The organism is Corynebacterium sp. HMSC055A01 (genome assembly GCF_001809405.1).
In the GTDB taxonomy this organism is placed as follows: domain Bacteria; phylum Actinomycetota; class Actinomycetes; order Mycobacteriales; family Mycobacteriaceae; genus Corynebacterium; species Corynebacterium hesseae.
In genome coordinates, this window is sequence record NZ_KV797598.1 from 56213 (window position 1) to 111689 (window position 55477).

General features: G+C 60.9%; 57 protein-coding genes (2 of these 57 cut by a window edge). 32 read left to right on the plus strand and 25 right to left on the minus strand.

The genetic code is table 11. From position 1 onward, the window contains the following. On the plus strand, positions 1-817 hold the 3' portion of the coding sequence (locus HMPREF2604_RS12765; RefSeq protein ID WP_070520636.1) for an HNH endonuclease signature motif containing protein. It extends 251 nt beyond the left edge of the window; only the last 817 of its 1068 coding nucleotides appear in the window; the start codon falls outside the window, past its left edge; its stop codon occupies positions 815-817. 160 nt (positions 818-977) lie between these two features. Here the strand turns inward: HMPREF2604_RS12765 and pgi are convergent, their stop codons facing one another. The 3 genes from pgi to HMPREF2604_RS12780 form a co-directional block, all read right to left on the minus strand. Then, positions 978-2612 (minus strand): glucose-6-phosphate isomerase, encoded by a 1635-nt coding sequence (gene pgi / locus HMPREF2604_RS12770; RefSeq protein WP_070565704.1) that lies wholly within the window; start codon positions 2610-2612, stop codon positions 978-980. 101 nt (positions 2613-2713) lie between these two features. Then, a complete protein-coding gene (locus HMPREF2604_RS12775; RefSeq protein WP_070565705.1) occupies positions 2714-3616 on the minus strand; it encodes a chymotrypsin family serine protease in 903 nt (300 codons plus the stop codon). A 68-nt stretch (positions 3617-3684) separates the two neighbouring features. Next, a complete protein-coding gene (locus tag HMPREF2604_RS12780) occupies positions 3685-4047 on the minus strand; it encodes a chorismate mutase (RefSeq protein ID WP_070520647.1) in 363 nt (120 codons plus the stop codon). 121 nt (positions 4048-4168) lie between these two features. On the opposite strand from HMPREF2604_RS12780, the gene pcrA reads away from it, so the two are divergent. After that, the gene (gene pcrA / locus HMPREF2604_RS12785) at positions 4169-6694 is read left to right on the plus strand and encodes a DNA helicase PcrA (RefSeq protein ID WP_070565706.1); all 2526 of its coding nucleotides are present in this window, start codon (positions 4169-4171) and stop codon (positions 6692-6694) included. A gap of 4 nt (positions 6695-6698) precedes the next feature. Here pcrA and HMPREF2604_RS12790 read toward each other — a convergent pair whose 3' ends face one another. The 5 genes from HMPREF2604_RS12790 to HMPREF2604_RS12810 all read right to left on the minus strand — a co-directional run bounded on the left by HMPREF2604_RS12790 (position 6699) and on the right by HMPREF2604_RS12810 (position 12808). Continuing rightward, positions 6699-7454 carry a M23 family metallopeptidase gene (locus HMPREF2604_RS12790; RefSeq protein WP_070565707.1) on the minus strand — a complete coding sequence of 252 codons (756 nt, stop codon included), beginning with the start codon at positions 7452-7454 and terminating at the stop codon, positions 6699-6701. 386 nt (positions 7455-7840) lie between these two features. After that, entirely contained in the window at positions 7841-10537 is a 2697-nt protein-coding gene (locus HMPREF2604_RS12795; protein WP_070565709.1) for an FtsX-like permease family protein, read from the minus strand. A 1-nt stretch (position 10538) separates the two neighbouring features. Further along, entirely contained in the window at positions 10539-11255 is a 717-nt protein-coding gene (locus tag HMPREF2604_RS12800) for an ABC transporter ATP-binding protein (RefSeq protein WP_070520666.1), read from the minus strand. After that, entirely contained in the window at positions 11252-11803 is a 552-nt protein-coding gene (locus HMPREF2604_RS14145) for a PadR family transcriptional regulator (protein WP_158011580.1), read from the minus strand. Before HMPREF2604_RS14145 ends, HMPREF2604_RS12800 begins: the two co-directional genes overlap by 4 nt. Before the next feature lie 252 nt (positions 11804-12055). Then, positions 12056-12808, minus strand: coding sequence for a M23 family metallopeptidase (locus tag HMPREF2604_RS12810; protein WP_070520676.1), 753 nt, complete (start codon positions 12806-12808; stop codon positions 12056-12058). 348 nt (positions 12809-13156) lie between these two features. Here HMPREF2604_RS12810 and HMPREF2604_RS12815 point away from each other — a divergent pair, with 348 nt between their 5' ends. The 3 genes from HMPREF2604_RS12815 to purH are packed head-to-tail and all read left to right on the plus strand — an operon-like array spanning position 13157 to position 17106. Continuing rightward, positions 13157-14887, plus strand: a complete 1731-nt coding sequence (locus HMPREF2604_RS12815) for a cell division protein PerM (RefSeq protein ID WP_070565711.1) — start codon at positions 13157-13159, stop codon at positions 14885-14887. A 41-nt stretch (positions 14888-14928) separates the two neighbouring features. Next, entirely contained in the window at positions 14929-15534 is a 606-nt protein-coding gene (gene purN / locus HMPREF2604_RS12820) for a phosphoribosylglycinamide formyltransferase (protein WP_070531639.1), read from the plus strand. Positions 15535-15573: 39 nt separating this feature from the next. Continuing rightward, positions 15574-17106, plus strand: coding sequence for a bifunctional phosphoribosylaminoimidazolecarboxamide formyltransferase/IMP cyclohydrolase (purH, locus tag HMPREF2604_RS12825; RefSeq protein WP_070565713.1), 1533 nt, complete (start codon positions 15574-15576; stop codon positions 17104-17106). Between the two features lie 115 nt (positions 17107-17221). Here purH and HMPREF2604_RS13790 read toward each other — a convergent pair whose 3' ends face one another. Then, positions 17222-17665 carry a hypothetical protein gene (locus HMPREF2604_RS13790; protein WP_246818431.1) on the minus strand — a complete coding sequence of 148 codons (444 nt, stop codon included), beginning with the start codon at positions 17663-17665 and terminating at the stop codon, positions 17222-17224. 277 nt (positions 17666-17942) lie between these two features. Between HMPREF2604_RS13790 and HMPREF2604_RS12830 the strand changes: the two genes are divergently transcribed. Both HMPREF2604_RS12830 and HMPREF2604_RS12835 read left to right on the plus strand, forming a co-directional pair. Next, a complete protein-coding gene (locus HMPREF2604_RS12830) occupies positions 17943-18857 on the plus strand; it encodes a hypothetical protein (RefSeq protein WP_070565715.1) in 915 nt (304 codons plus the stop codon). Positions 18858-18874: 17 nt separating this feature from the next. Then, positions 18875-19816, plus strand: a complete 942-nt coding sequence (locus tag HMPREF2604_RS12835) for a hypothetical protein (protein WP_246818432.1) — start codon at positions 18875-18877, stop codon at positions 19814-19816. Between the two features lie 17 nt (positions 19817-19833). Here the strand turns inward: HMPREF2604_RS12835 and HMPREF2604_RS12840 are convergent, their stop codons facing one another. After that, the gene (locus HMPREF2604_RS12840) at positions 19834-20517 is read right to left on the minus strand and encodes a hypothetical protein (RefSeq protein WP_070563343.1); all 684 of its coding nucleotides are present in this window, start codon (positions 20515-20517) and stop codon (positions 19834-19836) included. Positions 20518-20661: 144 nt separating this feature from the next. On the opposite strand from HMPREF2604_RS12840, the gene HMPREF2604_RS12845 reads away from it, so the two are divergent. Continuing rightward, positions 20662-22002 carry a serine/threonine protein kinase gene (locus HMPREF2604_RS12845; protein ID WP_070563346.1) on the plus strand — a complete coding sequence of 447 codons (1341 nt, stop codon included), beginning with the start codon at positions 20662-20664 and terminating at the stop codon, positions 22000-22002. 134 nt (positions 22003-22136) lie between these two features. Then, on the plus strand, positions 22137-22817 hold the full coding sequence (locus HMPREF2604_RS12850) for a DNA-binding response regulator (protein WP_118781208.1): 681 nt from the start codon (positions 22137-22139) through the stop codon (positions 22815-22817). On the opposite strand, the gene HMPREF2604_RS12855 is transcribed toward HMPREF2604_RS12850, so the two are convergent. The 6 genes from HMPREF2604_RS12855 to rpmB all read right to left on the minus strand — a co-directional run bounded on the left by HMPREF2604_RS12855 (position 22814) and on the right by rpmB (position 25637). Further along, a complete protein-coding gene (locus HMPREF2604_RS12855) occupies positions 22814-23530 on the minus strand; it encodes a TetR/AcrR family transcriptional regulator (RefSeq protein WP_070520700.1) in 717 nt (238 codons plus the stop codon). The genes HMPREF2604_RS12850 and HMPREF2604_RS12855 overlap by 4 nt on opposite strands. An 88-nt stretch (positions 23531-23618) precedes the next feature. Next, complete coding sequence (locus HMPREF2604_RS12860) at positions 23619-24413, minus strand: hypothetical protein (protein WP_070563349.1); 795 nt, start codon at positions 24411-24413, stop codon at positions 23619-23621. A gap of 241 nt (positions 24414-24654) precedes the next feature. Further along, entirely contained in the window at positions 24655-24909 is a 255-nt protein-coding gene (gene rpsR, locus HMPREF2604_RS12865; protein ID WP_010187626.1) for a 30S ribosomal protein S18, read from the minus strand. Positions 24910-24924: 15 nt separating this feature from the next. Then, positions 24925-25230 (minus strand): 30S ribosomal protein S14, encoded by a 306-nt coding sequence (gene rpsN, locus HMPREF2604_RS12870; protein ID WP_010187625.1) that lies wholly within the window; start codon positions 25228-25230, stop codon positions 24925-24927. A gap of 3 nt (positions 25231-25233) precedes the next feature. Then, the gene (gene rpmG, locus HMPREF2604_RS12875) at positions 25234-25398 is read right to left on the minus strand and encodes a 50S ribosomal protein L33 (RefSeq protein WP_010187624.1); all 165 of its coding nucleotides are present in this window, start codon (positions 25396-25398) and stop codon (positions 25234-25236) included. Between the two features lie 2 nt (positions 25399-25400). Further along, positions 25401-25637, minus strand: a complete 237-nt coding sequence (gene rpmB / locus HMPREF2604_RS12880) for a 50S ribosomal protein L28 (RefSeq protein WP_005279911.1) — start codon at positions 25635-25637, stop codon at positions 25401-25403. A 474-nt stretch (positions 25638-26111) separates the two neighbouring features. Between rpmB and HMPREF2604_RS12885 the strand changes: the two genes are divergently transcribed. The 7 genes from HMPREF2604_RS12885 (at position 26112) to HMPREF2604_RS12915 (ending at position 31683) form a co-directional block, all read left to right on the plus strand. Further along, the gene (locus tag HMPREF2604_RS12885; RefSeq protein WP_070520710.1) at positions 26112-26381 is read left to right on the plus strand and encodes a type B 50S ribosomal protein L31; all 270 of its coding nucleotides are present in this window, start codon (positions 26112-26114) and stop codon (positions 26379-26381) included. A 15-nt stretch (positions 26382-26396) separates the two neighbouring features. Further along, positions 26397-26570 (plus strand): 50S ribosomal protein L32, encoded by a 174-nt coding sequence (gene rpmF, locus HMPREF2604_RS12890; protein ID WP_010187615.1) that lies wholly within the window; start codon positions 26397-26399, stop codon positions 26568-26570. Positions 26571-26809: 239 nt separating this feature from the next. Further along, positions 26810-27508: a response regulator transcription factor gene (locus tag HMPREF2604_RS12895; protein ID WP_070563351.1), complete on the plus strand. Its 699-nt coding sequence runs from the start codon at positions 26810-26812 to the stop codon at positions 27506-27508. After that, on the plus strand, positions 27505-29115 hold the full coding sequence (locus tag HMPREF2604_RS12900; RefSeq protein ID WP_083299260.1) for a HAMP domain-containing sensor histidine kinase: 1611 nt from the start codon (positions 27505-27507) through the stop codon (positions 29113-29115). Before HMPREF2604_RS12895 ends, HMPREF2604_RS12900 begins: the two co-directional genes overlap by 4 nt. A gap of 132 nt (positions 29116-29247) precedes the next feature. After that, positions 29248-30741 carry a S1C family serine protease gene (locus HMPREF2604_RS12905; protein WP_083299261.1) on the plus strand — a complete coding sequence of 498 codons (1494 nt, stop codon included), beginning with the start codon at positions 29248-29250 and terminating at the stop codon, positions 30739-30741. Between the two features lie 109 nt (positions 30742-30850). Then, positions 30851-31444: a MogA/MoaB family molybdenum cofactor biosynthesis protein gene (locus HMPREF2604_RS12910; protein ID WP_070520727.1), complete on the plus strand. Its 594-nt coding sequence runs from the start codon at positions 30851-30853 to the stop codon at positions 31442-31444. Then, a complete protein-coding gene (locus tag HMPREF2604_RS12915) occupies positions 31444-31683 on the plus strand; it encodes a hypothetical protein (RefSeq protein WP_070565719.1) in 240 nt (79 codons plus the stop codon). Before HMPREF2604_RS12910 ends, HMPREF2604_RS12915 begins: the two co-directional genes overlap by 1 nt. Before the next feature lie 87 nt (positions 31684-31770). On the opposite strand, the gene mscL is transcribed toward HMPREF2604_RS12915, so the two are convergent. The 3 genes from mscL to HMPREF2604_RS12930 all read right to left on the minus strand — a co-directional run bounded on the left by mscL (position 31771) and on the right by HMPREF2604_RS12930 (position 33840). After that, positions 31771-32199, minus strand: a complete 429-nt coding sequence (gene mscL, locus HMPREF2604_RS12920; RefSeq protein ID WP_070520733.1) for a large conductance mechanosensitive channel protein MscL — start codon at positions 32197-32199, stop codon at positions 31771-31773. 374 nt (positions 32200-32573) lie between these two features. Beyond that, entirely contained in the window at positions 32574-33218 is a 645-nt protein-coding gene (locus HMPREF2604_RS12925; protein ID WP_070565721.1) for an SAF domain-containing protein, read from the minus strand. A 55-nt stretch (positions 33219-33273) separates the two neighbouring features. Next, positions 33274-33840 carry a 5-formyltetrahydrofolate cyclo-ligase gene (locus HMPREF2604_RS12930; RefSeq protein ID WP_070565722.1) on the minus strand — a complete coding sequence of 189 codons (567 nt, stop codon included), beginning with the start codon at positions 33838-33840 and terminating at the stop codon, positions 33274-33276. Between the two features lie 70 nt (positions 33841-33910). On the opposite strand from HMPREF2604_RS12930, the gene HMPREF2604_RS12935 reads away from it, so the two are divergent. The 4 genes from HMPREF2604_RS12935 to glpR all read left to right on the plus strand — a co-directional run bounded on the left by HMPREF2604_RS12935 (position 33911) and on the right by glpR (position 38346). After that, positions 33911-34840, plus strand: coding sequence for a UTP--glucose-1-phosphate uridylyltransferase (locus HMPREF2604_RS12935; protein WP_070520743.1), 930 nt, complete (start codon positions 33911-33913; stop codon positions 34838-34840). 88 nt (positions 34841-34928) lie between these two features. After that, positions 34929-36221, plus strand: a complete 1293-nt coding sequence (gene glp / locus HMPREF2604_RS12940; RefSeq protein WP_070520746.1) for a molybdotransferase-like divisome protein Glp — start codon at positions 34929-34931, stop codon at positions 36219-36221. Positions 36222-36239: 18 nt separating this feature from the next. Continuing rightward, positions 36240-36956: a GNAT family N-acetyltransferase gene (locus tag HMPREF2604_RS12945; RefSeq protein ID WP_070565724.1), complete on the plus strand. Its 717-nt coding sequence runs from the start codon at positions 36240-36242 to the stop codon at positions 36954-36956. Between the two features lie 160 nt (positions 36957-37116). Beyond that, positions 37117-38346: a divisome protein SepX/GlpR gene (gene glpR, locus HMPREF2604_RS12950; protein WP_319803291.1), complete on the plus strand. Its 1230-nt coding sequence runs from the start codon at positions 37117-37119 to the stop codon at positions 38344-38346. Positions 38347-38365: 19 nt separating this feature from the next. Here the strand turns inward: glpR and HMPREF2604_RS12955 are convergent, their stop codons facing one another. Both HMPREF2604_RS12955 and HMPREF2604_RS12960 read right to left on the minus strand, forming a co-directional pair. Further along, positions 38366-38983, minus strand: a complete 618-nt coding sequence (locus HMPREF2604_RS12955) for a DNA-3-methyladenine glycosylase I (RefSeq protein WP_083299262.1) — start codon at positions 38981-38983, stop codon at positions 38366-38368. A 41-nt stretch (positions 38984-39024) separates the two neighbouring features. Then, positions 39025-39654: a methylated-DNA--[protein]-cysteine S-methyltransferase gene (locus tag HMPREF2604_RS12960; RefSeq protein WP_348521987.1), complete on the minus strand. Its 630-nt coding sequence runs from the start codon at positions 39652-39654 to the stop codon at positions 39025-39027. Between HMPREF2604_RS12960 and HMPREF2604_RS12965 the strand changes: the two genes are divergently transcribed. Continuing rightward, positions 39617-40030 carry a DoxX family protein gene (locus HMPREF2604_RS12965; RefSeq protein ID WP_070520761.1) on the plus strand — a complete coding sequence of 138 codons (414 nt, stop codon included), beginning with the start codon at positions 39617-39619 and terminating at the stop codon, positions 40028-40030. The two genes, HMPREF2604_RS12960 and HMPREF2604_RS12965, sit on opposite strands and share 38 nt — an antisense overlap. Next, positions 40017-40706 carry a zf-HC2 domain-containing protein gene (locus HMPREF2604_RS12970; protein WP_070531672.1) on the plus strand — a complete coding sequence of 230 codons (690 nt, stop codon included), beginning with the start codon at positions 40017-40019 and terminating at the stop codon, positions 40704-40706. Before HMPREF2604_RS12965 ends, HMPREF2604_RS12970 begins: the two co-directional genes overlap by 14 nt. Here the strand turns inward: HMPREF2604_RS12970 and HMPREF2604_RS12975 are convergent. Further along, entirely contained in the window at positions 40703-42316 is a 1614-nt protein-coding gene (locus HMPREF2604_RS12975) for a dolichyl-phosphate-mannose--protein mannosyltransferase (protein ID WP_369815741.1), read from the minus strand. The genes HMPREF2604_RS12970 and HMPREF2604_RS12975 overlap by 4 nt on opposite strands. 38 nt (positions 42317-42354) lie before the next feature. Between HMPREF2604_RS12975 and rsmI the strand changes: the two genes are divergently transcribed. The 6 genes from rsmI (at position 42355) to HMPREF2604_RS13005 (ending at position 49126) form a co-directional block, all read left to right on the plus strand. After that, positions 42355-43203 (plus strand): 16S rRNA (cytidine(1402)-2'-O)-methyltransferase, encoded by an 849-nt coding sequence (gene rsmI, locus HMPREF2604_RS12980; protein WP_070565727.1) that lies wholly within the window; start codon positions 42355-42357, stop codon positions 43201-43203. 296 nt (positions 43204-43499) lie between these two features. Continuing rightward, positions 43500-45341, plus strand: a complete 1842-nt coding sequence (locus HMPREF2604_RS12985) for a BCCT family transporter (protein ID WP_070565729.1) — start codon at positions 43500-43502, stop codon at positions 45339-45341. 77 nt (positions 45342-45418) lie between these two features. Beyond that, on the plus strand, positions 45419-47251 hold the full coding sequence (gene metG / locus HMPREF2604_RS12990; RefSeq protein ID WP_070565731.1) for a methionine--tRNA ligase: 1833 nt from the start codon (positions 45419-45421) through the stop codon (positions 47249-47251). A 4-nt stretch (positions 47252-47255) separates the two neighbouring features. Continuing rightward, a complete protein-coding gene (locus HMPREF2604_RS12995) occupies positions 47256-48449 on the plus strand; it encodes an MFS transporter (protein WP_070565733.1) in 1194 nt (397 codons plus the stop codon). A gap of 100 nt (positions 48450-48549) precedes the next feature. Continuing rightward, entirely contained in the window at positions 48550-48831 is a 282-nt protein-coding gene (locus HMPREF2604_RS13000; RefSeq protein ID WP_070565735.1) for a type II toxin-antitoxin system RelE/ParE family toxin, read from the plus strand. A gap of 34 nt (positions 48832-48865) precedes the next feature. Beyond that, positions 48866-49126 (plus strand): HigA family addiction module antitoxin, encoded by a 261-nt coding sequence (locus tag HMPREF2604_RS13005; RefSeq protein WP_070520778.1) that lies wholly within the window; start codon positions 48866-48868, stop codon positions 49124-49126. Between the two features lie 183 nt (positions 49127-49309). Here HMPREF2604_RS13005 and HMPREF2604_RS13010 read toward each other — a convergent pair whose 3' ends face one another. Together HMPREF2604_RS13010 and HMPREF2604_RS13015 are read right to left on the minus strand one after the other, a co-directional pair. Further along, entirely contained in the window at positions 49310-49813 is a 504-nt protein-coding gene (locus HMPREF2604_RS13010) for a GNAT family N-acetyltransferase (protein ID WP_070563396.1), read from the minus strand. Positions 49814-49821: 8 nt separating this feature from the next. Beyond that, positions 49822-50316 carry a GNAT family N-acetyltransferase gene (locus HMPREF2604_RS13015; protein ID WP_083299263.1) on the minus strand — a complete coding sequence of 165 codons (495 nt, stop codon included), beginning with the start codon at positions 50314-50316 and terminating at the stop codon, positions 49822-49824. A 24-nt stretch (positions 50317-50340) separates the two neighbouring features. On the opposite strand from HMPREF2604_RS13015, the gene HMPREF2604_RS13020 reads away from it, so the two are divergent. The 4 genes from HMPREF2604_RS13020 to HMPREF2604_RS13035 all read left to right on the plus strand — a co-directional run bounded on the left by HMPREF2604_RS13020 (position 50341) and on the right by HMPREF2604_RS13035 (position 54371). Further along, on the plus strand, positions 50341-51165 hold the full coding sequence (locus HMPREF2604_RS13020; protein ID WP_070565737.1) for a TatD family hydrolase: 825 nt from the start codon (positions 50341-50343) through the stop codon (positions 51163-51165). Positions 51166-51411: 246 nt separating this feature from the next. Further along, on the plus strand, positions 51412-52560 hold the full coding sequence (locus HMPREF2604_RS13025) for a resuscitation-promoting factor (protein ID WP_070520785.1): 1149 nt from the start codon (positions 51412-51414) through the stop codon (positions 52558-52560). A 33-nt stretch (positions 52561-52593) separates the two neighbouring features. Further along, positions 52594-53436 (plus strand): 16S rRNA (adenine(1518)-N(6)/adenine(1519)-N(6))-dimethyltransferase RsmA, encoded by an 843-nt coding sequence (rsmA, locus tag HMPREF2604_RS13030; RefSeq protein WP_070565739.1) that lies wholly within the window; start codon positions 52594-52596, stop codon positions 53434-53436. After that, complete coding sequence (locus tag HMPREF2604_RS13035; protein ID WP_070565741.1) at positions 53433-54371, plus strand: 4-(cytidine 5'-diphospho)-2-C-methyl-D-erythritol kinase; 939 nt, start codon at positions 53433-53435, stop codon at positions 54369-54371. Before rsmA ends, HMPREF2604_RS13035 begins: the two co-directional genes overlap by 4 nt. Positions 54372-54398: 27 nt before the next feature. On the opposite strand, the gene HMPREF2604_RS13040 is transcribed toward HMPREF2604_RS13035, so the two are convergent. Next, a protein-coding gene (locus HMPREF2604_RS13040; RefSeq protein WP_070565744.1) for a hypothetical protein crosses the window boundary here: on the minus strand, positions 54399-55477 show its 3' portion. Its footprint extends 232 nt past the window's final position; the window shows 1079 of its 1311 coding nt (coding positions 233-1311); the start codon falls outside the window, past its right edge — the gene reads right to left on this strand; it ends in the stop codon at positions 54399-54401.

Here is a 55477-nt window from a genome sequence, read left to right on the forward strand (position 1 = left end):
GCTGCAGAATCAGCTTCATGTGTGGAACCTGCGTGTAAAGCTCGCCGGCACGCCCGCCCACAGCATTCCCGCCGTGGCGGCAAAGCGCTTAAAGGAGCTCAAGCCCAAACGTATTCCCACGCCTGGGGTGCGCATGACCTACCGTGCTGATGGGCCGCACTCGCTGACCATTACTGATGACCCTCTGACTGTCACCGAGATGCGCGGCGTGCTGGAATCCATCAACCAGAGCAATCTGCTGGAAGCAGCCAACCACGTCTTCTTCAATAAATCCCACGGCGGAACCAAACCTGCTGTTCTCACCAGCGTGGTCGTCACCTTGGACAAGCTCGACAAAATTGTTAGCGGCGATGGTGATGACATCGTGCTTGAGCTAACTAATGGCGGCCGGATGACCGGCGCGGAGTTTCTGAACTACAAGTTCGCCGAGATCGGCTACGTAACCCTCATCCACCCCACGATCGGGCCGGTGTGGCTGCACCGGATGAAGCGTTTAGCCGGGTTTGAGCAGCGCATGATGGCCAGCGCCGAGCATCCCACCTGTGCCAGGAAGGGATGTAATAAACCTGCTGATTATGCCCAGGTGCATCACCTAGTGCCGTGGAAAGCAGGAGGTACCACCGATCCACCGAATCTGACAATGTTGTGTGCCTATCACAACGGCGTTAATGATGACGACCCAGAGAAACCAACAGGTGCTGGCTACGTGTTTAGGATTCGCGGCGGTGTGGACTACATCCCGCCCTGGGGAGAACCAATCACCGCTCAAGTGGCATATCAAGCCGCGCAACGCGGACTCGGACCGCCCGGCGGGTAAACCGCCACGCGGGCGAGCCCACAGGGTCCGCCCGACAAGTAAATCGTCACGCGGACGCCCACAGGGCATCCGCGGCCTTGGCGATCCCGCACGTCGATTGCCCGTTGAAAACGGGTGAACCCCCGACCGTTCGGCCGGGGGGGACGTCGCCAAGCAGTGCTTAGCGGTGGTTGCGGTACCAACCGATCAGAGCATCGGTCGAGCCGTCGCCGGATGCGGCCTCCTCCTTGCCGGAGACTGCCGGTGCCAGGTCATTGGCCTGCTGCTTGCCCAGCTCCACGCCCCACTGGTCGAAGGAGTTGATGTCCCAAATGATGCCCTGGGTGAAGACGATGTGTTCGTAGAGTGCGATGAGCGCGCCGAGGGCCTGCGGGGTGAGCTCCTCCGCCAGGATCGTGGTGGACGGGCGGTTGCCCGGCATTACCTTGTGCGGGACCACAACCGGGTCCACGCCCTCGGCGGCAATCTCTTCCGCCGTCTTACCAAAAGCCAGCACCTTGGTCTGCGCGAAGAAGTTACCCATGAGCAGGTCATGCATCGAACCGGTGCCGTCCGCGGTGGGGAAGTCCTCCTTCGGGCGAGCAAAGCCGATGAAATCCGCCGGGATGAGGCGGGTGCCTTGGTGCATGAGCTGGAAGAAGGCGTGCTGGCCATTGGTGCCCGGCTCGCCCCAGTAAATCTCACCGGTGCCGGTGGTGACAGCGGTGCCGTCGCGGCGCACGGACTTGCCGTTGGACTCCATAGTCAGCTGCTGCAGGTAGGCCGGGAAGCGTCCGAGGTCCTCGGAGTAAGGCAGCACCGCGTGGGTCTGCGCGCCAAAGAAGTTGGAGTACCAAACGCCGAGCAGGCCCATGAGCACCGGCACGTTCTGCTCCAGAGGCGCAGTGCGGAAGTGCTCGTCCATGGCGTGGAAGCCCTCGAGGAAACGCATGAAGTCCAGCGGGCCGATGGTGCACATGAGCGACAGACCGATAGCGGAATCAACGGAGTAGCGGCCGCCCACCCAGTTCCAGAAGCCAAACATGTTCTGGGGGTCGATGCCGAACTCCGCGACCTTCTCCGCGTTGGTGGAAACGGCAACGAAGTGCTTGGCGACGGCCGACTCATCACCATCAAACTGCTCAATCAGCCAGCGGCGTGCGGCGTGAGCGTTGGCCAGGGTTTCCTGGGTGGTGAAGGTCTTGGAGGCCACGATGAAGAGGGTGGAGCCGGCGTCGAGGCCGTCGAGAGTCGCGGCGAGGTCCGCCGGGTCGACGTTAGAAACGAACTCCGCGCTGATACCCGCTACCTCGTAGGAACGCAGCGCCTTGGCAGCCATCGCGGGGCCCAAGTCGGAACCGCCGATGCCGATGTTGACGACTTTCTTGATGGTGTGGCCCGTATGCCCCAGCCACGCACCGGAGCGCAGCGCAGTGGCGAAGTCACGCATGCGGCCCAGAACCTCGTGGACGTCGGCGGCGACGTCTTGGCCGTCGACGCTCAAGTCCTTCTCCACAGGCAGGCGCAGCGCGGTGTGCAGCACAGCACGGTCCTCGGTGTTGTTGAGGTGCTCGCCGGTGAACATGGCGTCGCGGCGGCTCTCGACGTCCGCGGCGCGGGCAAGATCCACCAAAGCGGTGACGACTTCCTCATCGATGAGGTTCTTCGACAGGTCCACGTGCAGGCCCGCAGCATCGAAAGAAAAGTCTGCGGCGCGGGAAGCGGAGTTGGCAAAAAGCTCACGCAGGTTGAGGTCCTTCTTGCTCTCAAAAAGCGAGGTGAGCGCGGCCCACTGCGGCTGAGCGGTGATGTCCATTGCAAAAGCCTTTCTGGCAGGTAGCAGACATGAAACTTACTGTGTCCACCGTAGTCCAGAAATCTCTTCGGTGCCGAGACAGAAGGCTGCGCTGGGTTGAGCTAGGTGTAAAGCTTGAGGCCGAATTGCTTCATTGTGTTTGCGATCTCCATGGCGCCCGTCTCGGAGCCGGAGTAATCGTGATAGTCGCCAAAGGACACGACCCCTACTGCATATAGTTTGCCGTCGATGGAGGCGTAGACAGGACCACCGCTATCACCGGTATCGCTGTAACTGCCGAAGGTGAAAAGCCCTTGATCACCGAATCGGTCGATGAAAGGGTCGCAGGCAATGCCTGCTGTGGAACCGGCAAAGCACAACGTGGGCTTCTTTCGCGTGATTTCTTCCAAGCTCATCCATCCGGCTAAAGGCGCATTGAGCGCCGGTGAGGTAGATACTTCGGCGTCGGGGTTGGACACTTCGATCAGCGCAATGTCGGCCGAGTTGATGCTATCTGTGTTGGTGTTGCTGGCCTTCATTACCATCTGGCCTATCTCTACCTCGCTGCCGGAGCGATCTTCATAGTAGAAGCTGTCGCCCTTGTCCCCGCAGTGTCCGGCGGTAAGGATAAAGAGGCGCTGCCCATCGCCGGCGAAATGACCGGTAGAGCACCGGCCATCATTCGTGCGGTTATAGATGGCCGCACCTGGCGTCAATACTCCCACGTCCATGTAGTAGTCGGCTTTTAGTGCGTTGTACAAGTTATTGCGGGGCTCAAGCAGCTCTGCATGGGGGATTTCAGTGGAGTTAACCCAGAGCGCATCGCCGTCGAGGACCTCCTCGAAGCCTTGCGTTGTTCCGGATGCTCCGGAACCTTGTCTGCGTTCGGAGTCGCTGACGGAGGGATGGTCGAGTGGAGTAGCGGAATTTGAGGTCTCAGGTGAAGAAAAGCTGCCGCAGGCGGTCAAAACTAAGGCAGTGACAGCTGCGGTGAGAACTACAGCGGGGCGAGAGGACACATGCATGCTGAGAGCTTAAAACACCGCTAGTTCAGGTGCGCGTGCGTTGGGGATTAGTCCGAGTTGGTGCTAGATTAGCCGAGCTTGCCGCGCCCCAACCGCAGCAGGGCAGAGGCAATCGCGGGGCCTTCCTCGCCAAGCTCGTCGCGGAACTCATTGAGGATGGCAATTTCGCGGGTGTGTACCAAACGGGTACCACCCGAGCTCATGCGCGTCTTACCAATCGTGCGGGAAATATCGGTGCGGCGCTTAATAGCGTCGAGGATAACGCGGTCGAGGCGGTTGATCTCCTCGCGGTAGCGTTGGATTTCAGCATCGCTGAGCGGGTCATCCGTGCCCGAGGGCATGCGGATGTCGAGGCCGTTGTCCACGACGTTGGGGTCTTGGTGCTCGGGGGTTAAGCCCGAATCTGCGGTGTCAGGATGTGAAGCGCTCATGAGTGAAGATTGTGCCACCACGTTAAGACAAACGGGAATCGCGTGCCGTGACGTCGGTATTCGTCGATAAGAAGCGGCGTGGACGGCAATGTCCGGTGGTGCTAGTAGGTTGGAGAGCATTATGAACAACACTTCTCCGTTTAGGCCTCGTTCTTCGTCTGATCCTTCCGCCGACACCTCCGCCGGTGGCCTGTTTCCCGCGTCCGGGCACAACGCGGATGCCCCTTCCAGCCAGGGAAATGATCTTCTGCTGGAAGGTTTAAACCCGCAACAGGAGGAGGCCGTGACACATTCGGGCTCGCCGTTGCTCATTGTGGCCGGCGCGGGCTCGGGAAAGACCGCGGTGTTGACCCGTCGCATTGCCTATCTCATGCGCGAGCGTGGGGTAGCGCCGTGGCAGATCCTCGCCATTACCTTTACCAACAAGGCAGCCGCGGAGATGAAGGAGCGCGTCGGCCAGCTTGTCGGCCCCGTGGCGGAGCGGATGTGGGTGTCAACCTTCCACTCCATCTGCGTGCGCATCCTGCGCAACAATGCTCAGCTGGTGCCGGGGTTGAACACGAACTTCACCATTTATGACGGCGATGATGCGCGCCGGCTGCTCACCATGATTGCCAAAGACATGCAGCTGGACCTGAAGAAGTACTCTGCGCGTGTTTTGGCTAACCAGATCTCGAACCGCAAGAATGAGCTCATTTCCCCGGAGCGGGCCCGGGCGGAGGCAGAGCGGACGAAGAATCCTTTTGAGCTCACTGTGGCGAGCGTGTACGAGGAGTATCAGCGCCGCCTGCGCGCCGCGAACGCGGTGGATTTCGACGACCTCATCGGGGAAGTGGTGCGCATCTTTAACCAGCACCCACAGGTGGTGGAGTTTTATCGCCGCCGCTTTAAGCATGTGCTTATCGACGAATACCAGGACACCAACCACGCGCAGTACGCGCTCGTTTCGGCCTTGGTGGGCAGGGGCGAGCTGCCGCCGGATGCCCCGGAACTTTGTGTGGTGGGTGATTCTGATCAGTCGATCTATGCCTTCCGCGGAGCCACCATCAGGAATATCCAGGAGTTCGAGCGGGACTACCCGCAAGCGCACACGATTCTGCTTGAACAAAACTACCGTTCGACCCAGACCATCCTGAACGCGGCGAATGCGGTGATTGCGAAGAATGAGGGCCGCCGCGAGAAGAATCTGTGGACCGCCCACGGCGAAGGCGACAAGATCGTCGGGTATGTGGCGGATAACGAGCACGACGAGGCGCGGTATATCGCCTCGGAAATTGATTCCCTGGCGGATAAAGGCACGGCGTATTCCGATATTGCGGTGATGTACCGCACCAATAACGCCTCCCGCGCGTTGGAGGATATTTTCGTGCGCTCGGGCATCCCGTACAAGGTGGTCGGTGGCACGCGCTTCTACGAGCGTCGCGAGATCCGGGACGTGGTGGCTTATCTGCGCATCATGGATAATCCGGATGACACCGTGAGCCTGCGCCGCATCATCAACGTGCCTAAGCGCGCCATTGGTGACAAGGCGCAGGCGCAGATCGCGCTTCATGCGGAGAACCTTGGCGTTAGTTTTGGGGCGGCTCTCCGTGATGCGGCGGAAGGAAAGGTCGTAGGCCTTGGCACGCGGGCGGTCAATGCCGTCACCAAATTCAACGAGATGATGGAGGGCGTGCGCGCGCAGATTCCGGGCATGGTCAATGAGGTGACTAGCCAGCCGGATTTGGGGGAGTTGCTCAACGCGCTTCTGGACGCCACCGGTTACCGCGCGGAGCTTGAAAACTCCAATGACCCGCAGGATGGGGCACGCCTCGACAACCTCAACGAGTTGGTATCGGTGGCGCGCGAGTTCAGCTCTGAGGCGGCCAATGAGATGGCCTTCTTGGGTGCAGACGCAGAGGAGGCCCCGGAGCTATCGGAAGGCGAAGCCGCGCCGGGCTCGCTTCAAGCCTTCCTTGAAAAGGTCTCGCTCGTGGCGGATGCGGACCAGATTCCGGATCATGAGTCCGGAGTGGTCACGTTGATGACACTGCATACCGCAAAGGGCCTTGAGTTCCCCGTCGTTTTCCTCACCGGCTGGGAGGATGGCCAATTCCCACACATGCGCTCCCTGGGGGACCCGAAGGAGCTTAGTGAGGAGCGCCGCCTTGCTTACGTGGGCATTACGCGAGCTAGGGAGCAGCTCTACCTCACGCGCGCGATTCTCCGTTCGTCCTGGGGCAACCCGGTAACGAATCCGGCCAGTCGCTTCCTCGCCGAGGTCCCAGAAGACCTCATCGACTGGCGCCGTGAAGAACCAGACAGCTCGCTGTCCAGCGCGTGGGGTGGAGATGATTCCTACCAATACGGACGAACCTTCGGCTCAGATAGCGGGTTCTTCCGTTCTCGTGGGGGCGGCTATGGCTCGCGGGGCGCTGCGTCTTCCCCTTCGCAGCGCTCGCGCAAGCCGGCTCCGGCGACATCGATGCCGAAGAATAACCATCTCAATTTAGTTGTGGGGGACCGTGTCAACCACGCGAAATACGGGCTGGGCACGGTCATCGAAGCCTCCGGCACCGGCGCGCGGGCAACGGTCACCGTGGACTTCGGCTCAGCGGGCAAGGTCCGCCTCATGCTCATCGGCGGTGTGCCGATGGAAAAGCTTTAAAGCTTTAGATGAGGATGCCGCGCTCGCTGAACCAATCCACCGGATCAACAGCCGCGCCGCCGCCCGGGTGCACCTCGAAGTGCAGGTGTGGGCCGGTGGAGTGGCCCTCGTTGCCGATGACGGAGATCTGGTCGCCGGCCGAGACATGGTCACCGACGTTAACCAAGAGCTGATCACTGGGCATGTGACCGTAGACGGTGATGGTGCCGTCGTCGTGCTGGATGCGGATCCAGTTTCCGAAGCCCTGGGCTGCGCCGGAGGAGATGACCTCTCCATCCATGACGGCGTAGATAGGCGTGCCGATTGGGTTCGCCACGTCGATGCCGTTGTGGAAGGAACCCCAACGCGGGCCAAAGCCAGAGGTAAAGGTTCCGGAGGTCGGAAAGACCACGGTATTACCGTTGGCATCCTGGCCGCGCGTAGGAGTGAGGCCGGAGTGATCGCCCTGCGGGGCGAAGGCCTCGGCGAGACCAGGAATGCTGGAGGGATCGAGGACGATATCGAAGCCGTCCTGCGTGGAGTTGATCTCCGGGGTGGAGGCCCCGTTGAGGGCTCCGGCCGTGGACACGATTAGCCCGGAGAATGCTTTGAAGAGGTCGGCCTTGGAGTCTTCCTTGACTTCGATGTCGCCGGCGGTAGGGCCCTGGGAGGACCCGTCGGAGACATCCACGCTTGCTGCCGGTTCGGCGGCGAACGCTGGGGTCGTCACGGTAGCGGTGGTGACCGCCACGGCGGCGAGTGCGCTGAGCGTGCGCTTCATAACTTCACGTCCTTAAGTCCTGCTGTGGCTCGCTTCCGCCGACGAAGGCGGCAGGAAGCCTGTGAGCGATAGGGCGCGGCCATAACAGTCGCGATGCGCCTTGAAGCCTGCGACACGCCGGTGCGGTTTCGGCCGTGTGCTGAGCTTCCGTGGCAACGAGATACAAACTATCCCGTGCTATCACCCTGCGCAATGCGCAAAAATGCAGGTAAATACAGGAATTGTTCGAAAAACTATCGAACAGCCCAGCGTGTTACGTGTGTGAAAGAAGTGAAAATTGTTACAGGGGTAAAGTGAAGGTTTAAAGAATGGGGGTAGGGGTTGGGGGTGTGAAAAGAGTTGTTCCCCGGCCGAAGGCTCGGTCGGGGAACGGTGGGCCACGAAGGCTAGGTCAACGAACGCGACTCGCTGCGATCCCGTGCGGTGAGCGGGGCTGTCTTATCGCTGCGATTGACCGCGGCCGCTATAGCGGCGGCTATGAGCGGCACAACAAGCACGGCGAGGAACTGCCACCAATCCGGGGTGAAGTAGTCCTGCGGGCGCAGGCCATGTGGGGGTTCAGAGAAGGTGAAGGCGGACCTATCAGTGAAGAGGAACGTGCCAAGGTGTCCCGCGATCACTCCGAAGAGCATGCTTGCGGTGGCCACTATCCAGGTTTGCCACGCGGCTACCTTGGACATCAGCGAGGGGTGCGCGCCAATCGACTGCAGCACGGTGCTTTCATGGCGCATGGTGTTAGCCGCATTGGCGATGATGAGCGCGAGCACGATGAGGCAGATGATTCCCATTCCTAGGCCGAGGTAGTAGCGGAAGCTCTCGGGGGAGGAGACACCGAACTCCAGTGAGTATCGCGACTGCGAAGCGCTCGCTGTTAGGTCTCGCAGCTCCTCTCGCTCTGCTTCGCTCGGCGCCTCATCCAACGCCAGGGCCTGGCCTACGTAGAAGGGCTTCATGTTCAGCTTTTGAGCGGCCTGCTGGCTAATCAGGACCACGTCACGATCCACGGTAGGCAAGGCCTCAACAACTGGCAGATCGGCGTTGTGGGCTCCGCTTGGCTCTTGACTGTCGACGCGGTTATACGTCTTTACGGTTACCGTGCCGTGTGTCTTGTCCCCGACGTGGCTGCTGTGGGGGAGCACGATGCCGCCGGCCTCCAATGTTTGTGCCGCCGCACGTCGATCCTCTTCCGAGTCGAACTGCCACAGCTCGAGCTGCGAGGAATCAGCTTGGATCATCCTGCTTTGATAGATCAACGGGCTATAAGGGAAGGTCGTCATCAATTCGTGCGCGCACTCTTGACGGGCCTCTTCGGACTCATCGGTGCGCCGCCCTTGGTTGTCCACGAAGACTGCCCTCTCAACTGGTTTGCTGAGATCGACCTGTTCGCACTGGTAGTCAAATTCGGTGCTGAGCTCATAGAATTCACCATCGTCAGGAAGGCTAAAAGACGTGGTCCACGAGGGGAAAGCATAGAAGGAGTGTGTGCGAGCACCGGTAGCCTGCTGGATGGCCTCTACCGCTGCGCGTTCTTCCGGCGTGGACACCTGCGTTGGTTGGTCAAACGTTGTCTCCTCAATCAGCGCTGTGGTCTCCGGCATCACAAGCGCTTCTTCGGCTACGCTCTTTGCGCTATCGGTCATGACGCCCACACCAAACAGGGAGGCTGTGAAGGAGACCGATACGAGAGCAATGGATGTCGGCAAGGCATGCATGCTGCGCCGGGTCAGGCCACGCCCGGCAAGGCGCAACGCGAGCGGGCCTCGGCGAGACAACAGGGAGCACAGGAAGACCAAGGCCGGGGCAGACGCGGCAACCGCGATGACTCCGAAGAGAGCCAGCACCGTGGGGATGTACTCTCCCCAGGGGGTGAAGCTGAATAACACGAGGAGAAGCAGGAATGCAGGGCCGATGGCCATCCACTTCCTAAAGCGCAGCAGGCGGTCGGGAGCGGCTCCCTGGATTGCAGCGGAGAGGGCACCACGTTGTGCCAACCATGCGGGAACGATGGAGACAATGACACAGCCTGCCACCGCCACGAGCCACGCGAGAGCAATCGCTAGGAAGGGCAGGCGTGCAGCAAAGTCCGGATAGCGGGCTGTCCACCACACCCACGAGACCGTGAGGCCAACGATCACACCGATGGTGGCGCCGATTAGTCCCATCAGCAGGCCATAGGCCATCACTGCGAACATGATGTGGCGCGGCAGCGCGCCCTGGCTCGACATCAGCGCGTACAGGCGCGTATTGCGTCCGGTAGCCAGCGTGAAGACGGGCGCGAGAAGGAAAAGGATGAGCAATCCGGCGATGGCGTAGAGGCCGAAGAAGAAAAGCACGAAAAGAATGCTGCTCAGGATTCCACCAAAGGAATCCGACTCAGAATCGGGTCGGTCCGTATCTCGCAGCTCCGGTGCCCAGATTTCCAGCCCAGCTTCATGGGCGCGGTCGGCGTCCTCTTTGGTCAGCGGCGTGTCACCCACGATGACCCAGGATGTGCGTATCTGAAAGGACGGGTCGCCGTGAGCGTCATTGAGGGTGGGGGAGGTGACAAAGTCATAGTTTTCGGGAGCAATGGCCGCGACTGTGGCTTGGCGATCGCCGCTGAGGGCGTTGGTGCGCACGGTGATGACGTCTCCGACGGAGGCGTCGATCTTGCGTGCGGTCGAACGCGACAGAACTGCCTGGTTGGGGCCAAGGTTGAACTTATCGACGGCCTCCTGTGCCGGTTCCGGCGGATTCTCTGTGTCGAACTGATCTACCCAGGAGTTGGTTGACTTCCCATTATGGATAAGTGACGTGCTAGAAAAAGTGGTGACCGGGCTGACGCTGAGGCCTTTTGGCAGCACCTGGGCGGCCAGGCGGGGAACGTCTTCGTTGGCAATGTCCTGACGCTCGTTGCTCACCTGAAGGGACCGATCGGGCGAGCTCAAGGCTGCGGAGAGCCGTCCGGAGGAATTATCAAAGAGCGCAATTCCGATGACTAGGGCCACCGGCAAGGCAATGAGCATCACGGCGGCCAGAGTGCGCCATGGATGAAGCTTGAGATCACGCCTCGTCGGGCGGGTAGCGGCATTAATGCCGGACATATTAGCGCACCTCCTCGCCGGTGAGGCGCCCGTCGCGAACCATAACGACGCGGTCGGCCCAGCCCGCGAAACGCGGCTCGTGGGTGACCAGAATGCCGGAAGCACCGGCGTCGATACGCGCGCGTAGAACCTTCATGATCTCCTCGCCCGTCGAGGTATCCAAGGCACCGGTGGGCTCATCCGCGAGCAGAACTTTGCGCGGTCCAATGAGCGCGCGGGCAATCGCCACGCGCTGGGCCTGACCACCGGAGATTTCCTCGGGGAAGCGGTCAATGGTGCCGTCGAGGCCGACCTCGCTCAGCGCTTCCTCTGCTGCCTCACGGCACTGCGCAGGCGATAGGCCATCGAGTTCAAGGGGAAGGGAAACGTTTTCACCAACGGTCAGGGAAGAAACCAGGTTGAAGTGCTGAAACACGAGGCCCAAGTGGCGGCGTCGGGCAATTGCGGCCTTGGCTTTGGAGAGCTGGGAGGCATCGGCGCCGTCGAGAAGCACGCGTCCCGATGTCGGCGGTTGCAACAGTCCTGCGACGTTGAGCAGGGTGGATTTGCCGGAGCCGGAGGGGCCCATGACGGCTACCAACTCGCCCGGTTGTAGCTGCAGGTTGACGGAATCCAGCGCGGTGACCTGGCGAGCGCCGCTGCCGAAGATACAGGTGATGTTTTCGAGTTCGAGCGGGAAAGGAATGTGCTGGGTGGTGGGCACGGAGTCGGGGGTCATCGCGGTTCCTCCTCGGCGGCGGTGGGGGTGGTCGGGTTGGTCAGAGATTCCACGCGGTCGAGCCAACGTGAGAGAGATTCCAAGTCGAAGATTTGGCGCTCCACGGCCAAGCGCTGGGCGCTGCGCTCCGCGGGCAATTCCGAGGCTCGGCGGTTGAGTTCGCGGAGCTGGCGAACGGTGGCGAAACGCTGGGCGTCAAGGACGGCGATAACGTCGACGTCGGAGCGCCGAGCGGCAAGGGACACTTTGAGCACGAGCTCATCGCGCTCGATGGCGTCACTGTGCAAGGTGGACTTCCACCATTGCGAGAGCTCTGCGCGCCCGTCAGGGGTGATGGCGTAGCTGGTGGCGCGGCGCCCAGTGGGGCCGGTGAGCTCGCCGTCGGTGGTTATGAGCCCATCGCGCTCTAGGCGGCTTAAGGTTTGGGCTACTTGGCCCATGTTGAGCGGCCAGAGGTTGTCGAAGGTCTCCGCAAAGCGGGTCTTGATGTGGCTGGCTGTGGAAGGTTGATCACTGAGCAGCGCGAGAACGGAGTGTTTGACGGACATGGTCACCTCCTGCGCGGAGGACAAGGGGAGGATTAGTTAGGTGCATACCCGGTAAGTTACCGGGTAACTATCGGCTTGGCAAGAGGGTCCGGAACGGAGAGTGGTGTTTACCCCCGCCCGGTGTCCCGCGAGGTGGCGCGCGACCCTACGCGCCTGACCATCGGTGAGTGGGGTGAAATACGCAAAAGACGGCATAGAGCAGATTCGCTCTATGCCGCCTACGTGGTGTTGGAAGGTTTGGTCGCGTGAGTTTTAAGCGACGTCGATGCCGCGCTCTGCGAGCCACGGAACCGGGTCCACGGCACCTTCACCGGTGGGGTGAATTTCGAAGTGCAGGTGGGAGCCAGTAGAGAAGCCGAGAGAACCCATGCCGGCGATCTTCTGGCCAGCGTGGACGCGCTCGCCAACAGCGACGTCAAGGGTCTGCATGTGGCCGTAAACGCTCATGGAGCCGTCATCGTGCTTGATGCGGATCCACTGGCCGTAGCCGGAAGCCGGGCCGGAATCGATGACGGTTCCATCCATAACGGAAAGGATCGGGGTGCCCACGGCATTAGCGATGTCGATGCCGGAGTGGAAGGAGCCCCAGCGGGGGCCGAAGCCCGAGGTGAAGGTACCTTCTGCCGGGCGGGCTACGGAAGGCGCGCGGTTTGCCTCATCGGCGGCGGCGCGGGCATCAGCGGCCTGAATGGCCTTATCCAGCTGCGTGGACAGGTCAGCGACCGGCTTGGTTTCCGCGATGGAGAGGATCTGCGGTGCTGCGTCCTCAACGGCGGCCTGTGCGTCCTTGAGCGGATCGGTGTCTGCCTGCAAGGTGTAATCGATGGACTGCGCCTTGGTCTCGCCGGTGCCGGCGGATTGAATGGTGCCTGCTGCCGCACCGCCAACGCCTGCGGTAGACACGGCACCAGCCGCGATGGTCATAACCGCCAGACGCCCCTTCGCGGTCTGCGAGGTGGTGATTTTGCGGTGGCGACCTGCGCTTCGCTGAGTCTTGCTTCGCATGAACTCTTCTTCCGTCTTAATTCACTATCGTCCAACCAAAATAATCGTTACGTCTAAATCTGGTTGGTTATCCGATTGTGACCTTCCTGTTACCAACGAGATGTAACAGTAGCGTCTCGACGGGCACAGAGCAACCCGGATTGCAGTTTTTCTTCTGAATATGCCGAAAGATTTCTATGTCATGATACGACAGCTGTTTCCTGTGAATGAAGTGAAGCTATGGTCAGGGAACCGGGCAGTCAGCGCAGAGGACGCAAGTAAAGGAGTCCCGCAGAGTTGTTGATTCGGGGGTGTATCGGATCAATCGGATCGGATATCGACGTGCCACCCCCGGTGGGGGAGGCGCGCGTGGCAAAGTGGACGCCGATGAATAAGAACACGAGTCCCCAGTCCAGGACGTCAGCTCGCCCCCGCGCGCATGTGCGTGGTCGCGGTGATAGCGCCGAGCACTCTGAGCGAGGCTACCGGCGAGATCGCCGGGCTCCTGCAGAGCGCATCAAGGGAATTGAATCGGATAAGGCTCGCGCTCGTCGCGCGCAGGCCCCGACGACGCTGCGCGGGCGTATTCGCCGCATGCTTATCGTCGTCGGTGTCCCGCACCTCGTCGTGGTTCTGGGCATCTTCGTGGTCGCTATCGCCGCGCTCCTTCTTACCAGCTCTCCCTTTGCGTGGCTGAACACCATCGTGGGGGAGGCGTGGATGGTGTTTAATCTGGCTCCAATCCGGGCTGGCGGGATTGATATCGGTGTCCTACCTGTTCTTCCGGCCGCGTTCTTGGCCTGGTTAGTAGGCCGCCGCGTTCGAGCGGCGGTTAAGGACAAGGTGAGTATTAATGACTTGCTTGTCCTGAGCTGTTGTGTGCTGGCGGTGCCGGTGGTTCTGACCATTATCGCGTGGCTGATGCTCTGGGATGCCGGAAAGGTTTATGACGTCTCTCCTCCGGAGTTGTATCGCGTTGTGCCCCGCATGCTCCTTCTGCATGCTGCTGCTCTCATCGGAGGCATGGGCCCGCGCTTGTGGAAGGCCTTGGCTAAGCGCAGCGGGGTTCCCCGCGTATTTGTCGACGCCGCTCAAATCGGCCTGAGCTACCTTGGCTACCTTGGCGCCGCAGGGCTGGTTCTCGTTGTGATTATGTGGGGGTGTGGCTGGTCGCGCCAGGCTGAGATGCTCGCTAGCTATCCGGTTCTCACAGCGATGGGGACCGTGGGGCTTTTCCTGCTAAGTATTCTGTATCTCCCGAATGCCGCTGTTGCTGCGGGGGCGGTGCTGAGCGGTTCGGAGCTGCACATTGGGGAAGGCACCAGCGTGAGTCTGTTCAGCGGCCACGTAGTTCCACTCCCGCCGCTGCCGTTGGCCGCAGCTGTTCCTCCTTCAATCAGCTCGTGGTTCGCGGTTTTCTTGGTTGTTCCAGTACTCGCTGCGGTGGCGGCGTTTTATCGTCGCCGAGCGCTGGTGTCTTTCCACGTAGCGCTTGTTGCAACCATCACTGTTGCTGTGTCCTCTCTCGTGGCGTACTACGCCGTGTCCGGCGCGCTAGGCGTGTACGGCTACACCGGGCCCGAACTCTGGACTGCGGTGGGCTTGAGCTCCCTGTGGTGCCTCGTCGTGGGGTGTGCATTTGCGACGTCTCAGGCGGTGTCCGCATGGCGCGCTCGCCGCGCTACCGTCCCGGCTGCTGAGGCAGAAGCCCCCGCGGCCGCCGAGGAGGCAACGACAGACTCCACCGACACTGCTCAGCCGGAGCAGGATTCTGCAGTGCTTGGCGACGCCACCGCTGCCGAAGCGGAAGAAGCAGAGACTGACGCGGAGGAATCCAACCCCGACGAAGAAAGCGAAGCCGAGGCCGACGCTGAGGACGAAATAGAGGACGAGCAAGAGGGCCAGACTAAGGAGCAAGCTGAGGCACCAGTTGAGGAACAGGCCGAAAGCCAGACCGAAACCGACGTAATTGACGCAGAAGTCGTGGACGTAGAAAGTGCCGAAACCGAGGCTGAAACCGATGAGACCGCTGAAGCCACGGGGAAGCTCGACACAGACGCAGAGGAACACCAAGAAGCTGAAGGCCCCACAAAAGAGTAAAAATTCCGCGGTTCACGGCGGTAGCGGCTAGGCTGTAGCGCGTGACTACACCGCATCAGCCCGCTGCTATTGCCCACCTCAACGTTGTTGTTCTGGTTTCCGGAACTGGCTCGCTATTGCAGGCCATCGTCGATGGCCAGGATGAGCATTACAGCGTCGTGAAAGTCATCGCGGACGTGCCTTGCCAGGGCATTGAGCGCGCGAGGGCGGCGGGAATTGCCACCGAAGTCGTAGAGATGGGCGCTGACCGCGCCGAATGGAACCAACGTCTGGTTGCCGCAGTGGATGCTGCGCAGCCAGACGTTGTTGTTTCTGCAGGCTTTATGAAGATCTTGGGCAAAGATTTCCTGGATCGCTTCGAAGGTCGCACCATTAATACCCATCCAGCGCTCTTGCCTGCTTTCAAAGGCGCGCATGGCGTACGCGATGCGCTGGCTTATGGTGCCAAGGTCACAGGCTCGACCGTCCATTTCGTTGATGCCGGCGTCGATACCGGCTCCATCATTGCCCAGGAACCCGTCCGGATTCTGGCAGAGGATGATGAGGCCAGCTTGCACGAGCGCATCAAAGTGGTCGAAAGAGAACTTATCGTTAGCGTTCTCCGCGCGGCGCGCGTGGAGGGCGAAGCACTCAGCATTCAGCTCTAATTAATTCATTACCGCAAGGAAGGCTTAAGTCCCCGTACCATGAGCGAAGATCGTAAGAACATCAAGCGCGCGCTGATTAGCGTTTATGACAAGACCGGTCTGGAAGACCTCGCCCGGTCCCTCGATAACGCTGGCGTGGAGATTGTTTCCACCGGTTCCACCGCGAAAAAGATCGCAGACTTGGGCATTGACGTCACGCCCGTCGAGAAGCTCACCGGCTTCCCGGAGTGCCTTGAAGGCCGTGTGAAAACGCTGCACCCGCGCGTGCATGCGGGAATCCTGGCGGATACACGCAAAGAGGATCACCTCAACCAGCTCCAGGAGCTTGAGGTAGAGCCCTTCCAGCTCGTCGTGGTGAACCTGTACCCCTTCCGTGAGACGGTGGCCTCCGGAGCCGACTTTGATGGCTGCGTGGAGCAGATCGATATCGGCGGCCCGTCCATGGTGCGCGCGGCCGCCAAGAACCACCCCTCCGTTGCTGTGGTTGTAGACCCTGCGCGCTATGGCGAGGTCGCAGACGCCGTGGCCAACGGTGGCTTCACGCTGGACCAGCGCCGCGGCCTAGCCCGCGATGCCTTCCTGCACACCGCTGATTACGACGCCGCGGTGTCTGCGTGGTTCGTCGATCAGCTCAGCGAGGGCGAGGAGACCACCCCGCTGCGCTACGGCGAGAACTCGCACCAGTCCGCGACCGTGACCCGCATCGGCACCACTGGTTTGGCCAATGCGAAGCAGTTCAACGGCAAGGAAATGAGCTACAACAACTACCAGGATGCCGACGCCGCGTGGCGCGCCGCCTGGGATCATGAGCGCCCGTGCGTGGCAATCATCAAGCATGCGAACCCGTGCGGCATCGCGGTGTCTGACGAGTCCATCGCGGCTGCTCACCGCGCGGCCCATGCCTGCGACCCGATGTCCGCATTCGGCGGCGTCATCGCTGTGAACCGCGAGGTCACCGTGGAGATGGCGGAGCAGGTCAAGGAGATCTTCACCGAGGTCATCGTGGCCCCGTCCTACGAGGAGGGCGCCATCGAGGTTCTTAAGGCCAAGAAGAACCTCCGTGTGCTGCAAGCTGAGTACGAGGCTCCGCAGGTGGAGCGCAAGTACATTTCCGGTGGCGTGCTCACCCAAGAGCCGGATACCTACCAGGCGGAGGGCGATAACCCGGCCAACTGGACGCTGGCTGCGGGCGAGGCCCTGAACGAATCCGATCTAGCGCAGCTCGAGTTTGCTTGGCGCGCCGTGCGTGCGGTGAAGTCCAACGCCATCCTGTTGGCTAAGGACAATGCCACCGTGGGCGTGGGCATGGGCCAGGTCAATCGCGTCGACTCCGCCAAGCTCGCGGTTGAGCGCGCCAACACGCTGGCCGACGGCACCAACCGCACCGAAGGTTCCTTCGCTGCATCGGACGCCTTCTTCCCGTTTGCGGATGGTCTCGAGGTTCTCCTCGATGCCGGTGTCAAGGCCGTGGTTCAGCCGGGCGGTTCCATTCGCGATGAAGAAGTCATCGGGGCCGCTAAGAAGGCTGGCGTGACCATGTACCTCACCGGAACCCGCCACTTCTTCCACTAGAGCCTGAACCAAAGCGTTCCAGCAAACTTCAACTGCCCTAGCTGACGAATCTAGCCGCGTAATTCGACGCGGAAGCGCTAGATTTGGCGGCTAGGGCAGTTGTGATCTCAGTTTCTTAAGCGCCCGTGATGGTCATAGGCGTGGTCGCAAGCGCGGCCGTCGAGGTTGGCTCGGAGCTTGTACCAGTCTGCTCCGTATCGGATGATTCGCGGCCCCAGATAAACCACGCGCCGATGCCAAGGACGACAGCCAGGATGAGGAGCAAAGCAATCAGCGCCGCGATGGCGCCGCTGAAGCGCCCTGTGCCTTTCGGCGGGGTAGGAGCGGCATAAGAGTTGGGCTGGGGTGGATTTGGGGGTGTTGGCGCGCCACCACTGAACGGCTGCGGGGCGGGGCTAGCGGGGTGCCCACCGAACGGGGGAGTGCTTCCGAATCCGCCGCTCGGACCATTCGTGCCGCCGGGATGGCCCGGGCGGCCAAACCCGGGAGCAGGTGAACCGAAGCCGGAGGAACCGGAGTTGCGTGGAGGGGTGCCCGAAGGACCAGTAGGAAATGACATGGCGGGAGATCAGCAACCTTTCCGTGCACAGGAAGTTAGAGCATCGAGATACCTCTAACAATCTAAACCCTCGAGCACCGTCCGTGGGGACTTCAATGGAAGCTCGTGGGAATACTCCCCAGTGGGGCAGGAAGTGCTGGCAGCACAGCAGAGTACACACTGTGCAAAGCGCGAGTAAAAACGTAAACGCTGCGCAGAGAATTGTGACTGTGCAAAAATAGGACAGATAGAAAACGCCTATTGGCATTTGCAAACGTCACGATCTACGGAGGCTTCGGTGACTGATTCAGATCGCAATCATGGATTCGGCGCGCATCCCCAGCAGGGAAACGGCAGCCAGCCACAGCCTTCTCATCAAGAAACCCACCCGGAAACCGCAGATTTTGAAGCCCCGCCAACACAACAGCGCCCAGTACAGCCCCAGCAATACCCCCAAAACATGGGAAATAGTCCGGGCTACTCGCAATCGGGTGAGCACAACTACTCAAATCCTTTTGCTCCCTCCGGATCCCAGGGCCAGTATCCTCAGCAGCAGCAATTCCCCACGCAACAATTCCCGCCCCAGGCGGCGCCGCAGGACGGATTTGGCCAGTACGATCAGCAGCCGGCTGCCTATGCGAATTCCTATGCACAGGACGATGCCGGAAACCATGGTTCCTCTAGTTCCGGAAAGCTTGTGCTCATCGGTGTATTGATCCTGGCAGTAATCCTCGTTATTGCCGCGTTGGCCTACCTCATTTTCTTTAAACACGCTGACTCAGGATCCCAGGCTGAATCGCCCCAGACCTCTGCCCAACTCACCGAGCAGAATGAGGGGCCACAAGACAGCACTTCAGCTGCGGAGGAGCCTGAAAAGACCTCAGAGGAGGCTACGACGACCTCCAAGGCGCAGAAGCGCCCCGAGCACCCTGACCTGCCCGCGGGCGCTATCCCGGCGAACGACGCCGCGCGTAACAACGAGCCCGGCGGCAACTTCAACAGTGTCTATCGCGGCACTGAGGTGACGACGGAGCCGTTCGCCAACTCCGTGCGCGATGAATACGTCAAACACTACGTCGATACCCACGAGTTTGACGCCACGATTAGGGCCTTTAGCCCGAAGACCAAGCTGTTCTACACCATGGATTGTTCCGATAACGGCGAGTATGTGACCTGCACTGGCGGCAATAACGCGGTTGTATACATCCTCTAATACGTAGGCGATCAACGATGAAACTCAGAACACGCCCAGACCGCACGCATGAACGCCCGCGGCGCCGGCCTGCGGCACTGGCAGCGTTGGTGGGGATCGCGGTGGCGTCGCTTAGCGCCTGCACCATCGGGGACGTCTCTCAGCCGGAACCAAGTGCTCCAGCAAGCAGCCCGCAGCCTTCCCTTCCTGATTCTGGATCCGGCTCGTCCGCAAGTCCTGCCCCTGATTCCATCCGCGACAAGGAACCATCCGTGATTAAGGCCACCGACCTTCAGGAAGCCGTCGACGCCATCGCCGCCGACAACCCGGGAACCGGAATTGCGGTGGCTGGGTCACAGACCGTCGCTGCTGCGGGAATCACCGACCCGCGGCCCGCATGGTCCACGGCGAAAGTCCCCCTGGCCATCGCCGCCGAACGCGCCGGGGTGGCGGATCCGGATGCTGTGTCTAGGGCAATTACTTTTTCCGATAACGCTGCAGCAGATTCTCTCTGGGAAGCTCTCGGCGGGGGAGCGCAGGCTGCACAGGCTACCCAGGAAATCATCGGAACGGCCACCGTCCCCGCCGCACCACCGCGCCCAGGGTTTAGCGCTTTCGGCCAAACGCAGTGGCCGGTGTCCGAGCAAGCGGAATTTGTCGCTGCGCTGGGATGTCAGGAAGGCGCTGATCCTATCCTCGCGGCCATGGGTGACGTTGATCCGGCACAGCAGTATGGCCTTCGCACCCTAGACGGGGCGGTGGTGAAGGGCGGTTGGGGGCCTGCCGAGGACGGTTCCTATGAGGCCCGTCAGATGGGGCTTATCACGCTAGGTGGACACACGGTGGCGGTGGCAATTTATGCCGCAGCACCATCCGGTGATTACGGCGAAGCCCAGCAGATGCTGACGCGACTAGCCCGGCAATTAGAAACCGCTCAGGTGGAGTGGCCGGACGCGGGATGCCAGCAGGGAGCTGTCTAAAAGCCCTAGTGCGGTTCCTAGTGAGGCCAGTAGTCCTCGAATTTTCCGGCCTCCCCGTCGATGTCATAGTCCGTACCCCGGATGTTGAGCACGGAGCCGGTGTCATCCCCGCTGGTGGGATCGAGGATTGTGGCGCTAAAGGAGCTTCCCTCACCGCGCGCCGGACCAAAGGCAGCACCGCTAGACCAGACTCCGCGGTAGAAAAGGGAGTCCTGCTTTTCGCAGACCACAATGTGGGAAACGGGATCGGTACCATGAGCAGCGAAAACCATGTTCTCGCCTTGCTGGCAGCGTGCCTCTGGGTAGTCGGACCATCCGGCCGCGGTGAGTCCTTCGGGGACATCGGCAGCATCAGGATTGAGAGAAGTCTCCGGCGCCTGCTCATCAGCGGCTTCCTCGTCGCCAGCAGCTTCCTCGTCGTCAGCTGTTCCTTCTTCTGCGGCCGTTTCCTCCGGCGCAGCCCCGCCTACGCGGGTGGGTTCCTGCTCCGTTGCGCTGCCGGCTTCGGGGCTTGCCTGGCTGGTGGAACGGACATCATTCCAAATCACGATTCCGGCAATCAGCAGTGCGATAAGGATTGCAATGGCGCAGATGATCGGAACGAGGTTGCGCTGCTCTGACTGGGGCCGTTGAGTCTGGCCCGACGCCGGCGTAGGGGGCTTATGCGCGTAATGGTTAGTGCCAAATCCTGGGGTGCTCATAGGGTCCTTGGAAAACAGTAGAGAACTACAGGTAGCATATCTGGCTCCGCACAACCAGACGGAACTGCGGGGTAGCACCCTCCATTTGGGGGCGATGGGACATGGCAACCTCAAGCCTTGCTATGCATATGGTGCAATGGGGCGGTGACTAATTCCTACTTCGTGCAATGGCTTACCCAGCAAAAGCGGTATACCACCGTGTACCTGCTGGGCGAGGGCGGCATGGGGCAGGTTTTTCATGCAACCGATCCGGACCTGTCCCGTGAGCTCGCGGTTAAAGTGCTGCTGGATGATGTTCGGGATGAGGCCTCTCGAGCCCGTTTCCACAACGAAATGAAGGCTCTCACCAGGATCGGTAGCCACCCGGGGGTGGTTCAGTTCTATTCCAAGGAGTCGACGCCGCGCGGGGATGACGTGATGGTCATGGCGTTCATCGACGGTGGAACCTTAGCGCAGGCGATCCGGGAACGAGCCAACAAGGGGAGGGGATTTACGGTCGCCGAGGTGGCGTACTACCTCAAACCGATTGCCGCGGCGCTGGACTATATGCACCACGAGCTGCACCCCGGGTGGGTGCATCGGGACATCAAGCCCGCCAATATCTTGCTGCGCAAAAACCCGGGCAGCCTGCCGCCGGCTGTGCTGAGTGACTTCGGGATCAGTATCGAAGAAGGCCAGTCGCGCCTGACCAAGGTCGGTCACATCGTGGGTACCGAAAAGTATTTGGCCCCAGAGAATAACGGCCATGCTTATGGTGATGATGACATGTCGGCGCGCGCGGACGATTACTCGCTGGCGCTTATCGCTTTCGAGATGCTCACGCTTCACCACCTCAAGGACACGATGCCGCGCAGCGAGTGGGAAGGACAGCGCCGTATCCCGGATCTGTCCAGCGATGCCTTCGCCGTATTCCTTGCAGAAGACACTGCTCGCGTTGCCTCGGAGGCACAGACCGTGCTGAACAAGGCGCTCAACAGCGTGCCCATGCAGCGCTATGCGCGGGCCCAGGACTTCATCGCCGCGCTTGACGACGTCTCCCGTTCCCGCCCCTCCCAGCCCGCTTCCGGCCCTACTTCCTCTGCCCCGCGTAGCGCCCCAGCCCTGCGCGGCGCCCCAGCCCCGCAGCCTTCGTCGCAACCAGAGCAGCCGCGGAATGAACGAAGCACTGCGCGGACGGGACAGTTTGGCCAACAGGGGCAATCACCCCAGCGTTGGCCGGAGCCCTCCGCCTCCTTTGGGTCCATGGATCGGGCAAGGCCAACTGGCTTCGTCGCTCCCTCTAATCCGATCGCGTCTTCGGGAACCGTGTCACCCTCCACACCAGTTACCCCGGCGATGCCAGGGTCTACGGTGCAACGACGGTCTACTCCTCAACGGGCAACCCGCAAGCCGGCCGCGAAGGATACTTCCAATGCCCTCATCATCACGGTCACCGTCGTGGTCATCATCCTTATTTTCTTAGTGACGTGGGCTATCGTGGCCTAGCGCCAGCTGAGGTGGGGTGTGGCTTAGCACGCCGAAACAAAGTGAATGCCGCTACACTGAAGAGCACTGTTTGAAGGCGCCTCGCCGACATACCCGGCGAAGAGCGCGAGTTGTCCAGCCCTACGGAGGTGTCTATGAGCCAGCAACAACCACGCCCGCCACAGAACGCACCGCGGGGGCCCAGGCTGCGCATCGATGACCTGATCGGCGGCGTGAAGGTTATTTCCCCGGGTGAGGAAGTCATCGTCGGCCGCGCCGGTGACTTCCGGGTGGGTGAGGAGGACCTCAGCCTGCACCGCCAACTCTTCCAGCTGTGGTATGGCGGCCAGGGATGGATGATCTGCAACGTGGGTAGCCATATCCCTCTGCGCATCGAGCTGCGCGGGGTCAAAGGATTTTCGCGCATTGACCTCGGCCCCCGCTCGGTCGCGGCGGTACCCCCAGGGCCATCGAGGGTTACCTTTGAGACGCCAGAATGCCCCTACGAGCTGTATATCGACGTAGAAAACAGCAACTATTCGCGCCGTACCAAGCGCGAGCAGGACGTCGATGAAGAGCGCACACGCACCCGTCACGTGCCCAATGATGAGCAAGAAGAGCTGCTGCGCCAGCTAGCCAGCTACCTCAAGAAACCGGGTTCTACCGACGCCGATATCCCCTCGGTGCGCGACATTGCTGAGGCGCTGGGGTGGACCGAAAAGAAGACGAACCACAAGATGGATCGCCTCGTCGATAACCTCCGCGCTGACGGCGAAAAGGCCTACAAGCCTTATAAGACCTTCTTGGCGCACTACGCCATTCGACACGGCCGCTAGCGGGCCGACCTCTTGCGGTCCGCGGCGGCCGCGGCGGCGGAAGAAATAGAGTCGTTGCGGTTCTTGAGCAGCTCCAGGGTGGTCGCCTCAGCATCGTCGGGAGGGGTGGCGCCGAGGACTGCTAGGGCGGCGTCGGCAAGCATGGCGGACTGCTCCGGCACGCGCTGCGAGGCATCAAACGGTGCGTTGCCATCATTGGGGCGCATTTCAATGACGGAGAGCGCGATGTGGAAGGGGAGCTCGATGCGCGGATCGTCCGCGCCCACAATTCCTGCGGCGGCAGTACGGAAGTGATCCTTGAGGCGGTCGCGCTGCTCGTGATATTCACCGAACTCGGGGGAATTAGCCACCGGCAGCTGATAAAGGCGGCCGACGTTCCACGCCGAGGTCAAAAGCAGGCGAGATTCGGCTGCTACCAGTGACCACAGGCGCTGCGCCGGCGCGGCATCGGAGGCCGCAAGCTCATCCGCGAGCTCCAGCGAGGGCTCGATGGTGGAATTCAGCAGGGTGAGGAAGATATCGGTCTTCGAAGGAAAGTGATAGTACAGCGAAGCCTGACGGATGCCGACGGCATCAGCAATTTGGTGCGTGGAAGTTGTAGCAAAACCCTGGGTGGTAAAAAGCTCGGATGAGGCATCCAGGATTTCTTCGCGCGCGGTGTTACCCCGGCGGCGTGGGCTATTCTTCCGTGGCCTGCCAACGCTACCTGCCATGAGGCGGACTCCCTTCGATAATGTTCATGTAATAACTGACGGCAAATCAGTAATCGTACACTCCGCCGCAAACGGCGATTGCTAAAGCTCAGCTTTCACTACTGCTAACCACATTACCGTGCCGAATCATGATGGATTCAAAGGCAGCGGAGACTGTGCGGCACGCCGATCCATAGGCGGTGCGGTCCAGTGGAGGCAGATCCCCGAGCACGACACTGTGCTGGACGACGCCCTCGTACCACCGTCCCAACTCCAGCGCGATGCCCGTGCCCCAAGCAAGGCTCAAGCCCTCCGCCTCCGCGGTGGTGAGCAACTCACGCTCCACGCCGATGGCGAGACGGTCTTGGGTGGGGCGGGGCGCTGGTGCTGCCCAGCGTGCGATGGCAGAAACGGGCGCCAGCAAAGAAAAACGAATGGACACATCGGCTAAACGATCGGGAAGCCCATCCACGAGCTTGAGCGGTGCTGGGCGCTGTGACACGGCCTCGGCGTAGAGCTCCTCCTCGCCGCCAGACCCTAGTGGGAGGCCAGCATCGGCACGGGTTGATGCGCAATCCTGTACCGCGCCGCAGGTCAAGCCGGCCTCGGTGATGAGCTTCTCGAGCTGCTCGTCAGTGCCTAACCACGTGATGGGTAGTGAGGGGAGGAGGTCGCCGCGGGCAGCGGCGCCGGTGAGGCGAACCGGGCTGGCGAGACCTGGAGAACGGACGATGTCCGTGACCACGCGAGAAAACCACGCAGCGAGTTCCACACCGTCTCCCCGGTGGGCGGTAGCGTTGCGCACCAAATCCTGCGCTTCTTCCAACAAGCCGCGTGCATGGGCGGGGGACTGGCAGTGGGTAGCGAGTTCGCTGAGGTCTGTGAGTGATTCGTGCAGTGGCATAAAGGCTTAAGTTCCCTTTCCATCAGGGGCGTTCTAACCCTTCAATGTAGCACTCGGGGGTGCCAGTTCTGAGTAAGACAGGTGCGGTGCACGATCCCCAAGAGGACAGGCGGAAAACGAAAGCCGCCGCCTACCGTGCCCCTTAAACGGGGAGGTAGGCGGCGGCTTAAAAGCTCTTTTGTCCTGTCCTAGTGAGTCACGAGTACAGCGGCAAAAGTGCGCTGTTGAAACCAGCTAGTGTTTAGCGGGACGTGAACGGCAGGAGAGCCATTTCGCGAGCGTTCTTGACGGCAGTAGCAACCTGGCGCTGCTGCTGCGGGGTCAGACCGGTGACGCGACGGGAGCGGATCTTGCCACGATCGGAGATGAACAGACGCAGGGTCTTGATCTCCTTGTAGTCAACCTTCTCAATGCCCTCGGCCTTGAGCGGGTTCTTCTTCGGGCGACGGGTCTGCTCCATACGGAACTTCTTGTGATTATTACGCTTGACAGCCATTGTATGGGTACCCCTTTACCAGCTGGACTTGCGAACGCCCGGCAGCTCACCACGGTGAGCCATGCCGCGCATACGGACACGGGACAGACCGAACTTGCGGAGGTAACCGCGCGGACGTCCATCGGCGGAGTCGCGGTTACGGACGCGGACGCGAGCGGCGTCGCGCGGCTGACGGTTCAGCTCGAACTGCGCCTCGAGGCGCTCTTCGTCCGGGGTGTTCGGGTTCTTGATGATTGCCTTGAGTTCAGCGCGACGCTCCGCGTAGCGGGCGACGATTTCCTTGCGCTGCTCGTTCTTGGCGATCTTTGACTTCTTAGCCATAAATTATCGCTCCTCGCGGAATTCGACGTGCTTGCGGACGATCGGATCGAACTTCTTCAAGGTGATGCGATCCGGGTTGTTGCGCTTGTTCTTACGGGTCACGTAGGTGTAACCGGTGCCCGCAGTGGACTTCAGTTTGATGATTGGACGAATGTCATTACGTGCCATCTTTAGATCTTCTCCCCACGTGCGCGAATCTTGGCCACGACGGACTCAATGCCGTCACGGTCGATGATCTTCATGCCCTTGGTGGAAACATTCAGGGTGATGGTACGGCCCTCAGAGGGCAGGTAGTACCGACGACGCTGCACGTTGGGGTTCCAACGGCGCGAGGTGCGGCGGTGCGAGTGCGAGACCTGCTTGCCGAATTCCGGCTTGCGGCCCGTTACCTGGCAAATAGCCGACATGGGTCTTCTTTCTCCTAGCCGCCCACATCGAAAGCGACTAACGGAGTGCCTATATCCGCGGTGAGGCGCGGCGCTCTAAAAAGTGAGGTTGAGCAGGAGGCTTAATCCGTTGAACACCAGTTGATGGGGCGTAAAACGATTACTTTGACAACAGCAAGGGGAAATCTTACATGCCGCGGCCTGTAGAACCTAATCACCGCTGTCGTGCAACCCGGCTTTGATACCTATTATCCAAGCGCCATTTCCGTCGAAGGTGCTGGCGGGGTGATTGTTTTCGCTTGCCGTTGCGTTGCTCTGAGGAGTATGAACTGCGGCGATTTCGATTTTGATGCCTGCGGCCTGTAGGATGTTTCAAGTTGTCGGCGCGAGCCGCACGTTTGTAAGTATAGAGACCCAACTCGGGCACGATCCTTTCATGCTCTCACGCGTCACGGAAGGAACCGACCCGTAGTTCAACCCTGAGGGAATCGACATATGAAGAAAGACATCCACCCGGATTACCACCCGGTGGTCTTCAAGGACGCCGGTACCGGCCACTCCTTCCTGACCAAGTCCACCGCTACCTCCGAGCGCACCGTTGAGTGGGAAGACGGCAACGAGTACCCGCTCATCGTCGTCGACGTGACCGCTGAGTCCCACCCGTTCTGGACCGGTGCGCAGCGCGTTATGGATACCGCTGGCCGCGTTGAGAAGTTCAACCAGCGCTTCGGTGCAATGGCTCGCCGCAAGAAGAAGAACGCGTAAGGAGGATAGGAAAAGATGGCAACTCCTAAGTTTAAGAAGTCCCGCGCGAACACCCACTCTCGCCGTTCCCAGTGGAAGGCTGACAATGTCGCCCTCCAGGAAGTCACCATCGACGGTCAGACCGTGCGCATCCCGCGCCGCCTGGTCAAGGCTGCAAAGCTCGGCCTGGTTGACGTCGAGCAGTTCTAAGGCCTCTCAGGTCTTCAGTCTGTGACTGTAGCCCCGAAGATTCACCGCTTTGAGTGAATCTTCGGGGCTTTTGTCGTGTGTATGTAGTGCGCGCTCGCAGCTCTCCATGATTGCTAAGGCGTGGGCCGCCGAGGCGGCCTTGAATTTTTTGGGGAAACCAGCGGCCTAAGGGGGTATAAGGGGGCGAAAGAATGCGGCCTACTTCGTGAAAACGTCCTAGATAGGACATAATTGAGATTATGAAGATTCTTGTCGTGGATGACGAGCAGGCCGTACGTGAATCGCTTCGGCGCTCCCTGAAGTTTAATGGCTACGAGGTTGTGTTGGCCGCCGATGGCGTTCAGGCTGTCGAGATGGTTCACAGTGATAACCCCGAGCTACTGATCCTCGATGTGATGATGCCGAACATGGACGGCCTTGAAGTCTGCCGCACCCTGCGCAGCGAAGGCTGGGACCGCCCCATTCTCGTGCTGACGGCTCGTGATGGCGTGTCCGATCGCGTTGCAGGTCTCGATGCGGGCGCCGACGATTACTTGCCCAAGCCATTCGCTCTGGAGGAGCTTTTGGCTCGCGTGCGTTCTTTGGTTCGGCGTGCCGCTGCGGACTCCATCGGGACGAAGCAGCCGGTTGAGACGCAGCTAAGCTTCGAGGACCTCAAGCTTGATGCAGATACGCGTGAAGTTACTCGCGGCGACCGTCCAATTTCCCTGACCCGCACCGAGTTTGCGCTCTTGCGCTTGTTGATGGAGAACCCCCGCAAGGTGCTCTCCCGCAACACCATCTTGGAAGAAGTGTGGGGCTATGATTTCCCCACCTCCGGAAATGCGCTTGAAGTCTACATTGGCTATCTCCGCAAAAAGACCGAGGAGAATGGTGAGCCGCGTCTTATCCACACCGTGCGCGGTGTTGGCTATGTCATGAGGGAGGCTATCGCGTGATTTTGCGGAGGCCCGCGCCTGATGCGGTGCCTTCTGAAGACCTGGATACCACTGCGTGGTTAGGCCGCTCAGGCCGACGCGGCTGGGTTTCACGGGCGCCGCTTCGGTGGCGCCTTTCTTTGGTTACCGGCGTTGTTGTCGCCTTCTCCGTGGCAGTAATGACGTTTGTGACCTATTGGCTTGTCGCGGCGTCGATGACGGCGAGCGTCGATAAGCAGATTATGCAGCAAGCCGACGTACTCATACAGCAGGCGCAGGATCCGGCCTTTGTGGAGAACATCGACCAGGAAATTTCCTCATTCAAGCTCTATAACCCCTCGACTCGAATCTCAATCTCCCCACCGTCGGCGGCGTTTGCATTTGGTGACGCACTGCCCGTGGGCGGCGATTTTAAGCCCGACGGGGACACTATGGAAAGCTCCATCCGTACTTTGGGCGGGGAGCGCGTGCTGGCTAAGCATGAGGACGGCGGGACCACGGTAGTCCTGGCTAAGGACCTAGGACCGACCGAGGAAATCGTTTCCGCGGTGGGTTCGGCTCTGCTCATCATCGTGGCGTTCGGCGTGCTGCTTTCCGTCTTCGCGGGAATGGTGGTGTCCAAGACCGGTATGGAACCCATCGCGCGCCTCAAGCGCGCGACAGATTATGTGACGCAGACTAATGACTTGCGGCCGATTGCGGTGGAGAGCAATGACGAGATGTCGCAGCTGACGGTGTCCTTCAACCGAATGCTGTCTGCCCTGCAGCATGCGCGCGTGCAGCAATCGCAGTTCGTGGCAGATGCCGGCCACGAGTTGAAGACGCCGCTAACTTCCATGCGCACCAATATCGAGCTCCTCATGATGCTGAATAAATCCGGCGGCGGATTTGGCATCAGCGAGGAAGATCGTCGTGATTTGGAAGACGACGTGATGGCGCAGATGTCGGAGTTGTCGACCCTGATCGGTGATCTCGTGGACTTGGCACGCGAAGATGCCACTGAGAAGGAACCGGAACCGGTCGAGCTGCACGAGGTTCTGGAAAATTCCCTTAATCGTGCCAAGCGCCGGCGCCCTGACGTGGACTTCCGCGTGAGGTTTATTCCGTGGATGTTGGATGGTGACCCATTTGCCTTGGGGCGTGCCACGCTCAATCTCATGGATAACGCCGCGAAGTGGTCGCCGCCGACGGGTACCGTGCGCGTTTCCATGCGGCAAGTGGCAGAGGACAAGGTGCGCCTGCGTGTGGATGACTCGGGCCCCGGTATCGCGCCCGAGGAGCGCGACAAGGTGTTTGAGCGTTTCTACCGTTCGGCCGAAGCTCGTGCAATGCCTGGTTCCGGACTAGGCTTGGCCATCGTGAAATCCGTCGTCGAGCGGCACAATGGAGAGATCACCATTAAGGATTCCGCGGACGGTGGAACACGCATGGAGGTTATCCTGCCGGGGCATCCCACCGAGGGGGATGCCATGGTGGATGGATTGGAAGAAATCCCGAACGAGTTCCAGCCAGAATCCTTCGATGCGCAAGAAGCAGAGGAGACATCTCAGGGGCCAGCCGAGGAGCACTCGGAGAACCCGCACGACCGGGGTCATATCTTTGCGGAGCGGTGGTTTAACCAAAGCTAGTCTTCCAAGTATCGTCCCAGTTCAGGGTGCACAGGAAATGTACAGCTTTTCCTAGCACACTGGCAGAGCAGAGACAGATACACCCCAGCGCGATGGTGCACACTACCTGACATGAATATGAGGAATTCGAACATGGATAATCCCATGGATACCCCGCAGAACTCTGATGGACGGGGACAAGCACAGCAGCAGGGCGGGGCGCCTTCTGCGGGAAGCTCATCAAACGGCTGGAATCAGCCGCGCTCGGACTCGTGGGCACAGGGAAGGCAGCAGCAAGCGCCCTACGGCGCACAGGGCGGGCCGGGAAGCCCGTCGTCGTTTGGTGCTCAGCCTTCTCAGGCGCCAAGCGCGGGACAAGCACCGTATGGCGGCTCAACCTATGGCTTTGGTCAGCAAAGCCAGGTGCGACAGAGCGCAGCACAACCATATGCAGGACAGCGCTTCGGTGCTGCGCCCGAGGGGAATCAGAACGAACGCTTCGCTGGTCAGCAAGGCGCAGGCGCGCAGGTCGTGGAGCAGGGGAGCGAACCGAAGAACAAGCGCAAAGTAGGAATGGGCACCGCGTTGGCGATGATGCTTGTTGAAGCCATTGCAGTTGGCGGCGTCACCGGTGCCGTGGTTGGCAAAGCCGGTGACGATAAATCCTCGACCTCGACGGTCAACGAGGTTCTCGAGCGCCAGCCGGTGGCCAATAGCACCGGTAACGAGCCGGCCGCCGGCTCTGTGGAGGACGTAGCATCGAAGGTTCTGCCGTCGGTGGTGTCGATCTACTCCATGACCCGCTCTGGCGGTGCCGAGGGCTCCGGTTCAATTATCTCCCCAGATGGTTATGTGCTGACCAACCACCACGTCGTTGCTGGCGCGGATCAGGGAGGGAGGCTCGAAGTGACGATGAATGATGGTTCGCGCCATAGCGCTACGTTTGTCGCGTCCGATGCGACGACAGACGTCGGGGTCATCAAAATCGACGACGTCAGCGATCTTCCTTTCCTCCAGTTTGGTGATTCGGACGCGGCCGCAGTGGGGCAGGAGGTAGTTGCCGTTGGCTCCCCGCTGGGGCTCAACGCCACGGTGACGTCCGGAATTGTGTCGGCCAAGAACCGCCCGGTGCGTGCGTCACAGGAAGGTGGGGAGTCCTCGCTTATCGACGCCATCCAGACCGACGCAGCCGTCAACCCCGGTAACTCCGGCGGTCCCCTGGTGGATATGGAGGGCAACATCATTGGCATGAACTCGATGATTGCCTCGCTATCTGGCGGTTCGAATGCCGAAGGCGGCTCCATCGGCCTGGGCTTCGCCATCCCCTCAAATTTTGCTAAGCGAATGGCCGATGAGCTCATCAATAACGGCAAGGTCAAGCATCCCACGTTGGGCGTTAAGGTCCGTGCGCAGAGCGATACCCTTGGCGCGGAAATCGTTGATGTGGAATCTGGCAGCCCGGCTGATAAAGCAGGACTGAAGTCCGGTGATGTGGTCACTCGCGTCAACGACCGGCTCATTGAAAGCTCCGATGCCCTGATTGCGGCAACCCGCTCGCAGGAATTTGGGGCAACCGTGACACTGGAAGTTAAGGGCCGCGACAACGAAGACGTGAGAAAGGTAGAGGTAACGCTGGCGAGCGAGTAAGTTTACAAATACTCGGGCGGTGCGCAAGCACCGCGTGAATACCGCACCCTGACACCTTTTTAAGCAACTACTTCCGGAAGATTCCGTCCCACCTTTAAGGAGAACCTCCGTGGCAGACAACACCGACGCAGCTGAGCTGTTGGGGCGCGATGCCTCACACGAACTTGATGATGTTACCGAGCCCGATGACGCCTTCCTCATTGCGAGCGAGCAAGAACAAAGCGTTCAGGCGCCGCGTCGCGCGCTCGTCGTGATCGTTACCGACCACCCAGATGAGTCAACGGAGGACACATCGCGTTTGGCGGGTGAATTGCTGGCCGAAGCCGATTTCACCTTCGACGGCGCAGTGATTGTTCGCTCCAAGAAATCCAAAATCCGACAGGCGATTGAAACCGGTGTGGTCGGGGGAGTTGACCTCGTATTGACTATCGGTGGCACGGGCGTTGGCCCCCGCGATAAAACTCCTGAGGCAACCCGCGCGGTGCTGGATCAAATGGTTCCGGGCGTGGCGCAGGCGCTGCGCTCTTCCGGCCAGGCATGCGGCGCGGTGGATGCCTGCACCTCCCGCGGTATTTCAGGAGTGTCCGGTTCGACGGTCATCGTCAACGTGGCTTCGTCCCGCGCGGCGGTGCGCGATGGCATGGCAACCTTGACGCCTTTGGTGCATCATCTAGTTGATCAGCTGCAGAAATCCAGCGTCTAATGGCTGATTCCGCACCACGTGCCCGCCGTCGTCGTGCTCAGCGCCCGTCGACCGCCCAGAATTATGACCGCAGCTTCGACGTGCCCGGCGGGCCTGTATCGCAGGCGGCTGGTACCTCTGCTGGGGCTGGCGCCGATGAGCTGCGCATCGTAAGCTTTGATGGCAACAGCGAAGACGAAGTCACCGGTGAGGCTTTCTACCGCGAGAATATGCCGCCGCACTTTGGTACTACGCAGTAGCGCGTCGAGGGCCTAGAGCGCATAAGGAAATCCCGCAGAGCTTCAGCATTGTGCTGGCTCTGCGGGATTGCAGGTTTTGCTTGTGAATTAGAAGCTGGAACCTGGCTTCTCAGTGGTGGTGCCACCGTTCTCAGCAGCGAGCAGGTCGCGGATCTCAGCGAGCAGCTGCTCGGCGGTCGGAGCCGGCTCCTCCGGGTCAACACCCTGGCGGCGCTTAGCGTGCTCGGTGACGGCGTTGAGCGGAGCGACAATGACGAAGTAGATGACGGCAGCGACGATCAGGAAGTTGATGAGTGCCGTGATGACCGCACCAAAGTCAAGGAAGGTCTCGGGATTGTCGGTAATCGCGAAGCCCAGGCCACCGAAGTCCGGGGAACCGAAGGAGTTGATCAGCGGCTGGATGAGGTGGTCCGTGATGGAGGTAACGATTGCGGTGAATGCAGCACCGATGATGACGGCCACGGCCAGCTCGATGACGTTGCCGCGCAAGATGAAATCTTTAAAGCCCTTAAGCATGGGAATATGTCCTTTTCTGCGGAGTAAATGCTTCTTCGGTAGTGCGCGGCTGCGGCGCAGCGCGCGGTGGGAGAACCAACGCTGTTCAATGAGACGGTACCTAGCACGTGATGAGCCGGAAGGGGCCGAAAGGAGCGAGGTTCTTGAAGCGTAGGAGTGCCTACTTAGGAAGAAGTATCGGGGGAAAATTGCTGGAATAGAAAAGACCACTGTTGAGCGCTCACAGCATGCGTTGCCACGACGTTGTGAGACAGGAAAGACACACAAACATTAGCGCCTGAGTGGATGCGCCCATACTAGGCAGAGATTGTTGGTGGTGGCAACATCCCGCAGCACCATTGATGCGCAAACGCGGCGATCTTCACAGTGTCATCTTAATTGTGGGCACGGTCGCCCACGATGACGACCGTGAGCGGTTGCGCAAGGGAAGCGGCAGCGACGTCCTCGGCAGCCTCGGCGGGGAGGGCAACGAGCAACGATTGTGTGCGTGCATCATCTCCGCCTGTTCCTACCGACACGACGCGAGCGCCACGGGCAATAGTCTTTCCGCGTGCGGGGGCGGTACCGTCGGGCCCGTCCTCGACCGTGCCGACGATGTTGACCGTATCTCCATGGTGGAGATTACGAGAAATCTCCGGCTCAGCCAGCGTAAGCGGGATGAGGTGGCCGTTGTCCATACCGAAATCTGCGACGAGATCTGAGCTGAGTAGGCGAGTTGTGGTCAAGATTTCGCCAGCGCTCGCGGCCGCTACCAGCACGCGTCCCACGGCATCCTCTGGGTTATTTCCCAACGCCGTGGCGGGAAGAGCGGAGGAGGGGACGCGGGCCACGGAGACATCGCCAAGCGCTAGCGTCTCCCCGGCCGCCACGTCCCGGGCCATGACTACGACGCGGGGCTGCTCACGCGTGGAAGCGAGCGCACTGGCTGCGGCGGTCACGAGCAGGACAGCTGCGATAACGCGGCGCAGGAGCACGCTGCGGCGATGTCCCGGGGTGCGCAGAACATGTAGAAAATCCATACCTTCTTAGACTGCGCGTGGCACCGCGTGGTTCCCGGGCGGGGCCCGAAAGCGATTAAAGCCAGCGCATCCCGCGCTCGGTCAGGACGCCATCGACTGGGCGGTCGTGCTCATCGAAGGGGACATCGCGGACCTCGCTGGAATGCACCAAGGCGACGACAGGTGGGCGCCCAGTGGGGAGGGGAGTGAGCGCGCGGTCGTAGTATCCCGCTCCCTTGCCCAAGCGCATGCCTGATTCGCTGACTGCCATCGCGGGTGCGAGGATGAGATCGAGCTGGGCCAGGATTTCGCTGCTGTGGCGCTGGCCGACGGGCTCCGCAATCCCCAGCGCCCCCGGGCGCATGGCCTGTGGGCCGGTATATAGCGTCCACAAAAGCTCCCCGTCTGTACCGGAAATAGGCAGGTAAACCTCTTTGCAGAGCTGTGCCACGGCATCCACGAAGCTGGGCCCGCCCGGCTCTGTGCCCAGTGGGTGGTAGGCGGCAATGCGCATCGCGGGAGTCAGGAGCTCTCTTACACCAGCACACCACGCGGCGTTGTCGTCAGCACGCTGTTCAGAGGTGCGTTCGCGGCGGGCGTTAAGAAGTGAGGCTCTTAAGGCGTCCTTGGGGGAGGTCGTCATGGTTGCTAATCATAATGTGACGGCGTAGCGCAGCGCAGGAGAGCGGTGGGTGCATTGTAAAGTGGAACTTATGGCTATTGCACACGAGGATTCCCACACCGGGATCGCTACGGTCGTTGTCCCCGCTGCTGGCATGGGCACTCGCTTCCTGCCTGCCACCAAGACCGTGCCCAAGGAGCTGCTCCCCGTCGTTGATACGCCGGGCATCGAGCTTATTGCGGAAGAAGCCGCTTCGGTTGGTGCTCAGCGCCTCGCGGTGATCACCGCACCAAACAAGCAAGAAGTGATGCGGCACTTCGAGGAGTTTCCGGATCTGGTTGAGACACTCGACGCCCGCGGCAAAGACGAGCAGGTTGCTAAGGTCAAGCGCGCCGCCCAGCTGATCCACCCGATTTCGGTGGAGCAGGAAAAGCCGCTGGGCCTGGGCCACGCGGTGGGCCTGGCGGAATCCGTGCTCGAGGATGACGAGGAATTCTTCGCCGTCATGCTACCGGATGACATTGTTCTGCCCGCCACCGTCATGGGGGAGATGGCCCGTGTTCGCGCAGCTCTAGGCGGCAGCGTGCTGTGCGCCTTCGAGGTCGCGCGCGAGGAGACCTTTAACTACGGTGTGTTCGACGTCGAAGACACCGACGCGCCGGGAGTGAAGAAGGTTGTGGGCATGGTGGAGAAGCCGGATCCGGCTGATGCGCCGTCCAACCTCGTGGCCACCGGGCGCTACCTGCTCGACAGGAAGATCTTTGATGCGCTTCGCCGTATCAAGCCAGGCAAGGGTGGGGAGCTGCAGCTGACCGATGCCATCGAGCTCCTCATCAAGGAGGGACACCCAGTTCACGTCGTAGTTCACCAAGGCAAGCGCCACGACCTTGGCAACCCGGGCGGTTATATCCCAGCCAACGTGGACTTTGGTCTGCGCGATGAGAAATACGGTCCCGCGCTCTACAAGGCGATTAAGAAGATTGTGGAGGATTACGAAGAAGAAAACGGGCTGAAGGGCTAAGTCTTGACGCACCAAGCGCGCTAAGCTCTACTCCAGTAACTTCCATCCCTTTAGGCCCCACATACCCCAGAGCAAAGGTAGGCGGTACATGCGTTCGGTCGATGACCAGATGGCGTTCATTCTTGATGCAGCGATGACTCCGGAGCCGGTACGCATCGCCATCGCGAATGCGCTGGGTCTCAAGTGCGCGGAGGAGGTGCAGGCTAATCAGCCACTGCCGGGCTTCCCGCAGGCGGCGATTGATGGCTACGCCGTGCGTGCCGTGGACGTCGGGGGAGAAAAAGCCCTCAAGGCGCGCACTCGCCACGACGCTGAGGATGCGGATGCTCCTGCTTCGGAGACTGAGATTGAGCGCTCGCTTCCGGTGGTGGGGGAGGTGCCTGCAGGCTCGCGTCAGCCTTTGCGTTTGCAGCCTAAGCAGGCGGTGCGGGTGTATACGGGTGCGCCTTTGCCCACGCTTGCCGACGCCGTCCTTCCCCTCGAGTGGACCGACCGCGGACGCAAGCGCGTGACCTCGCACCGGCCAGTGCGCTCGGGAGACTTCGTGCGCCGCGTGGGCGATGACATCCAACCCGGCGATGTGGCAGTGTCCTCTGGAACTGTCTTGGGGCCGGCGCAGATTGGCCTGCTCGCGGCGGTGGGGCGCTCGAAGGTGCTGGCGTACCCACGCCCGCGCGTGACCATCGTCTCTTACGGCAAGGAGCTTGTCGACGTCGACCGTGAGCCCGGCCTGGGCCAGGTCTTCGACGTGAACTCTTACTCACTCGCAGCGGCCGCGAAGGAGGCCGGCGCGGACGTGCACCGCGTCGGCATTGCTGCCGGTGAGCCGCGCCGCGTGCGGGAGGCCTTGGAGACTTACCTGGCGCGCAGCGAGGTGCTGGTGATTTCCGGTGCCGTGGGCGGTGCGGGGGCGGATGAAATCCGCGAAGTCCTCGATGAGCTGGGGGATGTCGATACTACTCGTGTGGCAATGCACCCCGGTTCGGTCCAAGGTTTTGGTCTGTTGGGTGAAGAGCGCATCCCCACCTTCCTGTTGCCTTCGAACCCCGTGTCTGCGCTCGTCATCTTCGAGGTTTTTGTGCGCCCGCTGATTCGGTTGTCCCTAGGCAAGCGCAGCGGTCAGCGTCGCGTCGTACGCGCACGCGTGCTCAACCACATGGAGTCCCGCCCGGGCCGTCGCGGATACATCCGTGCCCGGCTGATGCGTGACGCCGAGACCTCCGATTACCTCGTGGAAGGGCTAGGTGGCGCGGCGGGCGCGCCGGCACACCTGCTCGCCGGGTTGTCAGAAGCGAACGCGATGATTCGCATCCCGGAGGAGGTCACCGAGATCCGCCCGGGAGATGTGGTCGACGTCCTCTTCCTGACCCAACGAAGCTAGCCGGCAGCTACGCACGCCATGCTTGATCCTTTTGGTACTGCCGCAGGGAGGTTTTCCACCCCCGCCAGCGGTGAGGCTCACCCCGAGCATCCGGGGTGGCCTGAGGCGACCCCTGCGGTGCGGCTGCGAGGCTCCAGCGTTTTCCCGCACGGAGCGACGGTACGCCTGCGCCCGCTGTTGCGTCGGGATGGCGAGGCGTGGCGGCAGCAGCGCATAGCGGATCGGGATTCTCTTAAACCCGTGGAACCCACGCTGCCGACGTCGTGGGGTGCGGCGCATTCGCAGTCTGCGTGGTGGAATCACCTGATGTTTTTGCGTGATTCTGCCCGCGTTGGAACGGTGGTGCCGCTCGTCATTGACGTCGATGGGCAATTTCGAGGCCAATTGACCCTGGGAAATATTCAGCACGGAGGGGTCAGTGAATGCTGGATCGGCTATTGGGTCCATTCCGGGGTACACGGCGCCGGCGTGGCCACCGTTGCGTGCGCCCTCGGCGTGGACCACGCTTTTTACCGAGTGGGGCTGCACAGAGTCACCGCCACCTACCTGCCGGAGAACCCTGCTTCGGGCAAGGTGCTACACAACAATGGCTTTCGGGATGAGGGATTTCTGCGCCGCAACTTACACATTGACGGCGCATGGCGGGACCACCACTTCTTGGCGCTCAATCGTGAGGATTTTGCCTCGAGCGCGGTGGAGCGCCTGCACGCAGCGGGGCGGATCCTCGGTCTCTAGATCGCGCTTGGATTAGTTCAACTACCTCTGTTTTCACTTAAGTAACAACCTTGTAATTTATGGGCTCGTTGATGCCCATGGAGCCGGTGTGGGCGGCTAGAGTAGGGGCCTAGTTATATTCCCTTTTCGTCGACCCCTGAAAGTGGGACACAGCCGCATGATGACTGCCGTGCCGATCATTCTCGTAATCGTGTTGTGGCTCTTCATCCTCGCCCCGTTGCTTTTGCGTTCGCAGCGTCCGATGAGCCACACGGGTGAGGCCTTTGAAGAGACCCGCGTGCTCTTCGAAGGTGATTCCGGCTCTGTGCCGGGCCGTCGCAAGCCGCGCCTGGGCAAGGAAGATATCCGCCCGCGCGCCCAGGCAGGAACGGGGGCTGCAGCGGACGAAGCGGAGTACGAGCTGGTGGAGGCCGAAGGCGTAAGCGAGGATTCGCAGTCCTCTCGCGCTGAAACCGCTACCTCTGATGAAGCTGCTTCGGACGTCGCGGAGACGATTGACGGCGAGGTTGTTGAGGAAGACGCCGTTGAAGAGGACTTCGAGCTCGAAGCGGAGCCCGCCCACGTCGCCGAGGCTGAGCAGGAAGCAGGACTGGACACCAAGGACGTTGAAGCAGATTCCGCTGAAGTGTTTACAGCCCCAGCAAATGCTGAGGTGGCGGAGGATGCTTATGACTTCGACGACGCCTACACTTCTCCGGTCGATTTGATGTACCCGGGTGCTATTGACGCTGTGGAGGAGGCGCCGACGACGCCCAACGCCGAGGATTCAGATGGGGCTGATGATGCTCCCGACGCGGAAGAATCCACGGCGGCGGAAAGCGAGAACGCTGATGCCGCGGAGCTGAACGCCGAGGACTCTGAGGCCGGCGGCAGCGATACCGAGCTGTCTGAGGACGAGCTCGCCTTCGCACAGCGCCGCCTTGGCCGCGGCGGCTGGGATCCGGTGAAGGAGAAGGAAGCTTCTGCCACGCGTTACCAGCGCCGTCAGCGTACGCTCATCGGGTTGGCGGTAGCAGTGGTAGCTACGGTATGCCTCGGCATCGTCGTGGGTGGATGGACGTGGTGGCTGGCGGCTATCGCTGGTGTTATGACCACGGTTTACCTGGTTGCGCTGCGCGCCCAGGTACGCCGTGAACGGGAGTTGTTGCGGCGCCGCATTTACCACCTACGCCGCGCCCGCCTGGGAGTGCGTAACGCGGAGAACCCCGCCGAGTCGCTTCCGCCGAAGCTGCGCCGCCCGGGCGCGCTCATCCTGGAAATCGATGATGAAAGCCCGGACTTTGACTACCTTCCGGTGTACTCGGAGGATGATTCCGACGGTGGGTTTGACGGTCCTCATCCCACCCCGCGTCAGCGGCGTGATGATTTGGCGGAGCGTCGAGTTGGCTAAGCGCTGTGTTGGCTGAGCGCTAGGCCGGCCACACACCGGATGTACCGCGACGGTGCGAGCCCACGAGGTGGGCATCGACCATGCCGATGGCCTCCATGAGTGAAAAGCACGTTACTGGGCCGACGAACTTGAACCCGGCCTTCTTTAAAGCCTTGGACATGTCCAAGGCTTCTTGTGTGTATTTAGGGATGTCTTCTTCGCGCTCCGGTGCGATGGTCTCTTCCGGCAAGAAGCTCCAGATGAACTCATCGAGTCCGCCCTGCTCTCTTAAGGCCACCGTGGCCTTCGCGTTGGCGAGTACCGCATTGATCTTGAGGCGGTTCCGGATGATTCCAGGATTATTCATCAGGCGCTCCACTTCCTCCTCGCCGAAGCTTGCCAGAAGGTCAGCATCAAACCCCACGAAAGCGGCGCGGAAAGCTTCGCGTTTGCGCAGAACGATCTCCCAGCTCAGCCCAGCCTGGAAGCCCTCCAAACAGAGGCGCTCTAGCAGTGCGGATTCCTCATGGATGGGCATGCCCCATTCGGTGTCGTAGTACTCCTTGAGGAGTGGGGAGGTCATTGCCCAAGCAGGGCGGCCGAGCCCCGCGGAGTCAAAAACAAGTCTCGTATCGTTTGCCATCTGTGTACTAGTCATGCCTTTTTAGACTGCAGAAGTTATTCATCGGTTCCCCAGAGCTACCCGTGGTTGCCAAGGGCTCTCTGCGGATTAGTGCCGCAGCATGCGGCCTCGTGGTCCAGAAGCATCTGCTTCGCGGCTGCGCCGCCGCGATAGGAACCCACACCGCCGCCAGCCGGTACGACGCGGTGACACGGCACCACAATCGGAAGCGGGTTGGTGGCACAGGCGCTCCCCGCGGCACGCGCGGCCTGCGCGCTACCGGCGGCGGTGGCAAGAGCCGAATAGGTCCAACGTTCCCCGAAGGGGATGTCGCGCAGAGCACGCTGCGCCCGATCCCGGAAGGTGCGCGGGGACTCAGGCACGGCGAGAAGCAGCTCAAAATCCCTCCGCGTGCCGGCAAAATACTCGTCAATTTGTTGAGAGGCGTCGACAAGCACCGTGCCCGCAGAGCCAGGTTCGGTGACATCCGTGAGACGTTGCATGCTTCTAAGATCCAGAGATTCGCCGTCGAAATACACGTGAGATAAACCCCGCGCAGAACCCACGAGGGTGAGGCAGCCTAAAGGCGTGTTCGTAGTGGTCCACGTAAGCATGCTGGGTGGGGAGTCCTTTCTGAGGGAGGCGGCTATCCAGGGTAGTCTATGAACCATGAATAGACCCGCCGTACGCGATGCCGCGCTCCTCATCTTCCGCGCGGTGCTGGGAGTAATCTTCGTGGCGCACGGCGTGGACAAGATGTTCTTTAGCGGTATGGACGAAATTACCGGGCAGTTCTCTGCCATGGGGGTCCCACAGCCACAGACCTCGGCATACTTGGCTGCCTTCGCGGAAATGCTGGGCGGGGCGGCCCTGGTGGTAGGCCTTCTCACGACCTTTGTTGCGGGGGCTTTAGCGCTGCTCATGGCGTGCGCATTGTATTTCGTGCACATCGGTAACGGTCTCTTCGCGGCCGATGGTGGTATCGAGTACCCGCTGGTTCTCATCGTGTCATTGCTCATGATCGTGGTCTTCGGTTCCGGCCGGGCGAGCGTGGATGGAGTGCTGAGCCGTGCTGACGCATGAGCAAGTGCAGGCAGCGATTTCCGCGCAGCTAGACGGGGAAGCCCCGCAGCTGTCGCCTGACGTCATCGAGGCACACGTTTCCAGCTGCCCAGACTGTGCAGCCTTCCGGGACAAGGCAGCGGCTCTATCGCGCTCGTTGAGCCTTGTGGAACCGGATGGAGCACCGCCGCAGGATCTATCCGAGGTTATCCTCGCTGGCGTGGAGCCAGAATGGCAGCGAGCTTCGAGCACTCGCCAGGCTTCGCTGTCGTTGGCGCGAGTAACCCTCGGTGTGCTGTCCGTGGCATTTCTTGTGTGGGCGATTGTGGTCGTCGTCAGTGCTTCGGGCTTGACCACCCTGGAGAGCGAAGGGACCCTTGCAGAAGGCGCTGACCCGGAGCGCGCGCGCCTGTTGATCGAGGCCGCAGCACTGCGCTTCGGCCTTGCCAGCGGTTTGGGTTTTGCTGCATGGCGCCCTGCCTCAGCGCCCGGATTGCTGCCGGTGGCGTGCACAATGTTCGCGTTCCTGTGCGGCTTTACCATGCGCGATTTTGCCCTGGGCAGCGTCGCCGCGGGGCAGCTTTATATCCTCATCGGCACCGGGCTCGCCACCGCCTGCCTGGGCTGGGCTTGGGCGGCGGACCGGGGGTTCCTGCTGCGGGACGTTTATCGGACGCTATCTGCTAGCCCGCGTTAGGTCCACGACGGCAGCCACATGATGGAGTTGTACCAAGAATCCGGGATCATGTAGCCGTAGAGAATCGGGGAGAAGTAGGCAAACATCGCTACAACGAGTGCGGCGTAGCACACCGTGATGAAGGTGCCCAGCGGCATCGCGGAACCGAAGAGCCTTGTGAGCCAGTGCCATTCCAGTTTGCGGCCGCGCCCGATCATTTGGCCCAAGGCCAACGCGATGAGCACGATGATGAACGGGATAAACGCCGTGGCATAAAAGAAGTACATCTGGCGGTCGAAGACCGCTAGCCAGGGTAGGAAACCCGCCGCGGCGCCCACGAGCGGAATGAGGAAGGCGCGGTTGCGGCGCACGAGCAAGGACCACAGCCCCCACAGCACCGCTGGAATGACCAGCCACCAAATGGCCGGGGTGCCAAACAGGTACAGCATCTTGCGGCAGGAACCGCCGTCGCCACAGGAAATGTCAGTGGAGGAGTAGTAGAGGATGGGGCGCGCGGCCACCAGCCAGGCCCACGGCTTGGAATCCCAGGGGTGGCTGTGGCCGCCTGAAGTGGTCAAGGAGGCGTGGAATTCCAGCACGGAGGAGTGGTAGTAGAACCAGCCGGCGAGCGGCTCGGGGAGGTTGAGTAGCCAGGATCCTTCTTCGATAGTGCCGTCCACCTTGGCGTGGCGGTAGACGGCGGTTTCATCGGCGAACCAAGCGCGCCATGACCACGCATAGAGTGCTACAGGAACCGCGACGATGGAGGCGAGGGCCGCGGGCGTATCGCGTACCAGCGTGCCCACGATGTAGCGGCGCACTCCATAAAGACGGCGCAGCGCGAGGTCCGAGAAGACGCTCATGAGGCCGAAGAACATGATGTAGTACAGGCCCGACCACTTCACAGAAAGTGTTAGCCCCAGGAAGACACCGGCCGCAAAGCGCCACCACCTGAATCCAAAACGAGGACCGAAGTCGGAATCACCCATGGTGCCCGAAAGGAAAGCGGCGTGGAGGCGCTCGCGCATCTGCTGGTGGTCGCGTGCCAAGGCCCACGCGGCGGCAACCACAAAGAAGACTTGGAAGATGTCGAGCATGCCAAACTTGGAGGCCACGAGAAGCACACCATCGCACACTGCGAGCAGACCGGCTAGGAAGCCAACCTGCCACGAACCGGACAATCGGCGAGCCAGCGCCATAGTCAGCAGGACCGTGCCCACGCCAAAGAGCGCGGCCATGCAGCGCCAGCCCAATGGGGTGTAGCCGAAGAGGGCCTCTGAAATCGCAACAATCTGCTTGGCCAGCGGTGGGTGGACGACGAGGCCATAACCCGGATTGGACTCAATACCGCCGATAAAAAGGTTATGCCAGCTGGTAACCATGTCCCAGGCCTGCGGCACGTAGTGCTTCTCATCGAAGACGGGCGTGCCTTCGGAGACCGGGGAGGTCAGGCCAATGAAGCGCGTGAGGAAAGCCAGCGCCGCGATGATCGCGGTGCTGATCGTGTCAGCCGTGGTCCAGACATAGGGCCGGGGAGCAGGAGGCGCTGGCCGGGTATGGGCGCCGCGTGCGATAGACGGACGCGGGCGCTTGATGCGGCCAGATCGATCGGTAGGGGTTGCGATACTCACTCGGATGAGTCTAGCGTGCGTGTGCCATGCTGGGGAGTATGAGTCTTCAGCTTGAACCCTTGCCGCGTGGGGTCATCCTTGCCGCCACGCCGCTGGGAAACCCCGGTGACGCTTCGGCCCGCTTGATGCAAGCATTGGGCCACGCAGATGTAATTGCCGCAGAAGATACCCGCCGCGTTCGCAATCTGGCCCAGGCGTTGGGGGTGGAGATCCGCGGCAGGGTGGTGTCCAATTTCGACCACAACGAAGAGGAGCGTTCGCGCGCTCTCGTCGCCGCCGCCCGGACCGGGACAGTGCTCGTGGTGTCCGACGCCGGTATGCCTCTGGTGTCTGATCCTGGGCACTCCATCGTCACCGCAGCAGTGGAAGCAGACGTGCCCGTGACCTGCTTCCCAGGACCCTCGGCGGTGCCGACGGCTCTTGCGCTGTCTGGTTTGGGGGTGGGGCATTTTCTCTTCGATGCCTTCCCGCCGCGCAAGCCTGGGCCGCGCAAGGCGTGGCTGGAGTCCTTGGTGGGGGAACAGCGCGCGATTGCGTTCTTCGAGTCCCCGCACCGTTTGGCGCAGACGCTTGGCGACGCCTCCGCGATCCTCGGCGCCGACCGTCGCGCCGCTGTGTGCCGGGAGCTGACGAAGACCTATGAGGAGATTAAGCGAGGCTGCCTAGGCGAGCTCGCGGAGTGGGCTGAAGAGAATGCGCGGGGCGAAATCACCGTAGTAATCGAGGGCGGTGAGGCCGCGCCCGTGTCGATGGAGACCCTCGTTGAGCAGGTCCAGACAGAAGTAGAGCGGGGTGTGCGTGCCAAGGATGCGTGCAAGAAGGCGGCAGCGGGAACAGCATGGTCCAACCGTGAGCTCTATGACGCTTACCTTGCTGCGCGCGGCTGAGCACCACCTCAGGTTTCTGGTGATGACCGTCTCTTTTCGGGCAATCGTTATGGCATCGTTATTCGCAGAAAGGTTGAGGGAGCCTGGGCGGTAGCCGGAGACAGAGCCGGATTGTATGGACACGCTGCACAGTTGGCGCACAGAATGGTGCTGAAGGGTGTGCACTGTGTGGAGAAGTGCTTGGAGGAAATTGCCCGCCTTCCAAGCGCTGCGGCTGTGAAATAAGCCCGCTGTGCAGGTTTTTTATGAGCGCTATGGTTTGACTAGTTGATGGGACAGCACCATGGTTTGAAGGTATGACAGACTCGACCAATACAGACAATGTGAAGGACACGGGGGTGTCTTCGGCCGCCTCCCAAGAACAAAGCTCGCCGGCCGCGTCGGATGATTACCGCACTGTCGACGAGCGCCTAGAGGCGACGTCAGCTACGAGCCAGCTTCAGGACATGCTCACCAATAAGGAGTTTGATCCTTCGGCTGCAGCTTTGCCCGTAGAAGCAGAAGAGGACGACAAATTTGGGCCCGGTGGCATCGACTCACCGATTGATTGGAGCATCGTCGGTATCGCGGGCCTCCTCATCGCTGCCTTCGTGGCATGGGGACTGGTCGCGCCGGAGAGCTTCGGTTCATTCTCCAGCAATGCTCTCAACTTTGTGGTGACAAACTTTGGCTGGGCTTATGTGCTCTTCGGCACCATCTTCGTTATTTTTGTCATCTGCATCGCGGCCTCTAAGTTCGGCACCATTCGTTTGGGCAAGATCAACGAGGAGCCGGAATTCTCCACGGTCTCGTGGATTGCGATGATGTTCGCGGCTGGCATGGGCATCGGCCTGATGTTCTACGGCGCTTCCGAGCCGCTCAACTATTTTAAGAACGGAGTTCCCGGACACGGTGAGCACGAGGTGGGAACCTCAATGGCTACGGCCATGTTCCACTGGACTCTGCACCCGTGGGCGGTTTATGCCATCGTTGGCCTCGCCATCGCTTATTCCACCTTCCGTATCGGCCGTAAGCAGCTGTTGAGCCAGGCCTTTGTGCCGCTCATCGGCCAGCGTGCTGCCGACGGCGCCGTGGGCAAGATCATTGATATCTTGGCCATCTTCGCCACTGTCTTCGGCACTGCTTGCTCGTTGGGGCTAGGTGCTATGCAGATCCAGGCGGGCCTGGAAGCGTCCGGAATTATTGAGAACCCCACGCAGAGCGTCGTGATTGGCATCGTTGTGGTACTGACTTTGGCCTTTATCTTGTCGGCCATGTCTGGTGTGGGCAAAGGCATTCAGTACCTCTCTAACGCCAACATGGTCCTGGCAGCTCTGCTGGCCATTTTCGTGTTCATCTTTGGCCCGACGGTGTCGATTCTGAACCAGATTCCGGGCTCCATCGGTAACTACCTGGCGAACTTCACCGAGATGATCGCTCGTACTGCTGAGTCCGACAATGGAACCGCTGGCGAATGGTTGTCGACGTGGACAATCTTCTACTGGGCTTGGTGGGTTTCCTGGTCGCCGTTTGTTGGCATGTTCCTTGCGCGCATTTCCCGCGGCCGTTCTGTCCGCGAATTCTGCATTGGTGTGCTCTTGGTTCCCGCCGGTGTCTCCACCGTATGGTTCGCCATCTTCGGTGGTACGGCTATCCACATGGAGCAAAACGGCAACTCCATCTCTGGCGACTCTGCTGAGCAAGAACTGTTCAACCTCCTGCAGAACCTGCCTGGTGGTTTCGTTGCGGGCATCGTTGCCGCCCTGCTGCTGGCCACGTTCTTCATCACGTCGGCCGACTCGGCGTCGACAGTCATGGGCTCGATGTCCCAGTCCGGTGCAACCACCGCTAAGCCGTGGCTATCCGCGGCATGGGGTGTGCTCACTGCAGCCGTCGGCCTGACCCTGCTGCTGTCGAGCGAGGATTCCCTGTCGAACCTGCAGAATGTCACCATCGTGGCAGCACTGCCATTCCTCTTCATCCTTGTCGGGCTCATGTTCGCTATCTTCAAGGACTTGCGCAATGACGTGATTTACCGCGAGTACCGCGAATCCCAGGCCTTCCAGCGCAAGATGGCGCGTGAGCGTCGCCTGCACCGCGAATTCCAGCGCGAACAGGCCTTCAAGGCCCGCCGTCGCCAGCACAGCCACAAGAACTAGTTCTGGCGCGCGAGCTTTTCTCCTCTGCACCCCCTCACTGCATTGCCGGTGAGGGGGTGTTCGATAGAGTAGAGGCCATGACTGAGACAGTTGTCGTTAATGTTGCTTGGCCCTATGCCAACGGACCCCGCCACATCGGACACGTGGCGGGCTTCGGTGTTCCTTCCGACGTGTTCGCCCGTTTCCAGCGAATGCGTGGCAACGACGTCCTCATGGTTTCTGGTACCGATGAACACGGCACCCCGCTGCTGGTTCAGGCGGACAAGGAAGGCGTGACGGTGCGTGAGTTGGCGGATCGCTACAACCGCCAGATCGTCACCGACCTGGCTGGGCTCGGCCTGTCTTATGACCTCTTTACCCGCACCACGACGCGCAACCACTACGCGGTGGTGCAGGAGCTGTTCAAGGGACTCTACGAGAACGGCTACATGATTAAGGAGACCACCCAGGGTGCGATCTCGCCGTCCACTGGCCGCACTTTGCCGGACCGGTACATTGAGGGCACCTGCCCGTTGTGTGGCGCCGATGGCGCGCGCGGTGACCAGTGCGATAACTGCGGTAACCAGCTCGATCCGGTGGACCTGATTAACCCAGTATCCAAGATCAACGGCGAGACTCCGGAGTTTATTGACACCGAGCACTTCCTGCTGGATCTGCCTGCGGTCAAGGAGGTCCTCGAAGAGTGGTTGAAGACTCGTGAGGATTGGCGCCCCAACGTTCTCAAGTTCTCCCTCAACCTGCTGGAGGACATGCGCCCGCGCACCATGACCCGAGACATCGACTGGGGAATTCCCATTCCAGTCGAGGGCTGGGAGGACAATGGTGCGAAGAAGCTCTATGTGTGGTTCGACGCGGTCATTGGTTACCTGTCTTCTTCCATCGAGTGGGCACACCGCACCGGCAACCCGGACGCGTGGAAGGATTACTGGCAGAACCCGCAGGCGCGCCACTACTACTTCCAGGGCAAGGACAACATCACCTTCCACTCCCAGATCTGGCCAGCGGAGCTCTTGGGCTATGCGGGTAAGGGCTCCAAGGGCGGTGAGCTGCACACCTATGGTGAGCTCAACCTGCCGACGGAAATCGTGTCTTCGGAGTACCTGACCATGTCTGGGTCCAAGTTCTCCTCTTCCAAGGGCGTCGTTATCTACGTCAAGGACTTCCTTGAGGAGTTCGGTCCTGACGCGCTGCGCTACTTCATTGCCGTTGCCGGTCCGGAAAACAACGACACCGACTTCACCTGGGATGAGTTCGTGCGCCGCATTAACAACGAGCTCGCCAACGGCTGGGGCAACCTGGTTAACCGCACCGTGTCGATGGCGCACAAGAACTTCGGTGAGGTGCCGGCACCGGCCGCGCTGGAGCAGGCAGATAAGGACATCTTGTCGCTTGCAGAGGAAACCTTTGCCACCGCCGCGGGCTTCCTCGAGCAGTCCAAGTTTAAGCAAGCCATGACCGCCATCATGCACGTCGTGGGTGAGGCCAATGCCTACATCGCTGCTATGGAGCCGTGGAAGCTGGCCAAGGATGAGACCCAACGTGAGCGGCTGGCCACGGTGTTGTGGACCGCGCTGCAGGTGGTCTCCGATTGCAACGTGATGCTGACCCCGTTCCTGCCCTTTACCGCCCAAAAGGTGCACGAGACCCTGGGCCGCGAGGGAGTGTGGGCCGCACAGCCGCGCATCGAGGAAGTGGCGGATGACATGCCGGTTGAACTTGTTGGCGTAAACCTTCCGCCGGAGAATCACCCGTACCCGATCATCACGGGTGACTACTCCGCGCAGCAGGCCGCGTGGAAGCGATTCGACATAACCCCGGGGACCGCGCTGCAGAAGCCGAAGCCGCTGGTGGCTAAACTTGCCCCAGAGCTCGGTGAGACCGGCCCGGAGTGGGCCCCGGTTCAGAAGTAAAGGCGTGGGCTCGGCGTTTCGGCGCTCGCTTGCGCCCTTCCTGCTCTTTTCCGTTGTTTGCCTCACCGCGCTGAACCTGCGTTCGGGTATTGCTTCGGTGGCACCGGTGCTGGGGCAGATCCAAGACTTTTTTGGAATCAGCTCTGGGCAGGCAGGTTTGTTGACCGCGCTGCCGGGGCTGTGTTTTGCCGCCATGGGGTTGGCGGCGGTTCCCATCGCGCGCCGTGTGGGCCTAAGCCGTACCTTGGCCGGCGGCACGGTGGCCTTGGTTGTGGGGCTCGGCCTGCGTCCATGGGTAGGTAGCTTTCCGCTTTTCGTCGTGCTTACCCTGTGCGTTGTTGCCGGCATCGCGCTAGCAAATGTGCTGCTTCCTGCATGGATCAAGCAGCATGGGTCGGGCCGCACGTTGGTGGCGCTGATGACCACCTACACCACGATGTTGGGCGTTTCCAGTGCACTCGGCCCATTGTCCGCGGTGACACAAAAATCGTGGCAAGGTGCGTTGTGGATTTGGTGCCTGCCCGCCATCGCCCAGCTGGCGGCTTGGATAGTGGTCCTACCCAAGGCCGGCAAGGACGTCGCCCACGGCACGGTTGATGGCGCGGAAGTGCAACGCCCCATGTTCACCTCACCCACTGCGGTGGCCATGCTCTTTTTCTTCGGATTGCAGTCCACCATGGCCTATGTCCAGATGGGCTGGCTGCCGCGCATGCTGGTAGAAAAAGGCGTGAGTGAGAACACCGCCAGCGTGGCGCTGGCCGTCATCGGAGTCTTCAATATTCTCGGCGGCGTAGTCATGCCGTGGCTCATCTCGCGTCTTAACCGCCTGACTCCCGTTCCCGTGGTGCTTTCTTTGTGCACGTGTGCCGGGTGGGGTGGAGTGCTCGTGGCTGCCGACGCCGCCCCGCTGGCCTGGGCCTCGTTGATGGGGATCGGCGGTATGTGCTTCCCATTGGCGCTTGCTCTGCTCACTGCCCGCACGCGCACCGCGCTCACCACGGCGCGGCTCTCCGGCTTCGTTCAGCCGGGCGGCTACGTCTTGGCGGGCCTCGTACCGTTGTCCGTGGGAGTGGTGCGCGGGGCCACCGGGGATTGGACCGCTGTGCTCATTGGTCTCATGGTGCTCTGTTTCTGCATGCTGGTCGCGGGCCTGCGTGCGACGACGCGTGTCTACATTGACGACGAGCTCGCTGCCTAGCAGGTCCTCGCCAGTTGCGGTAGCTTTTGTGTTACAGCGTTAGTTAGAGTTAACGTCTCGCGTTATTGACGCGTCGCGTTATGGGGGGTATGGTGCGTTTATGATTCAGTCGTTCGCGGATAGGGCCACTGAGCGTCTATGGAATCGAGAGCGGGTGCTCTCGATTGATTCACGTATTCACTCGGTAGCTCTTCGCAAGCTGAGGCAATTGGGCTACGTTCAGAGGCTCGATGAGCTTCGGATTCCTCCAGGAAATAGGCTCGAAGCTTTGAAGGGCGATCGGCGGGGTCAATACAGTATTCGTATCAATGACCAATGGCGGATCTGCTTCCGGTGGACCGCTTTAGGGCCAGAGGAGGTTGAGATCGTTGACTACCACTAACAAGCTCCCCCCAGTACACCCAGGTGAAATCCTTATGGAGGACTTTCTCAAGGACATGGGGATTACCCAACACAAACTCGCTGTTTCGATAGGGGTCCCGCCTCGACGTATTAACGAAATCGTCCACGGAAAGCGGGCTATTACCGCCGATACGGCTCTTCGTTTGGCTAAATATTTTGGAATGTCCCCACAGTTCTGGCTGGGACTGCAGACTCACTACGATTTGGATGTCGCGGAAGACAAAATTCTTGCTGAGTTGGACGATATTGTGCCGCTTCAGGCAGCGTCGGCTTAACTTGTGCGCGGGGAGTGACTGAGCAGCACAGTGTGAGTCTCTTGGGTTGAAACTGCCGTTGTTGCCAAAGTTTCCCGCTTCGTCTCAGGATCTGGCCAGATCTTTGGCAACAATGGCAGTGCCGTCACTGAGGTGGGGCGTAGGGCAGTGCCGTCACTGGGGTGGGGCGGCAATCAAGCCGCTTTAGGAGCGGTTGAAGTCGCGCTGCAGGTGCACCAGCCCTAGCCGCACGCCGTCCTTGGTGTGGATATTGGGCATGCGGCCAGTCTCCACAAAACCGAACTTCTTGTGTAGGGCGATGGAGGACTCGTTGGTGTCCACGATGTAGGTGATCATCGTCTCCACGTAGTCATTTTCCTTTGCGTGATCCATGAGCGTGTCCATGAGCTCGCTGCCCACGCCCTTGCCGCGCGCTGATTCCGCGATGTAAATGGAGTCCTCTGCCGTGCCGTAGTAGATGGCTGGGGTGACGAATTGGAAGTAGGCGGCCCAACCGACAATTTCGTCGTCGTCCACGGCGACATAGACCGGATAGTTGTCCTTTTCCATCTGCGCCAGCCACTTCTCGCGGTCCTCTACGGACTCCTGCCATGTGACGAGGTTGGCGGCCGGTTTCGCGGCGGAGGCGGAGTTGTAGATGGCGGCGATTGCGGAGGCGTCGGCAAGCTCTGCGGGACGGACGTGCATGATGTTCCTTAAACCATGAGTTGCAAGTGGGTGAGGTCTATCCAGCGCCCAGCTTTGCGGCTGACTTCTTTTAACGTTCCTACAGTGGCAAAGCCGAACTTTTCATGCAACTTGATGGATGCGGCGTTGTCCGCCACGATGAGTGCCAGCAGCGTATGGACCTGCTCTGCCTCGCGGGCATGCTCAACGACTGCACCGAGCAAGCGCGTGCCCACCCCGCGGCCGTGCGCTGCGGGATCAACGTAGATCGTGGTCTCGTAGCATCCCAGCCACACCTTGGGATCGCGGTAGGGGCGGTAGAGAGCCCAGCCCAAGTACGTGCCGTCGTCAGTGAAAGCCACGAAGCAGGGGCAGCCGTCGCGGCGTAGCTGGTGGAGATACTCGGTGCGCTCTTCCACCGTGGCGGGTTCGCTGCGAAAGATGAAGTGGGTCTCTCGGATGGCCCAATTCAGCGTGGCGGTCATCGCGGGGACGTCGGCGTCCGTCGCTTCACGGATAATCATGCGCGCAAGACTACACTCGCAGCCATGTCTAAGAAGAAGCCACGCCCCACGCCCGTTCCCGCCGAAGGTTTGAGCCAGCTTATCGACGCCCACACGCACCTCGCCTCCTGCCGCGACGATGATTCCGAGCTCGTTGAGCGTGCTCGTGCTGCTGGTGTTGAGCGCATCGTTACCGTGGGTGATGGCTTGGCTGAGGCGGAGAAGGCTTTGGCGGCGGCGCAGGAATTCGACAACGTGTATGCCGCGTGCGCCATTCACCCCACTAAGGCGGCTGAACTTAATGAGGCTGCTCGTTTGCGCTTGAGCGAGATGGCTGCGGATCCGCGTTGCGTGGCCATCGGGGAGACAGGCTTAGATACCTATTGGATTCACCACGAGCCGGAAACCACCGCGCCCCTCGAGGTGCAGGAAGAGGCTCTTCGTTGGCACGCGGAATTGGCGGCCAAGGTGGGAAAGACGCTGATGATCCACAACCGCGAGGCCGATGAGGACCTCATGCGTGTGCTGGGGGATTGCCCCGAGCCGCCGACGGTGATGCTGCACTGCTTTTCCTCGCCGCTCGCCGTGGCCAAAGAAGCCCTTGAGCGCGGCTATGTTCTGTCTTTCGCCGGCAACGTTACTTTCAAGCGTAATGAGGAAATGCGCCAGGCCGCTGCCATTGCCCCGGCAGGGCAACTGCTGATTGAAACGGATGCGCCGTACATGACGCCGGAGCCTTTCCGGGGAGCGCGTAATGAGCCCTCCTTGATTGGGCACACGTATCGTTGTGTGGCGCAGGCGCGTGGTCAAGAAGTGGAGGATCTCGCGGCGGAGGTGGCCACGACCTTCGCGCGGGTCTTTGGCGTGTGAGGATTTTCACTTTATCTAAAGGTGCTGCTCAGTGGTGGCGCACGTGTTTGTTGTGACGAGTGTGCTGCTAGTGGCCGCGGCGCGTGAATGCATTTCGTAAGTTACGTTCTGTTACCGTATTGTTATTCAAAGTTAGTCCGGCATTGATGTCGCCGGCGGGCGCGCGTGGGGCGCGCCGTGACAGGTGTTCAGAATGCGGGTTCCTGCATTGTGAACACGAAGCATCGTGAAGACGAGTAAAGGTTTATGTCCCCGAAGAAGCAGATCAAGCGAATCAACAATTCCCGCTCTTTGCCGCTGCGCATGGCTACCGGTGGTGTCCTTGGCACCCTAGCCGTGGGCGGCGTCGTTGCCGTCAGCACGCAGAAGGACATCACACTTGACGTGAACGGCGAGACCACTCAGCTGGCCACCTTCGCCGGTGATGTCAACGCTGCCCTCGAGGCTGCCGGAGTCAACGTTGAGGGAGAAGACGTTGTTTACCCGGCCCTGTCGGAGCCGGTCGCTGACGGTGATTCGATCACCGTTCGCACTGCCAAGCCTGTCGCGGTTACCATCGATGGCGTCGAAAAGCAGCTGTCGTCTACCGATCTCACGGTGTCTGACCTGCTGGGCGGCCTCGATGGAATCGCCCCGGGTGCTGCCATCACTTCCGGTTCCAAGACCGTGGAGGAGGATGAAACGGTGACTGAGGGAATGAACCTTGAAGTGGTGTCCCCGAAGATCGTTAAGCTTACTGACGGCGGTTCCGTTTCCTATGCCAGCGTTGCGGCCAAGACTGTGGGGGACGTGCTTGAGGCTCGTGGAATCACGGTGGGCAAGGATGACCGCGTATCCCCAGCTCTGGATACGCCGGTGAAGGCCGGTACTGCCATTACCGTGGACCGCGTTGAGATCTCCGAAGAGGAAAAGACGGAGGACTTTGACGCGCCGGCTAATTATGTCGATGACCCAGAACTCGTGGAAGGCACTGAGGAAGTCCGCGAGGAGGGAACCCCCGGTTCGCGCGCCGTGACCCGCAAGATTGTCAAGGTCAACGGCAAGGAAGAATCCAACGAGATTATCAAGGAAGACGTGCGCAGGGAGGCCGTTGCTGCCGTGATTGCGCGCGGAACCAAGCCGAAGTCCACCGCGCCGGCCGTTGCGGATGGCTCCGTGTGGGATTCCATCGCACAGTGTGAGGCAACCGGCAACTGGGCAATCAATACCGGCAATGGTTTCTCCGGTGGACTGCAGTTCACCCCGTCGACCTGGGCTGCTTTTGGTGGCACCGAGTATGCCCCAGAGGCATGGCAGGCTTCTCGCGAGCAGCAGATCGCTGTGGCAGAGAAGGTTCAAGCCGCGCAGGGCTGGGGTGCATGGCCTGCGTGTACCGCCAAGCTCGGCCTGCGCTAAAGCTTACGAGCCACGCGTATTAGTCTGAGTGGTATGACTCAACCCCATCTGCTGGGCCCAGTGGAGATCCGCGAACTCGCCGCTGAGCTTGACGTGACGCCGACGAAGAAGCTGGGCCAGAACTTTCTGCATGACCCGAACACCATCCGCCGCATCGTCGCTGCTGCCGATTTGTCCCCAGAGGACCGCGTGGTGGAGGTGGGCCCCGGGCTGGGTTCGCTGACTTTGGGGCTGTTGGGGGAAGTTGCGCACGTAACGGCCGTGGAAATTGACCCGCGTCTGGCTGGCAAACTGCCGGATACCGTGGCCGCGCGGGCAGCCGATTTTGCTGACCGTCTTTCGGTCGTGGAAAAGGATGCGCTCACCGTTGAGGCGGGCGAGTTGGGGGAGCCCACCGCTTTGGTGGCCAACCTGCCCTATAACGTCGCGGTACCTGTGTTGCTCCACCTGCTGGAGGTCTACCCATCGATTCGCCGCGTTTTGGTCATGGTGCAGCTGGAGGTGGCTGAGCGCCTTGCCGCCGCGCCGGGCAACAAGGTCTATGGCATTCCTAGTGTGAAGGCATCTTTTTATGGCCCGGTTAGGCAAGCCGGGACAATCGGCAAGAACGTGTTTTGGCCGGCGCCGAAGATTGAGTCGGGCCTGGTGCGCATTGACTGCACCCGTCCCTTCGACGAGGCGCTGCGCCCGCGGCTTTTCGCGCTGATCGACGCCTCCTTTGCCCAACGCCGCAAGACCCTCCGCGCCGCCCTGGCGGGCTTTTATGGTTCCGCCGCGGCAGCCGAGGAAGCGCTGCGCGCGGCGAATATCGATCCGCGCCTGCGCGGCGAGAAGCTAGGCGTGGAGGATTTCGTTAGGTTGGCGGAAGCCTCATGAGCAAGACGGTAAACGAGTCTCCGCAGCTGTGGCAGGCGCGTGCCCACGCTAAGGTTAACCTGCACCTGGGTGTGGGCGAGGCCCGCGCGGATGGTTTCCACGAGCTGGCCACCGTGTTCCAATCCCTCGATGTACACGACCGCGTGAGCTACCGCTGGGGCGAGGGCTGTGCCGTGGAGGTCACGGGTAACCACGCGACAGGTGTGCCGGCATCGACCGAGAACCTGGCATGGCGCGCGGTGGAGCTGGTGACGAAAAACCTCATGCTGCCGGCAGCTGGCACGCTGACGATGGAGAAGAACATCCCCGCCGCCGGCGGGATGGCTGGCGGCTCCGCCGATGCCGCCGCGGCCCTGCTTTTGGCCAATCACGCGCTGAGCACTGAGTTTGGTCGGAAGCCTCTCAGCATGGAAAAGCTCTACGAACTCGCCGCGGAACTCGGCTCCGACGTGCCTTTTACCCTCATGGGCGGCACGGCTTTGGGACGCGGCCGCGGTGAGCTTCTGACTCCGATGCTGGCGCGTGGGTGCTATATCTGGGCGATCATCACCAATGCTGAGGGTTTGTCTACGCCGTCGGTATTCCGCAAGCTGGATGAGCTGCGCGCTGCCGGCCGTGGAAGCACAGCGCACTTGGACACGGAAGCCGTGGGTCAAGCCCTCGTAGGAGGCAACCCCCGTGAGCTCGCCGCAGTGATGCACAATGACCTCCAGCCAGCAGCACTCTCGCTGCGCCCGGACTTGCGCAAGATTCTGGATACTGGTGAGGCCGCCGGCGCCCTCAAGGGAATTGTCTCCGGTTCTGGTCCTACCTGCGCCTTCCTCTGCGAAAACGAGGAGACCGCGCAGGAGGTGGTGGCCCAGGTGTGCGCCGATAACCGCGGGACCCGCGGATTGGTGACCTATGGGCCGGCTACCGGTGCAACGCTGGTCTAGCACCAGCAGGGTGAATGGTGGAGGCCCTTAGAGGACAGCCATCTCTACGGGCTTGACATCGAGCTTGTAGCGCTGTGGTTCTTGGTCGCCGAGGAGGTCAAGAACGACCAGTTCCTGCTTGTTTGCGTCGGTGACGTAGGCATAGCCGTTGGCTGCCTTCAGGATTGGCCCTGGTTGTTGCCACTCCTCGTTTTCCTTCCACTGGGAGATGGCGTCAATCTTCTTGGTTATCTCGCCGGAATCTGGGTCGATGATGTTGAGTGTGCCGTCGGTCGTGAGCACCAGTGCCTCGCCCAAGGGCCCGCGGGCCAAGGAACGGAACCAGTAGGACTCGCCGAGCTCGACCTTCGTGGCGGAGTAGTCCTCCGTATTGATGAGGGTCACTGAGGTGGGGCGCTCGAAGTCGGCATCTTTGTCGGTCTTGTTATCCGCCAGGATGATGTTGGATTCCTCTGATCCCGCGGAGTTGCCGGAGCGCTGGTAGCCGTCTTTGCCTGCATAGGCGGAAGCGTCGATCTTGTGGAATTCAGTTCCGTCGAAGACGATGGGCCCGTCCTCGCATCCGAAGAAGAGGGAGCCATTGCCAGCGGCAGCTTCGCCGTGAACACCAGGACACTCGGTGGTTTCCGCAAGGACCTTGCCAGACTTGTCCACATGCTGGATGGTGTGGCGCTCATCTTCGGTGCCCTTCGTAGTGACCACGGAGCCGTCTTTCAGCGGAACCGCGACGCCGTGGTGCGCGGCTCCTGTCTCGACGGTGTTGACCGGCTGGGCGTCTTCCTTGCCGAAGTCCTCGGTCTTGTAGATCTTTGCTACACCATCTCCGTCGGAGAAGAGCGCGGTAAAACCATCGTGGTGAACCACGTGGCCGGCGTGAGGTGCGTCAATGGAAGCGTCGTCAAGCTGCGGCTGAGCCGCGTAGTAGTGCTTGTGATCTCCGTGTGGCTTGGTGATGCGCCCGGTGTCGTAGGTAAGGAAGCTATCGCCTTTGGTCACCATGATGTGGCGGTTATCGCCGGCATCGCTAAGCCGGAGAAATGCTTTCAGTTCTTCGTTGTCGATGACCTCACCGGTCTCTCCATCGAGCGTGGTGAGGCCGTCCTTAT

Coding starts and splice junctions, on each gene's coding strand:
- pgi (WP_070565704.1), bottom strand. CDS start 2,612: ATGGACATCACCGCTCAGCCGCAGTGGGCCGCGCTCACCTCGCTTTTT.
- HMPREF2604_RS12775 (WP_070565705.1), bottom strand. CDS start 3,616: ATGCATGTGTCCTCTCGCCCCGCTGTAGTTCTCACCGCAGCTGTCACT.
- HMPREF2604_RS12780 (WP_070520647.1), bottom strand. CDS start 4,047: ATGAGCGCTTCACATCCTGACACCGCAGATTCGGGCTTAACCCCCGAG.
- pcrA (WP_070565706.1), top strand. CDS start 4,169: ATGAACAACACTTCTCCGTTTAGGCCTCGTTCTTCGTCTGATCCTTCC.
- HMPREF2604_RS12790 (WP_070565707.1), bottom strand. CDS start 7,454: ATGAAGCGCACGCTCAGCGCACTCGCCGCCGTGGCGGTCACCACCGCT.
- HMPREF2604_RS12795 (WP_070565709.1), bottom strand. CDS start 10,537: ATGTCCGGCATTAATGCCGCTACCCGCCCGACGAGGCGTGATCTCAAG.
- HMPREF2604_RS12800 (WP_070520666.1), bottom strand. CDS start 11,255: ATGACCCCCGACTCCGTGCCCACCACCCAGCACATTCCTTTCCCGCTC.
- HMPREF2604_RS14145 (WP_158011580.1), bottom strand. CDS start 11,803: ATGTCCGTCAAACACTCCGTTCTCGCGCTGCTCAGTGATCAACCTTCC.
- HMPREF2604_RS12810 (WP_070520676.1), bottom strand. CDS start 12,808: ATGCGAAGCAAGACTCAGCGAAGCGCAGGTCGCCACCGCAAAATCACC.
- purH (WP_070565713.1), top strand. CDS start 15,574: ATGAGCGAAGATCGTAAGAACATCAAGCGCGCGCTGATTAGCGTTTAT.
- HMPREF2604_RS13790 (WP_246818431.1), bottom strand. CDS start 17,665: ATGTCATTTCCTACTGGTCCTTCGGGCACCCCTCCACGCAACTCCGGT.
- HMPREF2604_RS12835 (WP_246818432.1), top strand. CDS start 18,875: ATGAAACTCAGAACACGCCCAGACCGCACGCATGAACGCCCGCGGCGC.
- HMPREF2604_RS12840 (WP_070563343.1), bottom strand. CDS start 20,517: ATGAGCACCCCAGGATTTGGCACTAACCATTACGCGCATAAGCCCCCT.
- HMPREF2604_RS12850 (WP_118781208.1), top strand. CDS start 22,137: ATGAGCCAGCAACAACCACGCCCGCCACAGAACGCACCGCGGGGGCCC.
- HMPREF2604_RS12855 (WP_070520700.1), bottom strand. CDS start 23,530: ATGGCAGGTAGCGTTGGCAGGCCACGGAAGAATAGCCCACGCCGCCGG.
- HMPREF2604_RS12860 (WP_070563349.1), bottom strand. CDS start 24,413: ATGCCACTGCACGAATCACTCACAGACCTCAGCGAACTCGCTACCCAC.
- rpsR (WP_010187626.1), bottom strand. CDS start 24,909: ATGGCTGTCAAGCGTAATAATCACAAGAAGTTCCGTATGGAGCAGACC.
- rpsN (WP_010187625.1), bottom strand. CDS start 25,230: ATGGCTAAGAAGTCAAAGATCGCCAAGAACGAGCAGCGCAAGGAAATC.
- rpmG (WP_010187624.1), bottom strand. CDS start 25,398: ATGGCACGTAATGACATTCGTCCAATCATCAAACTGAAGTCCACTGCG.
- rpmB (WP_005279911.1), bottom strand. CDS start 25,637: ATGTCGGCTATTTGCCAGGTAACGGGCCGCAAGCCGGAATTCGGCAAG.
- HMPREF2604_RS12885 (WP_070520710.1), top strand. CDS start 26,112: ATGAAGAAAGACATCCACCCGGATTACCACCCGGTGGTCTTCAAGGAC.
- rpmF (WP_010187615.1), top strand. CDS start 26,397: ATGGCAACTCCTAAGTTTAAGAAGTCCCGCGCGAACACCCACTCTCGC.
- HMPREF2604_RS12895 (WP_070563351.1), top strand. CDS start 26,810: ATGAAGATTCTTGTCGTGGATGACGAGCAGGCCGTACGTGAATCGCTT.
- HMPREF2604_RS12905 (WP_083299261.1), top strand. CDS start 29,248: ATGGATAATCCCATGGATACCCCGCAGAACTCTGATGGACGGGGACAA.
- HMPREF2604_RS12915 (WP_070565719.1), top strand. CDS start 31,444: ATGGCTGATTCCGCACCACGTGCCCGCCGTCGTCGTGCTCAGCGCCCG.
- mscL (WP_070520733.1), bottom strand. CDS start 32,199: ATGCTTAAGGGCTTTAAAGATTTCATCTTGCGCGGCAACGTCATCGAG.
- HMPREF2604_RS12925 (WP_070565721.1), bottom strand. CDS start 33,218: ATGGATTTTCTACATGTTCTGCGCACCCCGGGACATCGCCGCAGCGTG.
- HMPREF2604_RS12930 (WP_070565722.1), bottom strand. CDS start 33,840: ATGACGACCTCCCCCAAGGACGCCTTAAGAGCCTCACTTCTTAACGCC.
- HMPREF2604_RS12935 (WP_070520743.1), top strand. CDS start 33,911: ATGGCTATTGCACACGAGGATTCCCACACCGGGATCGCTACGGTCGTT.
- glp (WP_070520746.1), top strand. CDS start 34,929: ATGCGTTCGGTCGATGACCAGATGGCGTTCATTCTTGATGCAGCGATG.
- HMPREF2604_RS12945 (WP_070565724.1), top strand. CDS start 36,240: ATGCTTGATCCTTTTGGTACTGCCGCAGGGAGGTTTTCCACCCCCGCC.
- glpR (WP_319803291.1), top strand. CDS start 37,117: ATGACTGCCGTGCCGATCATTCTCGTAATCGTGTTGTGGCTCTTCATC.
- HMPREF2604_RS12955 (WP_083299262.1), bottom strand. CDS start 38,983: ATGACTAGTACACAGATGGCAAACGATACGAGACTTGTTTTTGACTCC.
- HMPREF2604_RS12965 (WP_070520761.1), top strand. CDS start 39,617: ATGAATAGACCCGCCGTACGCGATGCCGCGCTCCTCATCTTCCGCGCG.
- HMPREF2604_RS12960 (WP_348521987.1), bottom strand. CDS start 39,654: ATGAGGAGCGCGGCATCGCGTACGGCGGGTCTATTCATGGTTCATAGA.
- rsmI (WP_070565727.1), top strand. CDS start 42,355: ATGAGTCTTCAGCTTGAACCCTTGCCGCGTGGGGTCATCCTTGCCGCC.
- HMPREF2604_RS12985 (WP_070565729.1), top strand. CDS start 43,500: ATGACAGACTCGACCAATACAGACAATGTGAAGGACACGGGGGTGTCT.
- metG (WP_070565731.1), top strand. CDS start 45,419: ATGACTGAGACAGTTGTCGTTAATGTTGCTTGGCCCTATGCCAACGGA.
- HMPREF2604_RS13000 (WP_070565735.1), top strand. CDS start 48,550: ATGATTCAGTCGTTCGCGGATAGGGCCACTGAGCGTCTATGGAATCGA.
- HMPREF2604_RS13005 (WP_070520778.1), top strand. CDS start 48,866: ATGGAGGACTTTCTCAAGGACATGGGGATTACCCAACACAAACTCGCT.
- HMPREF2604_RS13010 (WP_070563396.1), bottom strand. CDS start 49,813: ATGCACGTCCGTCCCGCAGAGCTTGCCGACGCCTCCGCAATCGCCGCC.
- HMPREF2604_RS13015 (WP_083299263.1), bottom strand. CDS start 50,316: ATGATTATCCGTGAAGCGACGGACGCCGACGTCCCCGCGATGACCGCC.
- HMPREF2604_RS13020 (WP_070565737.1), top strand. CDS start 50,341: ATGTCTAAGAAGAAGCCACGCCCCACGCCCGTTCCCGCCGAAGGTTTG.
- HMPREF2604_RS13025 (WP_070520785.1), top strand. CDS start 51,412: ATGTCCCCGAAGAAGCAGATCAAGCGAATCAACAATTCCCGCTCTTTG.
- rsmA (WP_070565739.1), top strand. CDS start 52,594: ATGACTCAACCCCATCTGCTGGGCCCAGTGGAGATCCGCGAACTCGCC.
- HMPREF2604_RS13035 (WP_070565741.1), top strand. CDS start 53,433: ATGAGCAAGACGGTAAACGAGTCTCCGCAGCTGTGGCAGGCGCGTGCC.